41 protein-coding genes, 3 tRNA genes and 1 pseudogene are annotated in these 41,844 nt (G+C 72.2%); 27 read left to right on the forward strand and 18 right to left on the reverse strand.

Annotated elements, in window-relative coordinates; genetic code table 11:
• Nucleotides 1-35 precede the first annotated feature (35 nt).
• From NFU81_RS03950 to NFU81_RS03960, 3 genes are all read right to left on the reverse strand, one after another.
• Nucleotides 36-599, reverse strand: a complete 564-nt coding sequence (locus NFU81_RS03950) for a flavodoxin family protein (RefSeq protein WP_251485041.1) — start codon at nucleotides 597-599, stop codon at nucleotides 36-38.
• A 60-nt stretch (nucleotides 600-659) separates the two neighbouring features.
• A complete protein-coding gene (gene rarD, locus NFU81_RS03955) occupies nucleotides 660-1,601 on the reverse strand; it encodes an EamA family transporter RarD (RefSeq protein WP_251485043.1) in 942 nt (313 codons plus the stop codon).
• Nucleotides 1,602-1,758: 157 nt separating this feature from the next.
• Nucleotides 1,759-2,628, reverse strand: a complete 870-nt coding sequence (locus tag NFU81_RS03960; RefSeq protein WP_251485044.1) for an SDR family oxidoreductase — start codon at nucleotides 2,626-2,628, stop codon at nucleotides 1,759-1,761.
• 78 nt (nucleotides 2,629-2,706) lie between these two features.
• Between NFU81_RS03960 and NFU81_RS03965 the strand changes: the two genes are divergently transcribed.
• Entirely contained in the window at nucleotides 2,707-3,072 is a 366-nt protein-coding gene (locus NFU81_RS03965) for a winged helix-turn-helix transcriptional regulator (protein WP_251485045.1), read from the forward strand.
• 9 nt (nucleotides 3,073-3,081) lie between these two features.
• Here the strand turns inward: NFU81_RS03965 and fxsT are convergent, their stop codons facing one another.
• Nucleotides 3,082-6,912 carry an FxSxx-COOH system tetratricopeptide repeat protein gene (gene fxsT, locus NFU81_RS03970; RefSeq protein ID WP_251485046.1) on the reverse strand — a complete coding sequence of 1,277 codons (3,831 nt, stop codon included), beginning with the start codon at nucleotides 6,910-6,912 and terminating at the stop codon, nucleotides 3,082-3,084.
• Nucleotides 6,913-7,097: 185 nt separating this feature from the next.
• On the opposite strand from fxsT, the gene NFU81_RS03975 reads away from it, so the two are divergent.
• On the forward strand, nucleotides 7,098-7,322 hold the full coding sequence (locus NFU81_RS03975) for a hypothetical protein (RefSeq protein WP_251485047.1): 225 nt from the start codon (nucleotides 7,098-7,100) through the stop codon (nucleotides 7,320-7,322).
• A 52-nt stretch (nucleotides 7,323-7,374) separates the two neighbouring features.
• Here the strand turns inward: NFU81_RS03975 and NFU81_RS03980 are convergent, their stop codons facing one another.
• From NFU81_RS03980 to NFU81_RS03990, 3 genes are all read right to left on the reverse strand, one after another.
• The gene (locus NFU81_RS03980; protein WP_251485048.1) at nucleotides 7,375-8,418 is read right to left on the reverse strand and encodes a 2-oxoacid:ferredoxin oxidoreductase subunit beta; all 1,044 of its coding nucleotides are present in this window, start codon (nucleotides 8,416-8,418) and stop codon (nucleotides 7,375-7,377) included.
• A complete protein-coding gene (locus tag NFU81_RS03985; protein ID WP_251485049.1) occupies nucleotides 8,405-10,417 on the reverse strand; it encodes a 2-oxoacid:acceptor oxidoreductase subunit alpha in 2,013 nt (670 codons plus the stop codon). Before NFU81_RS03985 ends, NFU81_RS03980 begins: the two co-directional genes overlap by 14 nt.
• 168 nt (nucleotides 10,418-10,585) lie before the next feature.
• Nucleotides 10,586-11,245 carry a response regulator transcription factor gene (locus tag NFU81_RS03990; RefSeq protein ID WP_251485318.1) on the reverse strand — a complete coding sequence of 220 codons (660 nt, stop codon included), beginning with the start codon at nucleotides 11,243-11,245 and terminating at the stop codon, nucleotides 10,586-10,588.
• Between the two features lie 159 nt (nucleotides 11,246-11,404).
• Here NFU81_RS03990 and NFU81_RS03995 point away from each other — a divergent pair, with 159 nt between their 5' ends.
• The gene (locus tag NFU81_RS03995) at nucleotides 11,405-12,385 is read left to right on the forward strand and encodes a quinone oxidoreductase family protein (protein WP_251485050.1); all 981 of its coding nucleotides are present in this window, start codon (nucleotides 11,405-11,407) and stop codon (nucleotides 12,383-12,385) included.
• Between the two features lie 347 nt (nucleotides 12,386-12,732).
• On the opposite strand, the gene NFU81_RS04000 is transcribed toward NFU81_RS03995, so the two are convergent.
• Together NFU81_RS04000 and NFU81_RS04005 are read right to left on the reverse strand one after the other, a co-directional pair.
• On the reverse strand, nucleotides 12,733-14,085 hold the full coding sequence (locus tag NFU81_RS04000) for a sensor histidine kinase (RefSeq protein ID WP_422665141.1): 1,353 nt from the start codon (nucleotides 14,083-14,085) through the stop codon (nucleotides 12,733-12,735).
• Between the two features lie 158 nt (nucleotides 14,086-14,243).
• Nucleotides 14,244-15,461 carry a sensor histidine kinase gene (locus tag NFU81_RS04005; protein ID WP_251485051.1) on the reverse strand — a complete coding sequence of 406 codons (1,218 nt, stop codon included), beginning with the start codon at nucleotides 15,459-15,461 and terminating at the stop codon, nucleotides 14,244-14,246.
• A 183-nt stretch (nucleotides 15,462-15,644) separates the two neighbouring features.
• Here NFU81_RS04005 and NFU81_RS04010 point away from each other — a divergent pair, with 183 nt between their 5' ends.
• The 14 genes and pseudogenes from NFU81_RS04010 to NFU81_RS04075 all read left to right on the forward strand — a co-directional run bounded on the left by NFU81_RS04010 (nucleotide 15,645) and on the right by NFU81_RS04075 (nucleotide 28,297).
• Nucleotides 15,645-16,046 carry an NADH-quinone oxidoreductase subunit A gene (locus NFU81_RS04010; RefSeq protein WP_251485054.1) on the forward strand — a complete coding sequence of 134 codons (402 nt, stop codon included), beginning with the start codon at nucleotides 15,645-15,647 and terminating at the stop codon, nucleotides 16,044-16,046.
• Complete coding sequence (locus tag NFU81_RS04015) at nucleotides 16,037-16,672, forward strand: NADH-quinone oxidoreductase subunit B (protein ID WP_251485055.1); 636 nt, start codon at nucleotides 16,037-16,039, stop codon at nucleotides 16,670-16,672. Before NFU81_RS04010 ends, NFU81_RS04015 begins: the two co-directional genes overlap by 10 nt.
• Nucleotides 16,669-17,550: an NADH-quinone oxidoreductase subunit C gene (locus NFU81_RS04020; RefSeq protein WP_422665142.1), complete on the forward strand. Its 882-nt coding sequence runs from the start codon at nucleotides 16,669-16,671 to the stop codon at nucleotides 17,548-17,550. Before NFU81_RS04015 ends, NFU81_RS04020 begins: the two co-directional genes overlap by 4 nt.
• Entirely contained in the window at nucleotides 17,547-18,509 is a 963-nt protein-coding gene (gene nuoH, locus NFU81_RS04025; protein WP_251485056.1) for an NADH-quinone oxidoreductase subunit NuoH, read from the forward strand. The genes NFU81_RS04020 and nuoH overlap by 4 nt, the downstream gene beginning before the upstream one ends.
• Nucleotides 18,510-18,511: 2 nt before the next feature.
• Entirely contained in the window at nucleotides 18,512-19,129 is a 618-nt protein-coding gene (locus NFU81_RS04030) for a NuoI/complex I 23 kDa subunit family protein (RefSeq protein ID WP_251485057.1), read from the forward strand.
• The gene (locus tag NFU81_RS04035) at nucleotides 19,126-19,758 is read left to right on the forward strand and encodes an NADH-quinone oxidoreductase subunit J family protein (protein WP_251485058.1); all 633 of its coding nucleotides are present in this window, start codon (nucleotides 19,126-19,128) and stop codon (nucleotides 19,756-19,758) included. Before NFU81_RS04030 ends, NFU81_RS04035 begins: the two co-directional genes overlap by 4 nt.
• Nucleotides 19,758-20,153, forward strand: a complete 396-nt coding sequence (gene nuoK, locus NFU81_RS04040) for an NADH-quinone oxidoreductase subunit NuoK (RefSeq protein WP_251485060.1) — start codon at nucleotides 19,758-19,760, stop codon at nucleotides 20,151-20,153. The genes NFU81_RS04035 and nuoK overlap by 1 nt, the downstream gene beginning before the upstream one ends.
• Nucleotides 20,150-22,138 carry an NADH-quinone oxidoreductase subunit 5 family protein gene (locus tag NFU81_RS04045; protein ID WP_251485061.1) on the forward strand — a complete coding sequence of 663 codons (1,989 nt, stop codon included), beginning with the start codon at nucleotides 20,150-20,152 and terminating at the stop codon, nucleotides 22,136-22,138. Before nuoK ends, NFU81_RS04045 begins: the two co-directional genes overlap by 4 nt.
• A 6-nt stretch (nucleotides 22,139-22,144) precedes the next feature.
• A complete protein-coding gene (locus tag NFU81_RS04050; RefSeq protein ID WP_251485062.1) occupies nucleotides 22,145-23,710 on the forward strand; it encodes a complex I subunit 4 family protein in 1,566 nt (521 codons plus the stop codon).
• Nucleotides 23,710-25,242, forward strand: coding sequence for an NADH-quinone oxidoreductase subunit N (locus NFU81_RS04055; RefSeq protein ID WP_251485063.1), 1,533 nt, complete (start codon nucleotides 23,710-23,712; stop codon nucleotides 25,240-25,242). Before NFU81_RS04050 ends, NFU81_RS04055 begins: the two co-directional genes overlap by 1 nt.
• A gap of 180 nt (nucleotides 25,243-25,422) precedes the next feature.
• A pseudogene (gene htpX, locus NFU81_RS04060) lies at nucleotides 25,423-26,279 on the forward strand (zinc metalloprotease HtpX).
• Nucleotides 26,279-26,671: a YccF domain-containing protein gene (locus NFU81_RS04065; RefSeq protein ID WP_251485064.1), complete on the forward strand. Its 393-nt coding sequence runs from the start codon at nucleotides 26,279-26,281 to the stop codon at nucleotides 26,669-26,671. The pseudogene htpX and the gene NFU81_RS04065 overlap by 1 nt, the downstream one beginning before the upstream one ends.
• Nucleotides 26,672-26,852: 181 nt before the next feature.
• Nucleotides 26,853-27,740 carry a MarR family winged helix-turn-helix transcriptional regulator gene (locus NFU81_RS04070; protein WP_251485065.1) on the forward strand — a complete coding sequence of 296 codons (888 nt, stop codon included), beginning with the start codon at nucleotides 26,853-26,855 and terminating at the stop codon, nucleotides 27,738-27,740.
• Between the two features lie 89 nt (nucleotides 27,741-27,829).
• Nucleotides 27,830-28,297 (forward strand): peroxiredoxin, encoded by a 468-nt coding sequence (locus NFU81_RS04075; RefSeq protein ID WP_251485066.1) that lies wholly within the window; start codon nucleotides 27,830-27,832, stop codon nucleotides 28,295-28,297.
• Between the two features lie 107 nt (nucleotides 28,298-28,404).
• Here the strand turns inward: NFU81_RS04075 and NFU81_RS04080 are convergent, their stop codons facing one another.
• Nucleotides 28,405-28,893: a YajQ family cyclic di-GMP-binding protein gene (locus NFU81_RS04080; protein ID WP_033177755.1), complete on the reverse strand. Its 489-nt coding sequence runs from the start codon at nucleotides 28,891-28,893 to the stop codon at nucleotides 28,405-28,407.
• Nucleotides 28,894-29,107: 214 nt separating this feature from the next.
• On the opposite strand from NFU81_RS04080, the gene NFU81_RS04085 reads away from it, so the two are divergent.
• Nucleotides 29,108-29,189: transfer RNA gene (locus tag NFU81_RS04085), tRNA-Tyr, on the forward strand.
• 332 nt (nucleotides 29,190-29,521) lie between these two features.
• Here the strand turns inward: NFU81_RS04085 and NFU81_RS04090 are convergent.
• From NFU81_RS04090 to NFU81_RS04110, 6 genes are all read right to left on the reverse strand, one after another.
• Entirely contained in the window at nucleotides 29,522-29,944 is a 423-nt protein-coding gene (locus NFU81_RS04090) for a hypothetical protein (protein ID WP_251485335.1), read from the reverse strand.
• Between the two features lies 1 nt (nucleotide 29,945).
• A complete protein-coding gene (locus NFU81_RS04095) occupies nucleotides 29,946-30,962 on the reverse strand; it encodes a PP2C family protein-serine/threonine phosphatase (RefSeq protein WP_251485068.1) in 1,017 nt (338 codons plus the stop codon).
• A 623-nt stretch (nucleotides 30,963-31,585) separates the two neighbouring features.
• The gene (locus NFU81_RS04100) at nucleotides 31,586-32,302 is read right to left on the reverse strand and encodes a scabin-related ADP-ribosyltransferase (RefSeq protein WP_251485069.1); all 717 of its coding nucleotides are present in this window, start codon (nucleotides 32,300-32,302) and stop codon (nucleotides 31,586-31,588) included.
• Between the two features lie 103 nt (nucleotides 32,303-32,405).
• On the reverse strand, nucleotides 32,406-32,948 hold the full coding sequence (locus NFU81_RS04105) for a hypothetical protein (RefSeq protein WP_251485071.1): 543 nt from the start codon (nucleotides 32,946-32,948) through the stop codon (nucleotides 32,406-32,408).
• A gap of 157 nt (nucleotides 32,949-33,105) precedes the next feature.
• Complete coding sequence (locus tag NFU81_RS40745; RefSeq protein WP_274038026.1) at nucleotides 33,106-33,237, reverse strand: hypothetical protein; 132 nt, start codon at nucleotides 33,235-33,237, stop codon at nucleotides 33,106-33,108.
• A gap of 112 nt (nucleotides 33,238-33,349) precedes the next feature.
• Nucleotides 33,350-33,787: a nuclear transport factor 2 family protein gene (locus NFU81_RS04110; protein WP_251485073.1), complete on the reverse strand. Its 438-nt coding sequence runs from the start codon at nucleotides 33,785-33,787 to the stop codon at nucleotides 33,350-33,352.
• Nucleotides 33,788-33,881: 94 nt separating this feature from the next.
• Here NFU81_RS04110 and NFU81_RS04115 point away from each other — a divergent pair, with 94 nt between their 5' ends.
• Entirely contained in the window at nucleotides 33,882-34,478 is a 597-nt protein-coding gene (locus tag NFU81_RS04115) for a TetR/AcrR family transcriptional regulator (RefSeq protein WP_251485075.1), read from the forward strand.
• Between the two features lie 262 nt (nucleotides 34,479-34,740).
• Nucleotides 34,741-35,661 (forward strand): alpha/beta fold hydrolase, encoded by a 921-nt coding sequence (locus NFU81_RS04120; protein WP_251485077.1) that lies wholly within the window; start codon nucleotides 34,741-34,743, stop codon nucleotides 35,659-35,661.
• A 6-nt stretch (nucleotides 35,662-35,667) separates the two neighbouring features.
• On the opposite strand, the gene NFU81_RS04125 is transcribed toward NFU81_RS04120, so the two are convergent.
• Together NFU81_RS04125 and NFU81_RS04130 are read right to left on the reverse strand one after the other, a co-directional pair.
• Nucleotides 35,668-36,324 carry an NAD(P)H-binding protein gene (locus NFU81_RS04125; RefSeq protein ID WP_251485079.1) on the reverse strand — a complete coding sequence of 219 codons (657 nt, stop codon included), beginning with the start codon at nucleotides 36,322-36,324 and terminating at the stop codon, nucleotides 35,668-35,670.
• A gap of 106 nt (nucleotides 36,325-36,430) precedes the next feature.
• A complete protein-coding gene (locus NFU81_RS04130) occupies nucleotides 36,431-37,687 on the reverse strand; it encodes an amidohydrolase family protein (protein WP_251485080.1) in 1,257 nt (418 codons plus the stop codon).
• 254 nt (nucleotides 37,688-37,941) lie between these two features.
• Between NFU81_RS04130 and NFU81_RS04135 the strand changes: the two genes are divergently transcribed.
• From NFU81_RS04135 to NFU81_RS04165, 7 genes are all read left to right on the forward strand, one after another.
• Nucleotides 37,942-38,014 (forward strand) — tRNA-Thr (locus tag NFU81_RS04135).
• Nucleotides 38,015-38,060: 46 nt separating this feature from the next.
• Nucleotides 38,061-38,133: transfer RNA gene (locus NFU81_RS04140), tRNA-Met, on the forward strand.
• A gap of 83 nt (nucleotides 38,134-38,216) precedes the next feature.
• Complete coding sequence (gene rpmG / locus NFU81_RS04145) at nucleotides 38,217-38,381, forward strand: 50S ribosomal protein L33 (protein WP_004571794.1); 165 nt, start codon at nucleotides 38,217-38,219, stop codon at nucleotides 38,379-38,381.
• A gap of 160 nt (nucleotides 38,382-38,541) precedes the next feature.
• Complete coding sequence (locus tag NFU81_RS04150; RefSeq protein ID WP_251485081.1) at nucleotides 38,542-39,018, forward strand: MaoC family dehydratase N-terminal domain-containing protein; 477 nt, start codon at nucleotides 38,542-38,544, stop codon at nucleotides 39,016-39,018.
• On the forward strand, nucleotides 39,018-39,446 hold the full coding sequence (locus NFU81_RS04155) for a MaoC family dehydratase (protein WP_251485082.1): 429 nt from the start codon (nucleotides 39,018-39,020) through the stop codon (nucleotides 39,444-39,446). The genes NFU81_RS04150 and NFU81_RS04155 overlap by 1 nt, the downstream gene beginning before the upstream one ends.
• 134 nt (nucleotides 39,447-39,580) lie before the next feature.
• Nucleotides 39,581-40,135, forward strand: a complete 555-nt coding sequence (locus tag NFU81_RS04160) for a TetR/AcrR family transcriptional regulator (protein WP_251485083.1) — start codon at nucleotides 39,581-39,583, stop codon at nucleotides 40,133-40,135.
• A gap of 124 nt (nucleotides 40,136-40,259) precedes the next feature.
• Entirely contained in the window at nucleotides 40,260-41,702 is a 1,443-nt protein-coding gene (locus NFU81_RS04165; protein WP_251485321.1) for a DHA2 family efflux MFS transporter permease subunit, read from the forward strand.
• The last annotated feature ends 142 nt before the right edge of the window (nucleotides 41,703-41,844 follow it).

Raw genomic sequence — 41,844 nt, forward strand, 5'->3', positions numbered from 1 at the left:
GGGCGGACGCCGGCGCGGGGCCGGGGGAGAGGAGGTCAGGGAGTGAAGAAGGCCTTCGCCCGCAGCGCCGCGTCCTGGTCCGCGGCGATCTGGCCCGGGCGGGTCGCGCTGGCCAGCAGCACACCGCGGAAGTCCATCCGCATGTAGCTGGCCGTCCTGGCCAGGGTGCCGACCAGCGGGTCGGCGTCGGAGTGGTCGGCGCCCGCGAGCGCGGTGACGCCCCACAGGGTGCGGCCGGCCATCCGGGCGCGGAAGTCGACCCCGGGCACGCGCATCCAGGCCGACCAGTGGTCGAGGTACTGCTTGGTCGGCGTCGAGACCGAGTACCAGTACAGCGGCGACGCGATGACCAGGTCGGTCGCGTCGAGCGTGGCGTCGAGCAGCGTACGGGCGTGGCCGGTGGGCGGCGGGTACGAGCCGTCGCCGTCGTGGCGCACGTCCGTGAAGGCCGGCAGCTGCATCTCCGCGAGCCGCACCCAGTGCTGCTCCGCATCGGATGGCAGCTGCGCCGCCGCCTGCTGTGCCAGTGCCTCGGTGTTGCCGCCCGCGCGGGTGCTGCCGAGGAGGAAGAGGAACCGTCGCCCCGAGAAGTCATGCATGCGCATATATTGCGCGCGCAATGAATGTATCGTCAAGCGATCTCCGTCACACCGTCCGGCTTACGAGGTGGGAGCGGGGGCGGGGGCCGCGTCGGCGGCGGGGGCCAGGAGGGCCGCGTCGGCCCTGGTGCGGCGGGCGTTGCGCAGGGCGTCGACGGTCAGCAGGACCAGGGCCGACCACACCAGCAGGAAGCCGATCCACTGCTCCGCGGACATCTTCTCGTGGAAGTGGAGGATGCCGATCAGGAACTGGAAGACCGGGGCCAGGTACTGGAGAAGGCCGAGCGTGGACAGCGGCAGCCGGTTGGCCGACATCCCGAAGCAGATCAGCGGCACCGCGGTGACCAGGCCGGACAGCGCCAGCAGGCCCGCGTGGCCGGGGCCGTGGTGGCTGAAGGTCGAGTCGCCGCGGGAGCCCAGGACCATCAGGAAGGCGAGGGCGGGCAGGAACTGCACGGAGGTCTCCGCGGCCAGCGACTCCAGGCCGCCCATCGCGACCTTCTTCTTGACCAGGCCGTAGGTGCCGAAGGACAGCGCCAGGGTCAGCGCGATCCACGGCAGCCGCCCGTAGCCGACCGCGAGCACCGCGACGGCGGCGAAACCGATGCCGACCGCCGCCCACTGCACGGGCCGCAGCCGCTCGTGCAGGACCAGGACGGCGAGGGCGATGGTCACCAGCGGGTTGATGAAGTAGCCGAGCGAGGTCTCCACGACATGGCCGGCGTTGACCGCCCATATGTACATGCCCCAGTTCACCGACACCACGGTCGCGGCGACGGCGATCAGGGCGAGGCGGCGCGGCTGGCGGACCAGCTCGGCGATCCAGGCCCACCGGCGCAGTGCCAGCAGGATGGCGGCGACCACCACCAGCGACCACACCATCCGGTGGGCCAGGATCTCGCCCGCGTCCGCGGGTTCGAGCAGCGGCCAGTACAGCGGGAACAGGCCCCACATGCCGTAGGCCGCAAATCCGTAGGCCAGCCCTGCGCGGTCGTTGCCCATTGCCTCGTCCTCCCCGTGCCGCGTACACGCGGTGCGGGTACCGGCGGCAGTCCGACGGTAGCGGTACGCCGCCCGCACTGCCAGGCCCGTATCGCAGATTGGTCCTGACGGCGGGGTGTACGGGGCGCGTGGGGCGCCCAGGGCCGCGCTCGGGCGCTCAGGCGCTCAGCGCGCGCACCTCCACCGCGACGGTGTCGCGCAGCGGCGTCGTCGGGCGGCCGATCAGCCGGGCCAGCTCGCCGCTCGTTACGGCCAGCAGACCGCGCCCGATGGCCCGGTCCACGTCGACCAGCACCGCGGCGAAGTCGGCCGGCACTCCGACGCCGACCAGGATCTCCTGCCGCTCCTCCGGGCTCACGTCGTGGTAGGCGACGTCGCGGCCCGACACCTCGGCGACGGTGGCCGCGTACTCGGCGAAGCTCCACGCGGTGTCGCCGCTCAGGTCGTACGCCGTGTTCTCGTGGCCCTCGCCCGCCAGCACCGCCGCTGCGGCCGCCGCGTAGTCCGCCCGCGCGGCCGACGCGACCCGCCCCTCGCCCGCGTTGCCGATCACGACGCCGTGTTCGAGCACCGCCGGCAGGTTCGCCGTGTAGACCTCGGTGTACCAGCCGTTGCGCAGGAAGACGTAGGGCAGTCCCGAGGCGAGGATGTGCTCCTCGGTGGCCTTGTGCTCGTCGGCGAGTACGAAGTCGGCGGCCGGGCCGCCCAGGATGCCGGTGTACGCCAGCAGCGCCACGCCCGCCTCGGCCGCCGCGTCGACCACCGCGGTGTGCTGCGGGATGCGGCGGCCGACCTCGTTGCCCGAGATCAGCAGGACGCGGTCGCCCGCGGCGAAGGCGCCCTTGAGGGTCGCGGGGTCGTCGTACTGCGCGACCCGCAGCTGCACCCCGCTCGCGGCCAGGTCGGCGGCCTTGTCCGCGTCGCGGACGACGGCGGCGATCTGCTCGGGCGCGACCCCGCGCTCCAGCAGGTCCGCGATGACGAGGCGGCCGAGGTGGCCGGTGGCTCCGGTGACGACGATGCTCACGGTGGATCTCCCGGGTGTGGCGTTCTTGGCGGTCGTGATCACCGTAACCGGGGCGCTAACTTATGGAAAGTACCCACCTTGAAGTACGGTACATACGTGAAGGTGAGCTGCCCTGAACGGGCCATTCTCGAGCACGTCACCAGCCGGTGGGGCGTCCTGGTGCTCGTCGCCCTGCTCGACGCCGGGACGCTGCGCTTCAGCGAGCTGCGGGACGGCATCGGGGACGTGAGCGAGAAGATGCTGACGCAGACGCTGCGGACCCTGGAGCGGGACGGGTTCGTACGCCGCCACGCCCGGCCCGTCATACCGCCGCACGTCGACTACACCCTGACCGACCTCGGCCGCGAGGCCGCGCTCAAGGTCCAGGCCCTCGCCGACTGGACCTCCTCCCGGGTGCCGGCGGTGGCGGCGGCCCAGTCCACGTACGACGCGGCCCGCGGCTGAGCCCGCCGCTCACAGCGGGAACATCTCCAGGTCCCGGTCGATCCTGCGCCCGGCCCCCGCCGCGTACAGCCAGGGGTGCTCGCGCGGCAGGATGCGGGCCAGCCCGGCCACCGCCGCGTCCCGCAGCGCGTCCGCCTCGTCCGTGCGGCCCAGCTCCCGTACGGCGACCGCCAGGTTGGCCCGGGTCGCCAGGACGTCCGGGTGCTCGCCGGACAGGCGCTCCGCCAGCCGGTCAAGGCAGCGGGTGGTGAACCGCACCGCCTTGGCGGCCTCACCGGTCTCGCCCAGGGTGTTCGCCAGCGTGACCCCGGCGATCAGGGCGTAGGGGTGCTGCTCGCCCAGCACGGAACGCAGCGCCTGCCAGGTGCTGCGGGCGGCGATCAGAGCCTCCCGCAGGCGGCTGTCGTGCCGCAGGTGGATGGCGTGGTTGTGGGCGCAGATCAGGGTGGAGGGGTGGCGGGAGCCCAGCACCTCGGAGAGCCGCCCGAGCATCGCCGACGTCAGGTCCAGCGCGGCGCCCGGCTCGCCCTCGGCCGCGTACGCCGACGCCAGGGCCAGCGTGCAGGCCAGGGCGCCGGGACCGGTGTCGCCGTGGTGGTCCCGGTAGGCGTCGTGCGTCGACCGGGCCAGTTCGTGGGCCTCCGCAGCGAATCCCGCCCGGCGCAGCGAGAGCGCCAGCGACGTGGCCCGGCCCAGGGCCGCCGGGTCCGGCCGGGACTCCCCGGACTCCTCCTGGAGTTCGCGCAGCAGCGCCACCGAGCCCGAGTAGTCGCCGAGCGCGCGCAGGTCGCCGGCTAGTGCGGCACGGGAGGCGAGGGTCTGCGGATGCCGCGGGCCGAGCACCACGGAGAAGGAGCCGGACACCTCCTCGTTCAGCTCCCGCGAGGCCGCGTAGTCCCCGGTGACGTGCAGGTCCAGGGCGCGGTTGTGGGCGAGCGCCAGCGTCTCGGGGCTGTCGTCGCCCAGCTGTTCGCGCATCATCGCGCCGGTCTCGGTGTCGAGTTCCAGCGCCTCCTGGAAACGGCCCAGCGAGCGCAGGTCCGCGGCGACGCTGCCCGCGGTCCGCAGCGTCTGGGGATGGTCCTCCTGCCGCGTCCTGCGCTGCCGCTCCAGGACGTCCTCGTCCAGTGCCAGGCACTCGGTGAACCGCCCCTGGCTGCGCAGGACGCCCGCCAGCTGGAGGCGCACCTGGAGCACCTGCCGGTCGTCCTCGCCGAGCCTGTCGCCCCAGCCTTCCGCCAGCTCGCGGGCCAGCCGCTCGGCCCTGGGCAGGTCGCCGCGCTGCCACAGATAGCGGACCCGGTCGATCAGCAGCTGCCGGGTGTCGGGCTCGTCGCACGTATCCGCCGCGGAGGGGGCGAGATGGGGCCAGATGCGGTCGAAGTCGGGCCAGTTGGCGGGGTCGTCGGTGTCGCCGACGTCGGGGCGGAGCCCGACCAGGAGGCGGTGGACGGTGTGGCGGGTCTCGTCGGCCTCCTGCAGCGTCATGCCGTCCCTGACCACCGCCTGCACCAGGCGGTGCACCTGGAGGGAGCCGTCGCCGACGTCCACCTTGGCCAGGGCGAAGCGGCGCACCCCATGCAGGACCCGGCCCATCATGAGCCGGTCCCGCAGCTCCTCGTCGTAGGGCAGCAGGGCGGCGAACATCTGGTCGCTGTAGACGAGCCGCAGCGAGATCGGCTCGGGGGCCATGAACGAGCACACCTGGAGCAGCCGGACCGAGCTCGGACTCATCTCCCGCAGCCGTGCGAGGGAAATCTGCCAGGTCGTGTTGAGCGGGGCCGGGTAGTCCTCGGGCGTGGTGGCGCCCAGTCCCCGGGTGGCCTGCTCGTTCAGGGCCTCGACGTAGCTGGCCACCGGCATGTCGGTCTCCGCCAGCCAGGAGGCCGCGATCTCCACCGCCAGCGGCAGGTGGGCCACCGCACCGGCGACCTCGGCCGCGTCGGCGCGGGCGAGGCCGGGGACCCGCCGCAGCAGGTGCTGCACGGCCTCGGCCTCGGTGAAGACGCTCACCTCGAGTCTCGCACGCCGGTTCCACGACTGGTGGCGGCTGGTGATCAGCACGTGTCCGGAACCGGTCGGGAGGTACGGCCGGACCGGCTCGGGTTCGTCGGCGTTGTCGAAGATCAGCAGCCAGCGGCGCGGCCCGCGACCGAGGGCCTGGAGCGCGAGATCGGCCGCCTCCGCCACGCCGGTGCCCGCCCCGTCGGGGAGGACGCCGAGGTGCCCGGCCAGTTCGGCCAGCGAATAGACGATCAGGTTGGGCTGCTCGGCGTCGATCCACCAGACCAGGTCGTAGTCGGACCCGAAGCGGTGCGCGTACTCCAGGACGAGCTGGGTCTTGCCGACACCGCCCAGCCCGTACGCGGTCTGGACCGACGGCACCACGGCGTGCACCTGCCGCGCGCCCGGGACCCCGCCGGGCGCGGAGCCGCGCAGCCGGGCGCGGAGCAGCGCCAGCTCCTCGGTGCGGCCGGTGAAGGCCCCGTTGCGCGTCGGGAGCTTCCGGATGTCGGGCACGGCCCCGGGAAACCGCGGGCGGCCCTCCTGCGGCGCCGGCGGCGCCTCCTCCAGGCCGAGCACGGCGCGCACCGCGTCGATCGCGGCCGCCTCGGACAGGCCGTCCAGGGGGAGGGAGACGCCGGGAGCACGCCACGGGGTGCCGTCCAGCCGCAGCACGACCGGCGCCTCGGCCCGGTCGGCGGCCGCCTCCTGTCCACCGCCCTGCACGCGGCTGTCGCGGGCGGCGGCCGACCAGAGCAGGACCGCGGGCAGCTGCCCGTACGGCTCCGGCGTCCCGTCCAGCGGATGGCGCAGCACCGCGAGGCGCGCCGCGGTGAGCAGCCACTCGACCCACTCGGCCCACAGCGTGTCGGCCTCGGCATGGAGCAGGACGACCTCCGCGCGCACCCCGGGAAGCGGCAGGGCCGCGCGCCCGGGCGCCTCCGCGGCGGTTGCCGCGACGGCCGGCGCGGGCTCGTCCAGCTCGCGGCCGATGCGCTCCAGGGTGCGGGCGCTCTCCGCGCTGATCTCGTCGGCCCGGCTGAGCGCACGGTCGATGTCCGCGGTCACCGCGTCGTCCACCGGCGGCCGTACGGTGGCGGGTGCCCGGTCCCGGTCCTGCTCCCCTTCGGGGCCGAGCCCGGCGTCCGCCCGCAGCTCCTCCAGCTCCTCGGTCAGCCGCCCGATCTGGTCCATGACCTGGGCGAGCATGTCCTCGGCCCTGCGGCGCATCTCCTGCGCCCCGCCGAGCCGGGCCACCGCCCTGCGCTCCTGGCCCTGGGTGTGGGCCAGGTCGCGCCGGGTCCGCTCCAGCCGCGGCTCGTCGGCCCGGGCGGCGAGCAGCGCGGTGCGCTCGCGGGTGAGTCCGTCGACCCTGCGCTGCAGGAAGTGCACCATCGTCCACAGCACGACGACCAGCCGGCCGTAGTTCTCCGCGGTGTCCCGCAGCTCGTCGCGCTGGTCCTGCGCCCGGGTCAACCGCTGGTAGGCGTCGATAAGCTGCGCGTCGGACTCCAGCGCCCGAGCGGTACGCGGCCGGTCGGGCAGCCGCACCGGCGCCGGGTCGAGTGCCGCGCGCAGCAGGATGAGCGCCCGCCTGCGGTCCGCGTGGCTGTCGCTCGTCGCCGCCACCAGCGCCGTGACGAAGCCCTCCTTGGGGACCGTGCCGCCCAGGTACTTGCCGATGGTCGTGGTGGACACGCCGAGCGGGCCGGTCAGGCTCTCCAGCGACCGCCCGCTGTCGCGGACCAGGCCGCGCAGGAACGCGGCGAGTTTCCGCACCTCGGGGATGTCCGTCCGGATCGGGCCGAACGGCCGCCCGCCCCTGTCCTGTGCCACGCGCCCCCCGGCCCCGAAGTGAAGTTGTCCGCCATTGTCCCCGGACAACCGCCGGTTGTCCGGCGCTCACCGGGTACGGGACGCGCGGGACAACCGGGGACAACTCCGGTGTCCCGCATCGTGGTTCGCATCCGCCGGCGGTACCACAGCCGCCGCGCGGCACCACCAGGACCCGGGAGTGCCCGATGCCTTTTCCGACCCTCGCGGCGGCCGCCGCGCTCCGGCTCGCCGCCCCGCTGGAGCGGGCAGTGCTCGTCGCGCTGCTGCTGCCACCGCTGCTGCTCGTGGTGCTGGCCACGCTGCCGGCCCTCGCCGTCCTGCCCTTCCTCCCCGAGGGCGAACGCCGCACCGCGAGCCTCCTGCGCCTCCACACGGCAGCGGCCCGCACCCTGCTGGCGGGGACGCGATAGGGGCGCGGGGGTGTTCCCCCGCGCCCCTGTCAGGCTCCGCCGTACGCGCCGGCTACGGCACCGTCCAGGTGTCGGTGCCGGCCAGCAGGCCCGCGAGGTCGCCCGCGCCCTGCCGGGTGACGGCCAGGTCCAGCTGGTCGGCCATGTCCGTGTCGTACACCGGCCGTACCACGTCCCTGAGGATGCCGATCGGGGTGTGGTGCAGGGTGTCGGGGTCGGCGAGCCGCGACAGCGCGAAGGCCGTCGTCGGGTTGGCCGCGTGCGCGTCGTGGACCAGCAGCCGGTCCTCGTCGGCTTCGGTGACCTCGATCACCGCCAGCTCGCCGGTGGCCGCGTCACGGACGACGCCCTTGGTCCCGAAGCGGATCGGCTCGCCGTGTTCGAGGCGGATGACCGCCTCCTGCGAGGTCGTGGAGTCCTTCAGGGCCTCGAAGGCGCCGTCGTTGAAGATGTTGCAGTTCTGGTAGATCTCCACCAGCGCGGTCCCGGGGTGGTCCGCCGCCGCCCGCAGCACGGACTGCAGGTGCTTGCGGTCCGAGTCGATCGTGCGGGCCACGAACGAGGCCTCCGCGCCGATCGCCAGCGACACCGGGTTGAAGGGCGCTTCGAGCGAGCCCATCGGCGTCGACTTGGTGATCTTCCCGGTCTCCGACGTCGGCGAGTACTGGCCCTTGGTCAGGCCGTAGATCCTGTTGTTGAACAGCAGGATCTTCAGGTTCACGTTCCGCCGCAGCGCGTGGATCAGGTGGTTGCCGCCGATGGACAGCGCGTCGCCGTCACCGGTGACGACCCACACCGACAGGTCCCGCCGCGAGGTCGCAAGGCCGGTGGCGATGGCCGGCGCGCGCCCGTGGATGGAGTGCATCCCGTAGGTGTTCATGTAGTACGGGAACCGCGAGGAGCAGCCGATCCCGGAGACGAACACCACGTTCTCCCGGGCCAGTCCCAGCTCCGGCATGAAGGACTGCACCGCGGCGAGCACCGCGTAGTCCCCGCAGCCCGGGCACCAGCGCACTTCCTGGTCGGACTTGAAGTCCTTCATCGTCTGCTTGCCGGCCGCCTTCGGCACCAGCGACAACGCCTCAGACGTCGACATCCGCGCTCTCCTCCATGATCGCCGTGATCGCCTCCGCGAGCTGCTCGGCCTTGAACGGCAGCCCCGTCACCTGCGTGAACGACCGTGCATCGACCAGGTACTTCGCGCGCAGCAGATGCGCCAGCTGGCCCAGGTTCATCTCCGGCACCACCACCCGGTCGTAGTCCTTGAGGACCTTGCCGAGGTTGGCGGGGAAGGGGTTGAGGTGCCGCAGGTGCGCCTGCGCGACCTGCCCGCCGGAGCGGCGGATGCGCCGCACCGCGGCGGTGATCGGCCCGTAGGTCGAGCCCCAGCCGAGGACCAGCGTCCGGGCGCGGCTGGGGGTCCCCCCGCCGGAGGTACTGGGGGTCCCCCCGCCGGAGGTAGGGGGCGGATCGTCCACTTCGAGGTCCGGTACCGCGATGCCGTCGATCTTCGCCTGGCGGGTGCGGACCATCAGGTCGTGGTTGGCCGGGTCGTAGGAGATGTTGCCGGTGCCGTCCTGCTTCTCGATGCCGCCGATCCGGTGCTCGAGACCCGGCGTGCCCGGCACCGCCCACGGCCGCGCCAGCGTCTGCGGGTCGCGCAGGTACGGCCAGAACTCCTCGGTGCCGTCCGCGGCGGTGTGGTTCGGACCGGACGCGAACTCCACCCGCAGGTCGGGCAGTTCGTCGATCTGCGGGATACGCCACGGCTCGGAGCCGTTGGCCAGGTACCCGTCGGAGAGCAGGAACACCGGGGTGCGGTAGGTCAGCGCGATCCGGGCGGCCTCCAGCGCGGCGGAGAAGCAGTCCGCGGCGGTCGCCGGTGCGATCACCGGGACCGGCGCCTCACCGTTGCGCCCGTACATCGCCTGGAGCAGGTCGGCCTGCTCGGTCTTCGTCGGCAGCCCCGTCGACGGGCCGCCGCGCTGGATGTCCACCACCAGCAGCGGCAGTTCCAGCGACACCGCGAGCCCGATCGTCTCCGACTTCAGCGCCACCCCGGGCCCCGACGTCGTCGTGACCGCGAGCGCCCCGCCGAACGCGGCGCCCAGCGCCGCGCCGATCGCGGCGATCTCGTCCTCGGCCTGGAAGGTGCGCACACCGAAGTTCTTGTGCCGGGACAGCTCGTGCAGGATGTCGGAGGCCGGGGTGATCGGGTACGACCCGAGGAAGAGCGGCAGCTCCGACTGCTTCGCCGCGGCGATCAGCCCGTAGGACAGGGCCAGGTTCCCCGAGATGTTCCGGTAGGTGCCGGTGGGGAAGGCCGCCGAGGCCGGCGCGACCTCGTAGGAGACCGCGAAGTCCTCCGTCGTCTCGCCGAAGTTCCAGCCGGCGCGGAACGCGGTGACGTTGGCCGCCGCGATCTCCGGCTTCTTCGCGAACTTCCGCAGCAGGAAGGCCTCGGTGTTCTCCGTCGGGCGGTGGTACATCCACGACAGCAGCCCCAGCGCGAACATGTTCTTCGCCCGCTCGGCGTCCTTGCGGGCGAGACCGGAGTCCTTCAGCGCCTCAAGGGTCAGCGTCGTCAGCGGCACCGGGTGCACCGCGAAGGCCGTGAGCGACCCGTCCTCCAGCGGGTTGGCCGGCCATCCGACCTTGGCCATCGCCCGCTTGGTGAACTCGTCGGTGTCCACGATGATCTCGGCGCCCCGCGGCAGGTCGCCCAGGTTCGCCTTCAGCGCCGCAGGGTTCATCGCGACGAGCACGTCCGGCGCGTCCCCGGGGGTGAGGATGTCGTGGTCGGCGAAGTGCAGCTGGAACGAGGACACCCCGGGCAGTGTCCCTGCGGGTGCCCTGATCTCCGCCGGGAAGTTCGGCAGGGTCGACAGATCATTGCCGAACGACGCCGTTTCCGACGTGAAACGGTCACCCGTGAGCTGCATACCGTCACCGGAGTCACCGGCGAACCTGATGATCACCCGGTCGAGGCGCCTGGTCTCCTTGGCCGGGTTGCGCTGTTCACCGAGTACGTCGACAACGACGTGCGGCTCATCCGCGGTGCCCGCGGTGATGGGGCTGCTGACCTGGCTGGTCACTGAAACGGACCTCCTTCGAGGCGGCGGCTCATCGGTCATCGTACGGCGGTAAGGGTCGCCTTCCCCGGACGTCCCGCTATGTGAGAGCCGCGCGTACGAACTGTTGTCTCGAACTGTGAGAAGACGTCTCGTTCACTGAGACACAATCGCCGACGGAAGCCGCGTACCTCAGGAGTTGAGATACGTGAGGACAGCCAGTACCCGACGGTGATCCCCGTCACTCGGAGCCAGTCCCAGCTTCAGGAAGATGTTGCTGACGTGCTTCTCCACCGCCCCATCGCTTACCACGAGCTGCTTGGCGACGGCTGAATTCGTGCGTCCTTCAGCCATCAGGCCCAGTACCTCGCGTTCTCGCGGAGTGAGATTGGCGAGTACATGCTGTTTACGGCTGCGGCCGAGCAGCTGGGCCACCACCTCGGGGTCCAGGGCCGTACCCCCCTCGGCCACCCTGACCACGGCATCCACGAATTCCCTGACGTCGGCGACGCGGTCCTTGAGCAGGTAGCCGACCCCGCGGCTGCTGCCCGCGATCAGCTCGGTCGCGTACTGTTCCTCCACATACTGAGACAGAACGAGCACGCCCACCTCCGGGTGGTCCCTGCGCAGCTGCACCGCCGCGCGGACGCCCTCGTCCGTGTGGGTGGGAGGCATCCGGACGTCGGCCACGACCACGTCGGGGGCCGCGCCCTGGGCCGCGAGTTCGTCGACCGCCTTGATCAGGCCCACGGCGTCGCCGACACCGGCCACCACGTCGTGGCCGCGGTCGGTCAGCAGCCGCGTCAGGCCCTCCCGCAGCAGTACCGAATCCTCGGCGATGACCACTCGCACCTTGTCCTCCACCGTTCGCGCTCCCCCGTGTCCGACTGACCCGACCAGCATCCCAGCAACGGCAGGCGAATGGGGAATACGGTTGGGATGGGCAAGGTTGCGCCCGGCAGCCGGGTGGCTGCCGCGACGACGTCGCGGCGGCCAGGGAGAGGAGTGCGCGTGCACGCGGTCGGATTCGACGTCAACGGCGACCCCGAGGTGCTGCGGCAGCTGGAGCTGCCCGCCCCGGTGCCCGGAGCCGGGCAGGTACTGGTCCGGGTCGCGTACGCCGGCGTCAATTACGGCGAACTCCAGCACGTGCTGGGCGACTTCGGCCCGCCGCGGGGGGCGCGCGGCGTCGACGTGCCCGGCCTCGAAGTATCGGGCGAGATCGCCGCGCTCGGCCCCGGCGTCAGCGGGCTCGCCGTCGGCGACCCGGTCGCCGCGTACCTCCCCGACGGCGGCGGCTACGCCGAGTTCGCCCTCGCACCGGCCGAGTTCACCTTCCCGCTGGACGGCATCCCGCTCCGGGACGGCGGCGGCGCCGCCCTCGTCCTCACCACCGCCTACGGCGTCCTGGTCGGCGCGGCCCGGCTGCGGGCCGGCGACACGGTCCTGATCCACGCCGCCGCCGGCGGCGTCGGCTCGGCGGCCGCGCAGATCGCCCGGGCGCTGGGAGCGGCCGCCGTCCACGGCACGGTGGGCTCCGCGGAGAAGGCCGTGTACGCCAAGCGCTTCGGCTACGACGCGGTCCACCTCAGGGACGCCTTCGCCGACCGGCTGCGCGACCTCGACGTCGTCCTCGACCCCATCGGGGGCAGGACCCGGCTGGCCAGCCTGGCCCTGCTGGCACCCTTCGGCCGGCTGGCCGTCTACGGGGAGGCGGCCCGCGAACCCGACCTCACGCTGCCGGTGCTGCCGTTCTGGAAGTCCAACCGCTCGCTGAGCGGCTACAACATCGGCGACCTCGCCCGCCGCTCCCCCCGCACCGTCCGCGGCCACGCGCTGTCCGCCTTCGCGCTCCTCGCCTCCGGCGCGATACGCCTGGACGTCAGTGCGGAACTGCCCCTGGCACAGGCCGCGGACGCACTCGCGGCCATGCGGGCCGGCCGCACCGTGGGCAAGACCCTGCTCACCGTGAACCCGGACCTCGGCAAGTAGCGCCACCGGGCGACACCCCACGGGGGCGCCCACGATGGGCGCGGCCGGCCCACCACCGGCGGTCGTGTGGCGACGGACCGCCACCACATCCAGGCGGCGCTGGGGGCACCCCCAGGCGAAGCCCTGGGGGCGGAACTGCGCGACCAGCCGTCGACGGGCTGCACGTCGCCACCGTCCGAAAGGGGCTGTTCGGTCCGTGCCGGACCACCGGCCGGCGAGCGAAGCGAGAGGGGGGCACCCCCAGGCGAAGCCCTGGGGGAGGTTGCGCGCTCGGTGGGTTCTCGTGGTGGTTGCCCCCTCGCGTAAGGGGGCAACCACCAGCACCGCGCCCGGGGGCGGGTGAGGGCCTAGGCCCGCCAGGGGAGTTCCGCCGTGATGCGGGTGGGGCCGCCCGCCGGGGAGTCGACGGCGAGGACACCGTCGACGGAGTCGAGGCGTTCGGCGAGGCCGGCCAGGCCGGAGCCGGCCGCGAGGTCGGCTCCGCCGCGACCGTTGTCGTAGACGTAGAGCATCAGGCGGTCCTCGACCTGCCAGACGTCCACCGAGGCGCGCCCGGCGCCACTGTGCTTGCTGACGTTCTGCAGCAGCTCGCAGACGGTGAAGTAGGCGATGCCCTCGATCGCGGGCACCGGCCTGGCCGGCAGGTCGACGGTGACCTCGACCGGGACCGTGCAGCGGGCGGCCACCGCGGACAGCGCCGGGCCGAGGCCGCGGTCGGTGAGGATCGCCGGGTGGATGCCGCGGGCGAGGTCGCGCAGCTCCTGCAGGGCGATCTTGACCTCGCCGTGCGCGTCATCGACCATGGCCGCGCCGACCGCCGGGTCCTCCAGCAGCTTCTCCTTGGCCAGGCCCAGGTCCATGGCCAGGGCGACGAGCCGGGCCTGCGCCCCGTCGTGCAGGTCGCGCTCGATGCGCCGCAGGTCGGCCGCGGCGGTGTCGACCACGATGCCGCGGTCGGACTCCAGCTCGGTGACCCGGTCGTCGAGCCGGGACGGCCCGAGCAGGCCCAGGACCATGATCCGGTCCACGTGCGCCATCCCGCGGATCACCCACGGAGTGACCAGCACCAGGAGCCCGCCCACGACCACGCACAGCGCCATGTCCAGCGGGGTGTGCAGCCACCAGCCGTGCCGGCCGTCGTCGCTGCCGTAGACCTGCAGGCCGTTCTGGCCGAAGTAGACCGGGAAGACCCAGCGCCACAGCGGGTACGTCAGCAGGCCCCACCCGTAGGTGAACAGGCTGATCGAGACGGAGAAGGTGAGGATGCCCCACGGGAAGTGCAGCAGCGTGTAGATCGCGTGCCGCCAGTTGACGCCGCTGCCGAGCTGGCCGCCCATGCGGGCCAGGAAGCCGCGGCCCTTGGTGCGGACCGGACCGGGCTCGTCCACGTCGAGGAAGAGCAGCGAGCGCGCCCGGGCGCGCTCGACCCGGCCGATCGCCCGGCACCCGCCGAGGGACAGCACCAGCAGCGGCAGGCCGACGAAGGTGATGAGCAGGCCCGCGCTGAGCGAGAGCATCGTGACGGTCCACACGAAGCCGGTGATCGCCATGGGGAGGTTCAGCAGCGCGTAGCCGAACTCGCGCCATGTCCTCGCCTCGAAGGGGGCGCGCACCGCGGCCGGGGCGCGGTGCCGCGCCTGCTCCTCGGGCTGGTAGCCGTACGCCATGGTCGGGACCGTCCTTTCCGCACTGCTCGTCATACCTCCTACCTTGGCCTTCCGCGGCCGCCGCCCCCATGGTGCGGATCGGTCTCTTGGGGGTGGGGCTACCCCTACCTGCCCCCAGCACAGCGCCCCCGGCCGGTTCCGCCCTCTGTGCAAGGGCGGAACCGGCCGGGGGCGCGGGGGAGTGCGACGCCTCAGCGCCGGAAGTCCCGGTCCCGCCAGGGGAGTTCGGCCGTCACGACGGTCGGCCCACCCGGCGGGGAGGCGACGACGAAGAGGCCGTCGACGGAGTCGAGCCGTTCCGCGAGGCCGGCCAGGCCGGAGCCGGCCGACACGTCGGCACCCCCGCGCCCGTCGTCGCGGACCTGGATCATCAGCCGGTCCGAGGCACGCCAGACGTCCACCGACGCCCGCGGTGCGCCACTGTGCTTGCTGACGTTCTGCAGCAGCTCGGAGACCGTGAAGTACGCGATCCCCTCGATCGCCTCCGCGGGCCTGGCCGGCAGGTCGACGATGACCGTGACCGGGACCGTGCAGCGGGTCGCGACCGACGACAGGGCCGCGTCCAGGCCGCGGTCGGTGAGGATCGCCGGGTGGATGCCGCGGGCGAGGTCGCGCAGCTCCTGCAGGGCGATCTTGACCTCGCCGTGCGCCTCGTCGACCATGCGGGCCGCGGCCTCGGGGTCTTCGAGCAGCTTCTCCTTGGCCAGGCCCAGGTCCATGGCCAGGGCGACCAGCCGGGCCTGCGCCCCGTCGTGCAGGTCGCGCTCGATGCGCCGCAGGTCGGCCGCGGCGGTGTCGACCACGACACCGCGGTCGGACTCCAGCTCGGCGATCCGCTTCTCCAGCTCGTCGGACGGCTGCAGCAGCCCGCGCACCAGCGCCCGGTCCACCCCCGACATCCAGCGGGCGAGGAAGGGCAGCACCGGCCAGGCCACGAAGAGCGAGGTCAGCGTCACGGTGAAGGTGAAGATGCCCCACGGCAGCCGGACGGCCAGGTACAGCGCGTGCCGCCAGCCGACCGGGTCCTTGAGGGTCATCCACAGCCAGGGCAGGAAGCCCAGGGTGCCCGGCCGCAGCGGGCGCGGGTCCTCCACCTGCACGCCCAGCAGCGACCGCGCCCTGGCCCGCTCCACCGAGCCGAGCGCCCGGCAGCCGAGCAGGCCCAGGGCCAGCACCGGCAGTCCGACCACGGTGACGGAGAGCCCCGCACCGACCGACAGGGTCGTGACGACGTAGATGAAGCCGGCGATCGCCATCGGGAGGTTCAGCAGCAGGTTGAGGATCTCCCTCCACGTCACGGCGTCGAAGGCGAAACGCGGCGGGGGGAGGGCGGCGCTGTCGGACCGGTCGGCCGAGTGGGCCGCCGCGTCCGTGGCGCTGCGGTATGCGGAGGGCGGCGAGGCGTTCATACCCCCAGCCTGCCGGGGGGACGGCGCCCCGCGCCATGGGGGGAGTGGGTCGGACCCGGGTGGGGTTATCCCCAGGTCGGCACCGGACGGGACACGGCGGGCGGTGCCGATCAGGCCAGGGCCTAGACTCCCTCCGTATAGATCGGCTAAAGATCCAACCGGATCGCTGGACACCACCGGTCGATGAGTGAACGAGTCAACGAGGGGCGGACGGACGTGGACTACTTCCACGGCTACTCGGTCGTCGGCCTGGTCGCGGTCGTCGGTGTGCTCTTCGTTTCCGTCGCCTTCGCCTCCGGCCGCCTGCTGCGGCCGGTCGTGCCGACGCCGGAGAAGATGCTCACCTACGAGTGCGGGGTCGACCCGGTCGGCGGGGACTGGGCGCACACCCAGATCCGCTACTACGTGTACTCCTTCCTGTACGTGATCTTCGCGGTCGACGCGATCTTCCTCTTCCCCTGGGCGACGGTCTTCGCGGCGCCCGGATACGGGGGCACGACGCTGGTGGAGATGTTCGTCTTCATCGGCTTCCTCGCGGTCGGGCTGCTCTACGCCTGGAAGAAGGGCGTCCTGGAATGGATCTGACCCCGGCCCCACCGGCCGCCCCGGGGGAACCGCTTCCCGAGCCGCGCCGGCTCGGCCCGCTGGCCCGGCTCGCTCCCGAGCCGATGAAGGTGGTCCTGAACTGGGGCCGCCGCTACAGCCTGTGGGTCTTCAACTTCGGGCTCGCCTGCTGCGCGATCGAGTTCATCGCCGCGTCGATGTCCCGGCACGACTTCATCCGGCTCGGCGTGATCCCCTTCGCGCCGGGGCCGCGGCAGGCCGACCTGATGATCGTGTCGGGCACGGTGACCGACAAGATGGCGCCGGCCGTCAAGCGGCTCTACGAGCAGATGCCCGAGCCGAAGTACGTCATCTCCTTCGGCGCCTGCTCCAACTGCGGCGGACCGTACTGGGACTCGTACTCGGTGACCAAGGGTGTCGACCAGATCATCCCGGTCGACGTCTACGTCCCCGGCTGCCCGCCGCGGCCCGAGGCGCTGCTGCAGGGCATCCTCAAGCTCCAGGAGAAGATCGCCCGCGAGTCGCTGGGGGAGCGGTACGCGCCCGCGAAGCCCTCGGTGGGCGCGCTGACCAGCGGGCTCGTGAAGCCGCCCACTCCGCCTGCCGCTCCTGCCCCGCCCGCGGGCAGCTCCGAGGACACGCCGTGACCGGGTGGCTGCCGCGCGAGGCCGCGGACATCTTCGGTCCCGGCGCCACCGCTGAGGAGGCGTACGACCTGCTGACGGTCGACGTGCCGACCGAGTCGTGGCTGGACGCGCTGACCACCGCCCGCGACGAGCTGGGCTGCACTTACTTCGACTGGCTGAGCGCGGTCGACGAGCCCGGCACCGGTTTCCTGGTCTGCGCGCACGTCGTGGCCCTGGGCGGCGGCGGTACCGGCTCCACCGGGGTGCGCCGGCTGCTGCTGCGCACGACCGTCGGCCACGACGACCCCGCCCTGCCCAGCGCCACCGGCGTCCACCCGGGCGCGGCCTGGCACGAGCGGGAGACGTACGAGATGTTCGGCGTCGCCTTCACCGGGCACCCCGGGCTGCTGCCGCTGCTGCTGCCCGAGGAGTTCGAGGGGTACCCGCTGCGCAAGGACTTCGTGCTCGCCGCCCGGGTCGCGAAGGCCTGGCCCGGCGCGAAGGAGCCGGGGGAGTCGCACGACGGCGGCCCCAAGCGGCGGCAGATGCAGCCGCCGGGGGTGCCGGACCCGAACGAGTGGGGGCCGCTCAAGGGACAGCTTCCGCCGGCCCCCGCCCGCCCGGCGCGTGCCGCCCGCGGTGCCGCGGCCGCCGGCGAGCGCCCCGCCCGGCGCAACCGCAGCGTGACCGAGGGCTCCGCGAGCCAGACCCCCGACGCGCCCTGGCAGCAACGCCCGGCCGCCGAGCCGCCGGCTCGCAAGGAGCCGCCTGCCCGGGAGGAACCCGAGCCGGAAGCGCCGCCCGCGCCGCAAGGACCCTCCGCCCCGCAGGAAACCCCTGCTCCGAAAGAGCCGCCCGCTCCGGAAGAGCCGCCCGCAGAAGGAGGCGACCCCGCATGAACGACACGCTCGACGTCGTCCTGCGGCTGGTCGCCGTCCTCGTCGTCTTCCTGGTCCTCCCGCTGCTGGTCGGCCAGACCGAGCACAAGGTCATGGCGCACATGCAGGGCCGGCTCGGCCCGATGTACGCCGGCGGCTTCCACGGCTGGGCGCAGCTCGTCGCGGACGGGGTGAAGTTCGCCCAGAAGGAGGACATCGTCCCGGCCGACGCCGACCGCCGGGTCTTCCAGCTCGCGCCGGCCGTGGCCCTGCTGCCGTACCTGCTGGTGCTCATCGTGATCCCGGTCGGCCCGGACGGCTTCGTCGGGCAGACCGTGGACGCCGGGCTGATCTTCGTCCTGGCCGTCATGGGCGTCGGCGTGCTCGGCTCGCTGATGGCCGGCTGGGCGTCGGCGAACAAGTTCTCGCTGCTCGGCGGCCTGCGCACGGCCGCGCAGCTGATGGCGTACGAGCTGCCGATGCTGCTGACCGCCGCCTCGGTGGCGATGGCGGCCGGCACCTTGTCGCTGCCCGGCATCGTCGACGGCTACCACTGGTGGTGGACGCCCTGGCAGCTGGTCGGCGGGGTCGTCTTCTTCACCGCGGGGCTCGCCGAGCTGCAGCGGCCGCCGTTCGACATGCCGGTCGCCGACTCCGAGATCATCTTCGGCGCCTACACCGAGTACACCGGGCTGCGCTTCGCGCTCTTCCTGCTGGCCGAGTACGCCGGCATCGTCGTGCTCTGCGCGCTGACCACCGTGCTCTTCCTCGGCGGCTGGCACGGCCCCTGGTCGGGCAGCGCCGGGTGGGTGTGGACGCTGGTCAAGACCGCGCTGCTGGCCTTCGTGGTGATCTGGCTCCGGGTCAGCTACCCGCGGCTGCGCGAGGACCAGCTGCAGAAGCTCGCCTGGACCGTGCTCATCCCGCTCTCCCTCGCCCAGATCGCCCTGACCGGCGTCGTCAAGGTGGTGATCTCCTAGCCATGGCACCTCTCTCCGGCTTTCCCGGGTCCGGTCTGGCCAAGGGCCTGGCCGTCACGCTGCGGACGATGACCAAGCGCACCGTCACCGCGCAGTACCCCGACGCGCTGCCCGAACTGCCGCCGCGCAGCCGCGGGGTGATCGCGCTGTTCGAGGAGAACTGCACGGTGTGCATGCTGTGCGCGCGCGAGTGCCCCGACTGGTGCATCTACATCGACTCGCACAAGGAGACCGCGCCGCCGGCCGCCCCCGGCGGGCGGGAGCGCAGCCGCAATGTCCTGGACCGTTTCGCCATCGACTTCTCTCTGTGCATGTACTGCGGTATCTGTATCGAGGTGTGCCCCTTCGACGCGCTGTTCTGGTCACCGGAGTTCGAGTACGCGGAGACGGACATCCTCGACCTCACCCACGAACGCGACAAACTGCGCGACTGGATGTGGACGGTGCCCGCCCCGCCCGCGCTCGACCCCGCGGCCGAGGAGCCGAAGGAGATCGCCGCCGCCCGCAAGGCGGCGGAGAAGGCCGCTGCCGCGGCGGCAGCAGCCGCCGAAGCCGAGTCCGAGCCCGGCGACAGGGACGACAGGGACGACAGGGACGACCAGGAAAAGGGTGACGCGTGAACGTCAGCGCCGCCGCCCATCCCGGTTTCCTGTCCCCGACCGGTGTCGAGATCACCTTCGTGCTGATCGGCCTCGCCACCCTCGGCGCGGCCCTGCTGACCGTCACCACCCGGCAACTGGTGCACGCCGCGCTGTGGCTGGTCGTCGCGCTGGGCGGCCTGGCTGTGGAGTACCTGCTGCTCACCGCCGAGTTCATCGCCTGGGTGCAGGTGCTGATCTACGTGGGCTCCGTCGTCGTCCTCCTCCTGTTCGGCCTGATGCTGACCAAGGCGCCCATCGGCCGCTCCCCTGACGCCGACTCCGAGAACCGGCTGGTCGCCCTCGGTGTCGGGGTCGCCGCCGCTGCCGCCCTGGTGTGGGTGGTCGTGGACGCCTTCCGTACCACCTGGATCAACCTGCACGGGGTCGCGCAGGGCTCGTCCCGGGCCACCGGCGAGAGCCTCTTCCGGCACTGGGTGCTGCCCTTCGAGGCGCTGTCGGTGCTGCTGCTCGCCGCGCTGGTCGGCGCGATCGTGCTGTCCCGCCGCGACACCGGCTCCCCGGGAAGCGCCGCCCCTTCGCCGGCGGGCGCCACCCCGGCCGCCACCCCGGCCGCCGATGCCCCCGCCGCCGGCAAGGAGCACAGCTGATGCACCTCGCCTATCCCGCCGTCCTGGCCGTCCTCCTCTTCTGCGTCGGCCTCTACGGTGTGCTCGCCCGCCGCAACGCGATCCTCGTCCTGATGTCCGTCGAGCTGATGCTCAACGCCGTCAACCTCAACCTGGTGGCCTTCGACGTCTGGCTGCGCGACAGCCTGCACGCCGGCCAGGCGCTGACCCTCTTCACCATCACCATCGCCGCCGCCGAGATCGGCCTCGGCCTGGCGATCGTGCTGCTGGTCTTCCGCAACCGCGGCAGCTCCGACGTCGACCGGCTCACCGGCCTCGCGGAACCGCACGGCCCCGGCACACCGCACGGACCCGACGCACCCGACGCCACGCCCGCAGCGGCGGCCGACGACGAGAAGGCCGAGGCCACCGCGTGACCCTGATCACCCTTGCCGCGCTCGTACCCCTGCTGCCCTTCCTGGGCGCGGCCGCAGGCCTGCTGCTCGGCCGGCGCGCACCCGGCTTCGTCCGCCCGCTGGCCGTCCTGCCCACCGCCGCCGCCTTCGTGCTCGCCGCGGTCACCGCCGCCCGGCAGGGCACCGGCGCCCCCACCGACGGCGCGCACCGGCTGACCGTCACCGGGTCGGTGCCGATCGACCTGGCCCTGCACCTGGACGGCTTCTCGGTCCTGATCGCCGTCCTGGTCGGCCTGGTCGCGACCTGCGTGCAGCTCTACTCCGTCTCCTATCTGCGCGACGACCCGCGCTACCCGTCGTACGCCGCCCTGGTCTCGCTGTTCACCTCCGCGATGCTGCTGGTCGTCTACACCGGCGACCTGATGGTGCTGCTGGTCGGCTGGGAGGTGATGGGCATCTGCTCCTACTTCCTGGTCGGGCACCACTGGGAGACCGAGGCCGCCCGCGCCGCCTCGATCAAGGCCTTCCTGGTCACCAAGCTCGGCGACGTCCCCTTCCTGATCGGGGTGTTCGCGCTCGCCTCCGACGCGCACACCTTCCGTATCAACGGCATCCTCGACGCCGCCGCCCACGGGCGGCTGCACCACCCGACCGTGATCGCCCTGCTGCTGCTCGCCGGTGTCGCCGGCAAGTCCGCGCAGTTCCCGCTGCACACCTGGCTGCCCGACGCCATGGCCGGCCCCACCCCGGTGTCCGCGCTGATCCACGCGGCCACCATGGTCGCCGCCGGCATCTACCTGGTGGCCAGGCTGCTGCCGGTCTTCACCGCGTCGGCCGCCGCGCTGGCCGTCCTCGGCGCGATGGCCGCCGTGACGATGGTCGGCTCCGGCCTCGCAGCCCTCGCGCAGGACGACATCAAACGCGTGCTGGCCTACTCCACCATCGGCCAGCTCGGCTACATGGCCGGGGCACTGGCCGTCGGCAACCGCGACGCCGCCGTCTTCCACCTCCTGTCACACGGTGCTTTCAAGGGCCTGCTCTTCCTGGGCGCGGGCGTCGTCATCCACGCCGCCGGCACCAACTCGCTCACCGCGATGTCCCGGATGGGCTCGCTCGGCAAGCGCGTCCCCGACGCGATGTGGACCATGGGCCTGGCCCTCGCGGCACTGGCCGCCCTCCCTCCGCTGTCCGGCTTCTTCTCCAAGGAGTCGGTGCTGCGGGCCGCCGAGCACGCCTCCTCGGGCGACACCGCCCATGTGCCGTCGGCGGTCGGCTGGACCGTGTTCGTCGCGGGACTGGTCGCGGCCCTGCTCACCGCCGGCTACGCCACCCGGCTCTTCCTGCTCGCCTTCCGCGGCAGCGGCCCCGACGCCCCCGACCACGGCAGGCAGCCGGTCGTGATGACCACCGTGCTGTGGGTGCTGGCCATTCCCACCCTCGCCTTCGGCGGCCTCACCTACCGCGAGCTGCCCGACTGGTTCGGCGGCGCCCCGCTCGGCCCGACCCTGCTCACCTCCGTCCTCGGTACCGGCCTGGCCCTCGTGGGCGTCCTGGTCACCTACGGCGCCTGGTCCGCGTCGGCGGCCACCCGCAAGGCCGTCCCCGTGGGCGCCGTGGTCACCGCCGACCCCGACGCGGAGCCCGCGCTCGTCGAGGCCGAGGCGACCGCCACCCACCAGGAGGTCTACGGCGACATCGCCGCCGCGGACGACCCCGGCGATCCGGGCCGGCTGCTGCTGGGCCGGCTGCACCCGCTCGCCGCCCACGGCTTCCGCCTCGACGCCGTCTACAGCGTGCTCTTCGTCCGCCCGGTGCTCGCCGCCGCGAGCCTGGTCCGCTTCCTGGACCGCGAGGTCATCGAGAGCTACGTCCGCGCCGCCGGCGGCACCCCGAAACTGCTCGGCACCGCCGTCCGCAGGGCGCAGAACGGAAACGTCCAGACCTACCTCAGCGCGCTGCTGGCCGGCGCCGTGGTGCTCGCCGTCCTCGTCGCCGTCGGAGGCTGAGAACCAGTGAACGACACCGCACTCCAGTACGTCCTCGCGGCGATCGTGGTGCTGCCCCTGCTCGGCTCGGTCGGCGCCCTGCTCCCGCCGCCGCCCGGTCTGCGCGGCCGCGGCCCCGACCAGGCGGTGCTGCGGCACGGCGTGACCGTGACCGGTGCCGTGCTGATCCTCTCCGTCGTGCTCGCGGCCGGCTTCGACCACGACCACCCGGCGAGGATGCAGGCCGGCACGGACCTCAACTGGATCCCCGCACTGAGGATCCACCTCCACCTGGGCATCGACGGCATCTCCCTCCCCCTCGTGGTGCTGACCGCGCTGCTGACCTTCCTGTGCGCGCTCTACTCCTACTTCCACCTGCCGGCCGGCGGTTCCGCCAAGTCCTTCGTGGCGCTGCTGCTCCTGCTGGAGGCGGGCACGCTCGCCACCTTCTCCGTCCTCGACCTGATGCTGTTCTTCCTGGCCTTCGAGACGGTCCTCATCCCGATGTACTTCCTGATCGCCCGCTGGGGCGGCGGCGACCGGGAACGATCGGCCCTGCGCTTCATCGTCTACACCCTCCTCGGCTCCGTGATCATGCTGCTCGGCCTGCTCCTCATCGGGGTGAAAGCGGGCACATTCGACATGGTGGCACTCGCCACTGACAACGGGTCACACCTCAGTCACTCCACGCAGCTGACCGCGGCCCTCGCCGTCGGTCTCGGCCTGGCGGTCAAAGCCCCGATGTGGCCGCTGCACAGCTGGCTCCCCGACGCCCACACCGCCGCCCCCACCGTCGGCTCGGTGCTGCTGGCCGGGGTGCTGCTGAAGATGGGCACCTACGGCCTGGTGCGGATCGTGCTGCCCGACACACCGGGCGGCATACAGACCTTCGCGCCCTACCTGGCCGCCTTCGCCGTCGTCGGCATCATCTACGGCTCGCTCGCCTGCCTCGCGCTGGCCCGGCAGGGCAACGGCGGCGACCTCAAGCGGCTCATCGCCTACTCCTCCGTCGGCCACATGGGCTTCGTGCTGCTCGGCATCGCCTCGCTGAACCCCACCGGCGTCAACGGCGCCCTCTTCGCCAACATCGCCCACGGCCTGATCACCGGCCTGCTCTTCTTCCTGGTCGGCGCGATCAAGGACCGCTACGGCTCCAGCGACCTCGACGAGCTCGCCGGCCACGGCGGCGCCGCGCTCTACGGCCGCGCCCCCCGCCTCGGCGGCCTGCTCGCCTTTGCCGCGGTCGCCTCGCTCGGGCTGCCGGGCCTGGCCGGGTTCTGGGGCGAGATGCTCGCGATGTTCGGCGCCTTCAAGCCCGGCGCGGACCTGAGCCGCCCCGCCTACCTGACCTTCACCGCGCTTGCCGCCTTCGGCACCCTGCTGACCGCCGGCTACCTGCTGACCGTGGTCCGCAGGGTCTGCATGGGCGACCGGGAGACCTCCGAGCTGCGGCCCGCGCTCGCCGACGTCAGGGCGTACGAGTTCGCCGCCTGGACACCGCTGGCCGCCCTCACCGTCCTGGCCGGACTGTGGCCCGCCGCCCTGCTCGGGCTCTCGGAACCGGCCGTACGCTCCCTGCTCGGAGGCCACTGATGGCATCGCTCGTGCAGCCCGTCGACTGGACGGCGCTCACCCCCGTGCTCATCCCGGCCGCGCTCGCCGTCGCCGTCCTGGTCGCCGACCTCTTCCTGCCGCAGGAGCGCAAACCGCTGCTCGGCTGGGTCACCGCCGCCGGGCTCGCCGCCGCCGCGCTCACCGTGATCCCGCTGCGGGACGGCCACCGCACGACCTTCTGCCAGCCAGGGACCGGCGGCGGCTGCTCGTACGCCGCCGACCACTTCACGCTGGTGATCCAGGTGCTGGTGCTGGGCGGCGCGCTGCTGACCGCGCTGCTGTCGATCGGCACCACGGAGCGTATTCCGGCGGGGGAGTACTGGTTCCTGCTGCTGTCCTCCGCGGCCGGCGCCGCCCTGCTGCCCGCCTCCCGCGACCTGGCCACGCTCATCGTCGCCCTGGAGGTGACGACGCTGCCCGCCTTCGCGCTCGTCGGCCTGCGCCGTGACGACCGGCTGTCCAGCGAGGCCGCACTCAAGTTCTTCCTGACCTCGGTGACCGCGACCGCGGTCTCCCTGCTCGGCATCAGCTTCGTCTACGCGGCCACCGGCACCCTGCAGCTGAACGCCGTCGCGGAAGGCCTCACCCACACCCCCGACCAGCTGCACACCCTGGCCAGGGCGGGCGTCGCCCTCACCCTGGTCGGCTTCGCCTTCAAGCTCGCGGTGGCCCCCTTCCAGTTCTGGGTGCCCGACACCTACGCGGGCGCACCGCTGCCGGTCGCCGCGTACCTGTCGGTGGTCGGCAAGGCGGCCGGCTTCTCCGGGCTGATCCTGGTCACGGTCGTCGCCTTCCGCCCGTACGCCCATGTGTGGGGTCCGGCGACCGGGGTACTGGCCGCGCTGACCATGACCGTGGGGAACGTCGGAGCCCTGCGGCAGCGTCCCGACGTAAAGCGTGGCGCGGTAAGGCTGCTGGCCTGGTCCTCGATCGGGCAGGCGGGCTACCTGCTGGTCCCGATCGCCGCCGCAGCGTCCGCCGACGACCCGGCCCACGAGGTCGGCACCACCGTGGCGTACGCGCTGATGTACGCCGTGGTCAACCTCGGTGCCTTCGCGGTCGTCGCACTGGTCGAGCGCACCGCCCCGCACAGCCGCCTGGCCGACTACCGCGGCCTGTACGCGTCCCGCCCCGCCGCGGCCCTTGCGCTGGCCTTCTTCCTGCTGTGCCTGGCGGGACTGCCGCCCGGCGTCATCGGGCTGTTCGCCAAGGTCGCCGTCTTCTCCTCGGCGGTGGGCGCCCAGCACGGCTGGCTCGCGGTGATCATGGCGGTGAACGTCGTGATCGCGCTGGTCTACTACCTGCGCTGGACGGCTCTGCTCTTCGCCGCGGCTCCGGACGCCACACCGGTGCTCGGTAAGGATGCGGATGCGGGTACGGGCGCTGATGCGGCCGCTGTGCGGACCCCTGCCGGGCTCACCCTGGCCGTCGCACTGACCGCGGTGGCCGGCATCGCCCTGTCCGGCGCCCCGCAGCTGATCCTGCGCTTCGCGCAGGGCGCCCTGCTCTGATCTCCCGGCACCCCGCCGGCACCCCGCCGGCACCCCTTCTGCGCCCTTTCCGTACCGGTTGCTGTCCGTGCGCGCCGAAACGCACAAGGGAACTAGCGCCGGCCGGGTGGCGTTGAGAAGGGCAGGAGGTTTTCCTTAGGGGATCATGCCCCTGCACACCGCAGATTCTGGAGGGCGCACGTGCACCGCCGGCACAACGGGTTGAAGACCGCCGTTCTTCTCGGCGTTCTGTCCGCACTTATCCTTGGCATCGGCAGTATCTTCGGCCGGACCGGGCTCATCGTGGCGCTCGTCATCGCCCTCGGCACCAACGCGTACGCGTACTGGAACAGCGACAAGCTGGCACTCCGTGCGATGCGCGCCCGCCCGGTCAGCGAGATCGAGGCGCCCCAGCTGTACCGGATCGTGCGCGAGCTGTCCACGGAGGCCCGGCAGCCCATGCCGCGGCTGTACATCTCGCCGACCGATGCGCCCAACGCGTTCGCCACCGGCCGCAACCCGCGCAACGCCGCGGTCTGCTGCACCGAGGGCATCATGGGCATCCTCGACGAGCGCGAGCTGCGCGGGGTCATCGGCCATGAGCTGAGCCATGTCTACAACCGGGACATCCTCATCTCCTCGGTCGCGGGAACCCTCGCCTCCGTGGTGGTCTTCCTGGTCAACTTCGCCTGGCTCATCCCGATCGGCCGCTCGGACGACGACGAGGGACCGGGCATTCTCGGCCTGCTGCTGATGATGATCCTGGGCCCGATCGCCGCCTCTCTGATCCAGCTGGCCGTCTCCCGCTCCCGGGAGTACGAGGCCGACGCCTCCGGCGCCCGGCTGACCGGCGACCCGCTGGCCCTGGCCTCCGCCCTGCGCAAGCTCGATGCCGGAACCAAGCAGCGCCCGCTGGCTCCCGAGCCGCGCTTGGAGACCGCCAGTCATATGATGATCGCAAACCCATTCCGCCCGGGTGATGCGTCCAAGCTGTTCTCGACCCACCCCCCATGGCAGAGCGCATCTCCCGCCTCGAACAGATGGCAGGCCGTCCCTGATGAAGACGATTCTGAACATCATCTGGCTGGTGTTGTGCGGTTTGTGGATGTGCTTGGGCTACTTCGTGGCCGGGCTCGTCCTGTGCATCACCATCATCGGCATTCCCTTCGGCATCGCGGCTTTCCGCATCGGCGTGTACGCACTGTGGCCATTCGGCTACACGACGGTGGAGCGCCGGGACTCCGGCGCGGGCTCGCTGGTCGGCAACGTGCTCTGGCTGGTCCTGGCCGGCTGGTGGCTGGCCCTGGGCCACATCGTCACCGGCGTCGCGCTGGCCATCACGATCATCGGCATCCCGCTGGCGATCCCGAACTTCAAGCTGATCCCACTGTCGCTGATGCCGCTGGGCCGCGAGATCGTCCCCAGCGACCAGCCCTTCGCGCTCCGCTGAGCCGAGCGCCCGCCGGCCCGGCCGGCGGGCGTACCGGAACCCCCGCGGGAGCCTCCGCGGCACCCCTGCGCCCCCCGCGTCATAGCGGTCGCGCAGGGTCCCCGCCAGGAGCGGGCCGATCGGTCCGACCCCTGGTCAGAGGGGTCTGCCCTGCTAGTCTCGGCGGCGGAGGTGCAAGGTTGTGGACGGTGACGCGCTCAGCGCGCAGGCCGTGTGCGTGGAACTTCCTCCCGGCCTCACCGGCTGCGTCGTGTACCTGCTGCGCCGCGCCGCCCTCTTCGCCGGCCGCCTCGCCCCCGACTTCTCCGGCGCCGCCGACGGCGTCGGCGGCGCCCGCGACTTCCAGCTGCTCGACGCGCTCGGCGAGCCCGGCGCCGCGTACTCGCAACAGGACCTCGGCGACCGGCTCGGCATCAACCGCACCACCATGGTCACGCTGATCGACCGCTTCGAGGCCGCGGGCCACGTCACCAGGGCGCGCAACCCCGACGACCGGCGCTCGTACGTCCTGGCGCTCACCGAGGGAGGCAGGGCCGCCGTCAAGGCGACGGCCCCCGCTGTCTCCGCCGCCGACGACAAGCTCACCGCGGGGCTGACGGTCGCCGAGCGCGACCGCCTCGACGCCCTGCTCGCGCAGCTGCTGTCCCGCCCCGCGCACGCCCCGCACCGTACGGGCGCGCTGATCGCCCAGGCGCACCACTTCGTACGCCACCGCGTCGAGGCCGCACTCGCCGAGAGCGTCCTGCCGGCCAGACACTTCGGCGCGCTGGCCGTCCTGTCCGACGCGGCCTGCTCGCAGCAGCAGCTCGCCCGGCGGCTGTGCATCAGCGAGCAGGCGGTGCTCCAGGTCGTGGACGACCTGGAGCGCGCCGGCCGGGTCGTACGCGACCGGGACCCGCACGACCGCCGCCGCTACGCCCTGCGCATCACCGAGCCAGGCCTGCTCGCGCTGGCCACCGCCCGCGGGGTCGTCGAGGCCGCGGAGGCGGGGCTGGGCACGGCCCCGGGCGCCGGCGGCCGGGCCGAGCTGGCGGGGCTGCTGGCCGCGCTGCTACGGGCCGAGGGCTGAGCGGCCGAGCCCTGCCGCGGGGAACGCAGGCGGCTGCGCGAGGATGGAGGCCGACCGGCAACGCTGCCGAGACGTCTAGGAGATGACCTATGGGCACCCTGCAAGTCGGCGACAAGGCACCGGACTTCACGCTCCCCGACCAGTCGGGGCAGCCTGTCGCGCTCAGCGACTTCCTGGGCGAGAAGGTCGTGGTGCTCTACTTCTACCCCAAGGACAACACCCGCGGGTGCACCGCGGAGGCCTGCAGCTTCCGCGACAGCTACGAGAGCTTCACGGACGCCGGAGCAGTGGTGATCGGCGTCAGCTCGGACTCGGTGGCGTCGCACGAGAAGTTCGCCGGGCGGCACGAACTGCCCTTCACCCTGCTGTCCGACGCCGGCCGGGCCGTCCGCAAGCAGTACGGCGCCGCCACGCTGGGCGGTGTGGTGCCGGGCCGGATCACCTTCGTCATCGACCGGGACGGCGTCATCCGCCACGCCTTCTCCTCGATGATGAACATCGGCGGCCACATCGACGACGCGCTGGCAGTGGTGAAGGAGCTGCAGGCGGCGCAATAGGTGCCGGGCTGCGCAATGTACCGAGCCCAGCCCCCACACGAGAGGGCCGTCAGGGCGCCTGCGCGCCCTGACGGCCCTCCGTGATCCGTTGCCTGGAGGCCGACGGCTCAGCGGTAGTTGACGAACTGCAGCGCGAAGTCCAGGTCCTTGCCCTTGAGCAGCGCCTGAACTGCCTGCAGGTCGTCCCGGCTCTTCGAGCTGACCCGCAGCTCGTCGCCCTGCACCTGAGCCTTGACGCCCTTCGGCCCCTCATCGCGGATGATCTTCGCGACCTTCTTGGCGTTCTCCTGCGAGATGCCTTCCTCGATCGACGCGAAGATCTTGTACTCCTTGCCGGACAGCTGCGGCTCACCGGCGTCCAGCGCCTTGAGCGAGATCCCGCGCTTGACCAGCTTCGTCTCGAAGACGTCGAGGATCGCCTTCACGCGCTCCTCGGAATTCGCCTCCATCAGGATCTTCTCGCCCGACCACGCGATCGACGCCCCGACGTTCTTGAAGTCGTAGCGCTGCGAGATCTCCTTCGCGGCCTGGTTGAGGGCGTTGTCGACCTCCTGCCGCTCGACCTTCGAGACGATGTCGAAACTGGAGTCGGCCATCTTCAGTGGGCTCCTTGACTGTGTTCCATCAGCGTTCCATCGATCAATCTTTCCCACGGCCCGTCGCCGGCCCGTCACCCACCACCCTAGCCACCGCACCCCACCCGCGCGCTGATCAATCCAGTGGCGAACCACCCCCGCGCATCAGGTATCGTTTACGTCGTCGCCAGGGACCACCGCGAACAGCGGACCATACCCCCCGGCGTCACTCCATGGCGGTATGCCCGAGCGGCCAATGGGAGCGGACTGTAAATCCGTCGGCTTAGCCTACCGTGGTTCGAATCCACGTGCCGCCACATGGAATAAGGTCCCTGACCTGCAGTGATGCAGGCCAGGGACCTTTGCGTTGGGGCGGGCGGTGACCCGCCCTGTCCCGCTCGTAACCGTCCTGGCTCGCCGCTTCCCGCTGTGCGTGGACGAGACGTGGAGAGGAGGCCCGGGTCGTCGCGGCGGTGACTCCGGCGCATCCTGAGCCCATGAACGAGCCGACGCCAGGGAAGGCCCCCCATCCGGAGCGAAGAGAGCCCCGGTCGGGCTGGGGGGCGAAGCAGCCGTAGCAGCCTCCCCGGGGCGGGCAAGGACCTCGGGGACAGCCAGGTGGGGGCTGGGGCCGGCAAGGCCCAGGAGGTCAGTACGGTTCGCCCCCGCCTGGTGCGCCTCCGGGCGGGGTTGGCCAACCGCCTCCGCCGAAGAAGAGACGCAAGTGGCCATGGGTCCTGCTCGTCCTGGCGGTAGTCCTCGCAGGCGGCATCGCGGCCATCGCGGCCAGTGCCCACCATGAGGTCACGACGTCGGGAACGGTGAAATACAGCGTCACCGGCACGGCCCGCGACGGGGCCATCGCGTACGCCACCTGGCGCAACGAGAACCTCTCGACGAGCCGGGTGACGGCGAGGACGCTGTCGTGCAGCAGGGAGGTGACCACGAGGGATTCGTCAAAGGCGGCTCGCTCTCCGTGACTCTGGGCGCGGAGGGAGACACGTCGCCACGGCGCCAGCGCCGCCGATATCGCGTGGTCAAGCCCCACCTTGCGAACCGTCTCGACCAGCAATTCAGCGCTGCTTTTGGGCGGGGAGGCGCTGGATCGCCAGGAGGGCGACGTCATCAGCCGGTTCCCTTCCCGCGTGGCTGATCAGGTCGCCTTGGATATCCCGCAGCAGGGCGTCAGGGGTCGACCCGGAGAAGGAGCCCAGGCGCTCTGCGAGGGGGTAGAACTCCCCGCTCGGCGAACGGGCTTCGATAACGCCATCGGTGTAGAGCAGCAGGATGTCGCCTGGTTCGAAGACGATCGAGTCGATGTGCTGGCCCGTAGCGGGCAGCCCGCCCATGCCCAGCGGAGGCGAGGAGTGGTCGAAGTCGAGGGTGGTGACGTGGCTTCGGTGGATCAGCAGGGGCGGCGGGTGCCCGCAGTTGATCAGATCGGCGGACTCATCCCGATCGGGGATCTCCAGCATGAGCGCAGTGATGAAGTGCTCGCCGAGATCGGCCTCGATGTCGGCGACCTCCTCGATGTCCCGGCTGACGCTGTCCTCCAGCGCTGCAACGAGATCACGCAGGTCGGGGCAGCGGTGGGCGCCCTCCCTGAAGGCTCCGAGAACGACCGAAACCTCGCCTATGGCTCCCACCCCTTTGCCCCGAACGTCTCCCATGATCACTCGGGTACACGGATCGGACCCCCGCGCGGTGGCGAAGAGATCGCCTCCGATCTGGGCCTCGTCCTCGGCTGCCAAATACAGCCATCCCAGCCGCAGAGGACCGATCTGATCCGGCGGAGGCCGCAAGACGCATCTTTGTGCCGCATCGGCCACTGAACGCAACCGGGTCAGCTGCCAGGTTCGGTGTTCCCGCACATAGCTCGTCGCGACCATCGCGGCGCAGAGGCCCACCAGGGCTGCGAACTGCGCTATGTGGTTGGTCATATTCTCGCCGTTATAACCGTCGACGAGTTCCTGGGCGCCAATGGCCACGAGCCCGACGAATGCGGTCATCCGTGGCCCCGCGAAAGCGGCGGTCACGGCGGGGGCCAGCGCGACGAGGGGACCGAGGTGGATGGCCGTCGAGGACATCATGTCCGCCACGCTGATTGCCGCGATTAGCGCGAACGGCGCGGCTACTGCTGCGGGGCCCCATGGCCTCGTAACAAGGTGGCCCCACTCAGTACGCCAACCTCCCACAACACAAGTATGACGCCGGGCCATGGCATAGGCAGATGTTTCGCTCCGTTCCGGATCATGGTCTCGGCCTCGGACGTGCGGCCTGCGTCCACCAGGTGGGCGGTGAGGTAGTCGGCTGTCGGAAGGCCGCTTGCGTCAGCGTCGATGAGCGTGCGGTTCAGCTCGGCTGTGCGCCGCTCGCCCAACCAGCAACGCGGGAAGTCGCGGGCGACGTCATATATGCGCACCCGCCCGCCGAAGTCGCGATCCAGGTCGAGCAACAACAGGTCGGCCGGCGCGGCGCACAGGACCCTGGACCGGCCGTGCCCGAAACTGCGGGACTGCGGGACTGCCGGAGCGACAGACGAGGTCGACGGGTACGGACCCGTCCTCGCGAAGATTCCGCGACGAAGGGGGGGGGGTACGACCGGAAACGGATACGGGGCGGTACCGGTCGGCTGTGACTGCGATCCGCCGCTACGGCAAAGGTCCCCGGCCCGCAGGGGTGCGGGGCGGGGACCGGGTGGGGGAGGGGTGGGTCAGTTGGTCGGGGCCGAGAGGGCGGATTGCTTGGCCGGCGTGGGGCGGAAGTTCGCGTTCGTCACGCAGCCGAGGTTCTGGTAGATGTCCACGTTGGTCTGCGGGTTCTGGCCGGCCCAGTGGTACTGGCAGGCGCCCTCGATGAACCTGCCCTGGATGCCGCCGGGGAAGTCGATCTCCTTGTTCCACAGGAACTGGGACTGGATACCGGTCATGCGGGCGGTGGCGTTGATGTCGATGCCGCCGGGGGCCTGGATCGCGTAGACCCAGCCGTCCTTGCCGCCGCCCGTGGCGAAGCCCTGCGCCACCCAGCGGTCGCAGCTGGTGCTCACGTGGGCGGTCGTCTGGCTGCCGCCGCCGGTGATCCACTTCGGCAGCGGGGTGAGGTCCGTGCCCTTGGGGGTGAAGCCGCTCCGGAAGATGGCCTGCGGGTCCGGGCGGGTGTCGCCGCGCCACAGCGTGTTCACGTCGTGCCGCCAGTACCAGTCCTCGCTGATCGCGGCGAGGTCCACCTTGGGCTGGATCGAGGGGTCGGTCGCCGTCTGCCGCCAGTCCGATGCGCTGTACCCGCCGGTCGGGCCGCACGGGCCGGTGTCCCGGATCTGCTCCGGGGTGCCCGGGAACGGCTCCGTCGATGCGCCGGCGGAGGAGGCGAACGTCAACGAGGTGACGGCAAGGGCGGTGGCGGAGGCGATCCGCAGCGCAGCCTTGAGCATGGTCGAGCCCTAACACTTGGCGAATGTGGCGCCCACTGTGTAGCCGTCCGCCAGGGAAAAGATGTGCATCTCGGATCGGATGCGCCTGAAGGCAGCAGGCCGATCACCTGCCCGGCGCAGTCCCGTGCCGCCGGGCGAAGTCCGCGAGCGTGCGGAAGTCGTCCTCGCGCAGGCCGATCCGCGGGTTGACGTGGTGCAGGAGCCCGGCCCCGCGGTGGTGGGCGGTCACGTACTCGTGGTCCAGCTCGCTCTGCTCGTCGTCCACCCACGCGAAGGCGCGGCCGCCGGCGTATTCCACCAGCGTGCCGGTCTTCCAGTGGACCCCGTCGGGTCGTTCGCGGAGCAGGGCGTCGCCGAAGTCGACGTAGGGGAGTTCGGGCAGGCCCAGCACGGGGCTGATCCACCGGTTGGCGTCGCTCATCCAGGTGGTGGCCCAGCACAGGTCGTACCCGAGCCCGAGGAGCGCCGGCCCGTGCTCCGGGTTCAGCCAGACCCTCAGGACGCGCCGCGCGCGCAAGGTCCCGCCCGGCGCGGAGCCGTCCAGCGGCACCCTGATCGTCGTGTAGCCGTCGGGGCGCCTCTCCGGCTGGGCCGCGTACGGGTTGAGCGGCCCGTCCACGTCGAGGAACAGTAGTGGTCGGCTCACGATCCCCCCGCCGGTTTCCGGCCGCGATCGGCTGCGCTGCGGCCCGCGCAGCGATCTGCCGCGCCGCGGATGGCCCGCCGCCTTACGCTAACCCGGCCGCCGCCCCCGCGGGTCCCGCCTGCTCCGAGGAGCGGGCGGGTGACCGCGGCGGGCGGGGTCAGGCTCGCCAGAGCCAGGCGAAGAGGGCGGCGCACGCGCCCATCGTGACCAGGATGGCGATCAGCCGGGCTGTTTTCTCCTGGGACTCGATCGCCCGCTGCACTGTCTGCCACAAGCCGTAGAAGACCAAGGCACACCTCCCACCACACCGCGGATGTCCGACGCTGTTGCGAGGCAGACCACCCGCCTGATCCTTACGGTGAGGGCGCCATGGCGGCACCGTCAGCGACACGCCGCGCGGATCACCCGAATGTGTGTCCGGCCTCCGGCGTGCGCCGGTCCGCGCCGAGGGGGGAGCGGTGGGCGAGGACCTTGCGGTGGGCGATACGCCAGCCTGCCGCCGTGCGGGTGACCGTGTCGTCGTAGGTGACGGTGCCGCAGGTGCCAGCCGTGGTAATGCCGATGCCCTTGGACAGGGCGTGGACGCGGTCGCCGGCGATCTCGGTGAGGACGGTGTTGGTGACGTGGTGGCCGAGCGGGTTGCCCTCGCCCAGGGCGAGGGCCGCCTCGCGGATGGCGGGCAGGCCGTGCAGAGGCGGCCCGCCGAAGTCGCTGACGTCGTAGACCACGTCGGCGGTGAAGAGCTCGCCGAGGCGGTCCAGGCGGCCGCTGTCGACCAGGTGCCCGTGCATCGCGATCAGGTCGGTGACCGCCGTCCGGTCCTCGTGGCTCAGTGCCATGTCTGCCTCTCCTCCAGGCGATTCGGGGAGGTCCCCGTTTCATGGTCAGGTACAGTAACGGGGACCTCCCCACTTCACAATGGCCGGAGAAACAGTGGTACATGACGCTGGGTCACCACCCGTACCACGGCGGGCGCGCAGGGCGGACGCGGCGCGCAACGCGGAGCTGCTGCTCCGGGCCGCCAGGGACCTCTTCGCGCAGGACGGCCCCGACGCCGCGCTCGACGAGGTGGCCCGGCGGGCGGGGCTCGGCAATGCCACGCTCTACCGGCACTTCCCCACCCGCGGCGATCTCCTGGTGGCGGTCTACGCGGACGAGGTCGCGGAGTTGTGCCGGGGGGCCGGCGCGCTGGCGGAGCGGCACCCGCCCGGTGACGCGCTCTTCGCCTGGCTCGACGACTTCGTCGTTCACGTGGCGACCAAGCGCGCGCTGGCGCACGCGGTCACCGAAGGCCCCGACGAGCGGCGCAGCGAACTGTTCGAGCGCTGGCACGATTCGATGCGGTCGACCGCCGAGGCGCTGCTCGCGCGGGCGCGCGCCGCGGGGGCGGTACGCGGCGACCTCGCCGTCGGTGACCTGCTCGCGCTGGTCAGCGGCGCCGCGATGACGGCGGCGGACGCGGAGCACGCGCGGCGGCTGCTGGCGATCATGCGGCACGGCTTCGCACCGCCCGCGGCGCGGCCGGTCTGACGCGCCTGCCGGCGGAGCCTTCCCGCCTCGGCCCCCGCCGTACGGCAGGCGGTGCGCGCCTGCCCGGCGTCGGACCGCCGCCCTATGCCCGGCGCGACGTGCCCTGCGCCGGCCGCCGCCCTATGCCCGGCGCGACGCGCACCGCGCCGGACCTCGGCCCCACGCCGGTGTGACGCGCGTCTCGGCCCGCCCCGCGGAACCTTCCCGCGCCCCGCATCCTCCGGAAGGCGACACCACACTGCCGCAGCCGGAGGAGCCGCACATGAGCAGCGCACTCGACGAAAGCCCCCTGATGCCGGATGTCGCGGGCATGCCCGGCATACGCCACCGCCGCGTGGACATCGGCGGCGGCGTCGCCCTGCACGTCGCCGAGGCGGGGCGGGAGGACGCGCCCGGCGGCACCGTCGTGCTGGTGCACGGCTTTCCCCAGCACTGGTACGCCTGGCGGCGCGTCATACCGCAACTGGCCGCGGACCACCGCGTGCTGTGCCTCGACCTGCGGGGCTTCGGCTGGTCCGACACCCCGGACAAGGGCTACGACACCGACACCCGCGTGTCGGACGTCCTCGCCGTCATGGACGCGCTGGGCGTCGCCAAGGCCCGGCTCATTGCGCACGAATTCGGCGCCTGGACCGCTTTCATGCTGTGCCTGCGCGCTCCCGAGCGCGTCACCCACCTGCTCGCGGTGAACGCTGTGCACCCCTGGCCGCTGCACCGCCGCGCCATCCCGCAGGCCTGGCGCTACTGGTACACCTCGCCGCTGGAAACCCCGCTGCTCGGCCGCTTCGTCCTGCGTAATGTGCCGAGCCTGACCCGCTACCTGCTGCGTAAGGGCGTCATCGACCCGGCTGCCAGGGACGCCGCCGCCATGGCCGAGTTCACCCGCTCCACCGCGGAGCCGCGCCGCGCCCGGGCCGGCGAGGCAATGCACCGCGCCTACGCGGTGCGCGACATCCGCCGCCTCGTGTTCGGCCGCTACAAGAAGCTCAGGCTCAGCACGCCGGCGCACATTCTCGCCGGGGAGAAGGACTTCGTCCTGCCGCCCGCCGTCATGCCGGGGTACGAGCGGCACGCCGACGACCTCACCGTGGAAGTCGTCCCCGGCTGCGGGCACTTCCTCCACGAGGAGCGGCCCGAGGTGGTGCTGCGGGCCGCGTACGAGCTCTTCGCCCGGGAGGGGTGACGGGCGTCAGGCGAGCCGGCTGACCGCCGAGGTGATGCCCGTGTCGCCGGAGATCAGTTCCAGCGTCAGGCCCGCCGTCGCCGGGGTGTCCAGCAGCGCGAGCAGGACGGCGGCGACGTCGTCCCGCGGTACGGAGCCGCGGCCCGTCCCCTCCGCGGAGAGCTGCACCTTTCCCGTGCCCAGGGCGTCGGTCAGCGCGCCCGGGCGCAGGATCGTCCAGTCCAGGGACGTACGCGCCCGGATCGCGTCGTCCGCCGCGCCCTTCGCCCGCAGATACGCCGCGAAGACCGGCTCGTTGTACGCCGACTCGGCGTCGGCACCCATGGAGGACACGACCAGGAAGCGGCGTACGCCGGCCTGTTCTGCGGCGTCCGCGAGCAGGACGGCCGCGTCGCGGTCGACGGTCTGCTTGCGGTCCACCCCGCTGCCCGGTCCCGCGCCCGCGGCGAACACGGCCGCGTCCGCGCCGGCCAGGGCGGCGGCGACGCTGTCGGCCGTCGCCGACTCCAGGTCCAGCACGATCGCCTCGGCGCCGGCCTTTCCGAGGTCCTCCGCCTGGTCCGGGTTCCTGATCAGCCCGGCCACGGAGTCGCCTCGGGCGGAGAGGAGGCGCTCGAGGCGCAGTGCGATCTGGCCGTGGCCGCCGGCAATTACGGTGCGCATGCTCCTGACGGTACGTCGTCCCGGCCGGGGCCGAGAGCGGGGCACGCCGTCGCCGCGCGAGCCGCCTTCGCGTTCCAGCGGCTCCCCGCGCGCAGGGGGAGGGCGGCTACGCGTCGCGGTGGGACTGGCGGGGGAGGTCGAGGGCGGGGTCGGTCGAGGTGTCGCAGTACTCGCGGACCGCGCTGGTGCGGGAGACGACGCGGCCGTGGTGGATGACGATGCGGCTGTAGGCGAGGGCGAGGACGCCCTCGACGGTGTCGCCGCGTACGGCGAGGAGTTCGGCGGGGAAGCCGGCCTCGACGCGGACCTCGGGAAGGCCGAGGACGGCACGGGCCTGAGTGCTGATCAGGCCGTAGGCGCGCAGCGGGTCGCACTCGCCGTACGAGGCGAGCAGGAAGGCCGCCTCCAGCGGGTCCCCGCGGCCCACCGGGTTGGCGAGGTCGGCGAGGGCGCCGCTGCCGGCCGCCACGGGGACGCCGGCGCGGCGCAGCAGCCGCACGGGGGTGTGCAGGCCGGCGGAGCCGCGGCGGACGGTCTCCAGGCCGCCGCACCCGCCCTGGGGGAGGGCGACGACGGAGATCCCGGCGGCGGCGAGCCGTTCGGCTGCGCACATTGCCGCGTCCGGCCGCAATGTGCCGAGCCCGTGGCACGGGCCGAGGGTGACGCCGGGGCGCAGGCCGCCGGCCATGGCAGCGAGCCGGGCGAGGCGGGCCGGGTCGCCGGCGGCGGTGTGCAGGTCGACCGGCACGCCGAACTCCGCGGCCAGGGCGATGACGGCCTCGGCGTGCCCGCTGGGGTCGGGGTCGAGGTCGGGGCAGCCGCCGACCGCGGAGGCGCCCATCTTCAGCGCGTCCCTGAGCACGTCGAGCCCGTCGGCGCCCGCGGCGCCGGTCAGCAGCCGCGGCACGGCGACGGCGTGGACGTCGACCAGGCCGCGCAGCGCCCGCCTGGCCTGGAGCACCGCTTCGAGGGCGCGCAGCCCGTGGACGTCGCCGACGCGTACGTGGCTGCGTACGGCCGTCGCACCGTGGCCGAGCTGGAGCAGGGCGGCCTCGGTGGCGCGGCGCTGGACGTCGGCGATGTCGCCCGCCGGCGGGCCGTCGGCGGCCGCGGTCAGGGCGAGGTCGAGGTGGGCGTGCGGTTCGGCGGGGGCGGGCAGCAGCAGGTAGCCGCGCAGGTCGATGCGCGTTCCGGTGCCGTGCCGGCCGGCGGGTCCCGGCGCGGCGAGGCTGCCCACGGTGCCGACGGCCTCGATCCGCGGGCCGCTCAGCCGGACGTCGACGGTTCGCCCGTCGGTGAGGCGGGCGCCGCACAGCAGCAGGGTGGTGGTCTCGGCGGCGGTACCGCGCGGGCTGTCGGTCATCGCGCTCCTCGGGGGAACGGGCCGGGCGGAGGACGAGACGCGGGGCCGCCCGGGAGGGAGACGCGGGATGGTCACGCAAGGTCGAGCCTAGGGGTCGGCCGCGCGCACGTCCGGTAAGCGGCGGCAGGACACCCGGGAGGAGTGCATTAGTCGTACTGATGCGGCGGTTGGTGCGGGTGTCCGCTGAGCCCGATGTGCCCTGCCGGATACGGATTTCACGTATCGCAGCGGACCGTGTAATGTCTTCCTCGCTCGCCCCAATAGCTCAGTCGGTAGAGCGTCTCCATGGTAAGGAGAAGGTCTACGGTTCGATTCCGTATTGGGGCTCTGATGGATCGGGTCCCCGCCTCGTCGGCGGGGGTCGGTTCGTCGAAGCGGCGTAGCTCAGTCGGTAGAGCAAGCGGCTCATAATCGCTGTGTCACCGGTTCAAGTCCGGTCGCCGCTACTCTGCGTAGCCGATTGCGGGATCGGTCCCTCGATCGGCTACTCTTTCGTTGTTCATCAACCCGTTCGTCAAGGAGCACTCACGTGGCCGCCACCGACGTCCGCCCGAAGATCACGCTGGCCTGCGTGGAGTGCAAGGAGCGGAATTACATCACCAAGAAGAACCGGCGCAACGACCCGGACCGTCTTGAGATGAAGAAGCACTGCCCGCGTTGCAACGCGCACACCGCGCACCGCGAGACGCGCTGACGCCCCTTCGCAACAACAGCAGCAGTACCAGGCCGTAACCGCGAGGCCGTCCCCGTCACACGCCGGGGGCGGTCTCGAGGTGCTTTCCCCCTCCGGTGCGGTCTGATCACCACCACCGTCATGTGACCCCCGCCCCACCTGCCGCACACCCGAGGTGCCGATGGCTCTGGACCAGTCCTTCGTCGGGCGGAGTTATCCGCCCACCCCTGCCTACGAGGTGGGCCGGGAGAAGATCCGCGAGTTCGCCGAGGCGATCGGCGACCCGAACCCGGCGTACACGGACCCCGAGGCCGCGAAGGCGCTCGGCCACCCGGATGTGATCGCGCCGCCGACCTTCGCGTTCGCGATCACGTACAAGGCGGCGGGCCTGGTCATCGCCGACCCCGAACTGGGGCTCGACTACAGCCGGGTGGTGCACGGTGACCAGAAGTTCGCCTACACCCGCCCGCTGCGCGCCGGCGACCGGCTGACGGTGACGTCCACGATCGAGTCGGTGAAGTCCCTGGCGGGCAACGACATCCTCGACGTGCGCGGCGAGGTCCACGACGAGTCGGGCGAGCACGTGGTGACCGCCTGGACCAAGCTTGTCGCCCGTGCGGCCGACCCGGCGCAGGACGCACAAGGCGGAGGCGCGTGATGGCGGCGACCGTGAAGTACGACGAGGTCGAGGTCGGCACCGAGCTGCCCGCGCAGACCTTCCCCGTCACCAGGGCGACGCTGGTGCAGTACGCGGGCGCGTCCGGCGACTTCAACCCGATCCACTGGAACGAGCGGTTCGCCCGCGAGGTCGGGCTGCCCGACGTGATCGCGCACGGCATGTTCACCATGGCGTCCGCGGCCCGGGTGGTGACCGACTGGGCCGGCGACCCGGGAGCGGTCGTGGACTACGGGGTGCGCTTCATCAAGCCGGTCGTCGTGCCGAACGACGACGAGGGCGCGCTGATCGAGGTCACCGCGAAGGTGGCGGCCAAGCTGGAGGACAACAAGGTCCGCGTCGACCTGGTCGCGACGTCCGCCGGCCAGAAGGTGCTCGGCATGTCCCGCGCGGTGGTCCGGCTCGCCTGAGCCGTCGACGACCCGTAAGGACCGCCCACTCTGTGGGCGGTCCTTACGGCTTTCCGGGCTGGTCACAGGGGTGGTCGGCGCGCTCTCCCGGCCACCGGTTGACAAGGTAGTGATTGGCCACTAACTTACTACTCATGGTCAGGATGAGCGCAGAAGAGCGACGCGAGAGCGTCATCCGTGCGGCGATGAGCGAGTTCGCGCACGGCGGCTACGAGGGCACCTCCACCGAGGCGATCGCCCGCCGGGTGGGCGTCTCGCAGCCCTACCTCTTCCGGCTCTTTGCGAACAAGCAGGCCATCTTCCTCGCCGCGTCCCAGTACTGCATGGAGGGCACCCGGCAGCTGTTCGCCGACGCGGCGGCCGGCCTGCCGCTGGAGGAGAGGCTCAACGCCATGGGCACCGCGTACCAGCGGATGATCCACGAGGACCCCGAGCGGCTGCTGATGCAGATGCAGACGTACGTCGCGGTGGCCGCCGCCGAGGCGGCCGGCGACAGCGCCTTCGGCGAGGCGGTCCGCGCGTCCTGGATGGCGCTGTGGGAGACCGTCGAGGTCGAGCTGTCCGCCGACGCCGACGAGACCACGACCTTCCTGGCCTACGGGATGCTCATCAACACCCTGGTGTCGCTGGGTTTTCCCGCAGGGCACCGGGTCTGGGACGGCTTTTACGAGTCGTCCAGGCCGCAGTAGGCGAGCGCCGGCCCCTTCCGGTGGCCGGCCGTTTTTTTGGCCGCCGAAGTTAGTCATCAATAACTAACCAAAATTGACCGAAGCAACCCGACAGGGGAGTAGGGAGAGCACGGCAATGGACACCATGGACAAGCCCACCGCAGCACGCAGGTCCGCCACAGCGGCCTGGGCGCTCGTGATCACCAGCGTCGCCGGATTCATGGCGGCACTCGACAACCTCGTCGTCACCACCGCTCTTCCCTCCATCCGCAAGGACCTCGGCGGTGCGCTGTCCGACCTCGAATGGACGGTGAACGCCTACACGCTCACCTTCGCGGTCCTCCTGATGTTCGGCGCCTCGCTCGGTGACCGCTTCGGCCGCCGCAAGCTGTTCATCACCGGCCTGTCGATCTTCACCGGCGCCTCCGCCGCCGCGGCCCTCGCGCCCGGCATCAACGAACTCATCGCCTTCCGGGCCGTCCAGGGCGTCGGCGCGGCCATCATGATGCCGCTGACCCTCACCCTGCTCAGCGCGGCGGTCCCCGCGGAGCGCCGCGGCACAGCCTTCGGCATCTGGGGCGCGGTCAACGGCCTCGCCGTCGCCTCCGGGCCGCTCATCGGCGGCAGCCTGACCGAGCACATCTCCTGGCAGTGGATCTTCTGGCTGAACGTCCCGCTCGGCCTGGCCCTGATACCGCTCGCCCGGCTGCGCCTGGCCGAGTCCACCGCGCCCAACGCCCGCCTCGACGGCCGCGGCACCGTACTGATCAGCCTCGGGCTCTTCGGGGTCGTCTTCGCCCTGGTCAACGCGACCGCCCACGGCTGGACCAGCGCCCGCGTCCTGTCCGGTCTGATCGGCGGCGCGATCCTGGTCGCGGCGTTCGTCCGGCACGGGATGACCGCCCGCAACCCGATCCTGCCCATGCGGCTCTTCCGAGGGCGGCAGTTCACCGCGATCAACGTCTCCAGCTCGCTGATGTTCGCCGGGATGTTCGGGTCGATCTTCCTGCTCAGCCAGTTCCTGCAGAACGTGCTCGGCTACAGCCCGACCGAGGCGGGGCTGCGCATGCTGCCCTGGACCGGTATGCCGATGATCGTCGCGCCCATCGCCGGCTTCCTGTCCGACCGCATCGGCGGCCGGCCCGTCGTCGCCGCGGGGCTCGCCCTCCAGGCGATCGGGCTCGGGTGGTTCGCGACAATCCTCTCGACCGACGTGTCCTACGCCGCCCAGCTGCCCGCGCTGATCATCTCCGGGGCCGGCATGGCGCTCTTCATCGCACCGGCGACCAGCCTGGTCATGTCCAGCGTCGCTCCCAGCGAGCAGGGCATCGCCTCCGGTGCGAACAACGCGCTGCGCGAGGTCGGCGGTTCGCTCGGGGTCGCGGTGCTCGGCTCGATCTTCGCGGCGCAGGGCGGCTACGGCTCGGGTACGCAGTTCGTCGACGGCCTGACCCCGGCGCTCTGGACCGGGGCCGCGGTCCTGACCGTCGCGCTGGTCGCCGCCCTGCTCCTGCCGGGCAGGTCGTCCGGCGGCCGGTCGGGGGCCGCCGCCGAGGAGGACGCGCCGTCCCTGCAGCCGGTGGCCTGATCGCTCCGGAGGGGCGGGGGGCCGGGGGTCGTCCCCGCCACCCCCCCCCCTCTCCCGCCCGCGGCCCGGGGGCGCGGGGCCCCCTCCCCGCCCCGCCCAAAAAACCGGGCCCCCGCCCCCCCCCCCCCCCCCCCCCCCCCCC

This window comes from Actinacidiphila cocklensis, assembly GCF_907177275.1.
GTDB classification, from domain to species: domain Bacteria; phylum Actinomycetota; class Actinomycetes; order Streptomycetales; family Streptomycetaceae; genus Actinacidiphila; species Actinacidiphila cocklensis.

Coding starts and splice junctions, on each gene's coding strand:
- NFU81_RS03950 (WP_251485041.1), bottom strand. CDS start 599: ATGCATGACTTCTCGGGGCGACGGTTCCTCTTCCTCCTCGGCAGCACC.
- rarD (WP_251485043.1), bottom strand. CDS start 1,601: ATGGGCAACGACCGCGCAGGGCTGGCCTACGGATTTGCGGCCTACGGC.
- NFU81_RS03975 (WP_251485047.1), top strand. CDS start 7,098: ATGCCTTTTCCGACCCTCGCGGCGGCCGCCGCGCTCCGGCTCGCCGCC.
- NFU81_RS03980 (WP_251485048.1), bottom strand. CDS start 8,418: ATGTCGACGTCTGAGGCGTTGTCGCTGGTGCCGAAGGCGGCCGGCAAG.
- NFU81_RS04000 (WP_422665141.1), bottom strand. CDS start 14,085: ATGACGAGCAGTGCGGAAAGGACGGTCCCGACCATGGCGTACGGCTAC.
- NFU81_RS04005 (WP_251485051.1), bottom strand. CDS start 15,461: ATGAACGCCTCGCCGCCCTCCGCATACCGCAGCGCCACGGACGCGGCG.
- NFU81_RS04010 (WP_251485054.1), top strand. CDS start 15,645: ATGAGTGAACGAGTCAACGAGGGGCGGACGGACGTGGACTACTTCCAC.
- NFU81_RS04015 (WP_251485055.1), top strand. CDS start 16,037: ATGGATCTGACCCCGGCCCCACCGGCCGCCCCGGGGGAACCGCTTCCC.
- nuoH (WP_251485056.1), top strand. CDS start 17,547: ATGAACGACACGCTCGACGTCGTCCTGCGGCTGGTCGCCGTCCTCGTC.
- NFU81_RS04030 (WP_251485057.1), top strand. CDS start 18,512: ATGGCACCTCTCTCCGGCTTTCCCGGGTCCGGTCTGGCCAAGGGCCTG.
- nuoK (WP_251485060.1), top strand. CDS start 19,758: ATGCACCTCGCCTATCCCGCCGTCCTGGCCGTCCTCCTCTTCTGCGTC.
- NFU81_RS04055 (WP_251485063.1), top strand. CDS start 23,710: ATGGCATCGCTCGTGCAGCCCGTCGACTGGACGGCGCTCACCCCCGTG.
- NFU81_RS04065 (WP_251485064.1), top strand. CDS start 26,279: ATGAAGACGATTCTGAACATCATCTGGCTGGTGTTGTGCGGTTTGTGG.
- NFU81_RS04075 (WP_251485066.1), top strand. CDS start 27,830: ATGGGCACCCTGCAAGTCGGCGACAAGGCACCGGACTTCACGCTCCCC.
- NFU81_RS04080 (WP_033177755.1), bottom strand. CDS start 28,893: ATGGCCGACTCCAGTTTCGACATCGTCTCGAAGGTCGAGCGGCAGGAG.
- NFU81_RS04095 (WP_251485068.1), bottom strand. CDS start 30,962: ATGATGTCCTCGACGGCCATCCACCTCGGTCCCCTCGTCGCGCTGGCC.
- NFU81_RS04100 (WP_251485069.1), bottom strand. CDS start 32,302: ATGCTCAAGGCTGCGCTGCGGATCGCCTCCGCCACCGCCCTTGCCGTC.
- NFU81_RS04110 (WP_251485073.1), bottom strand. CDS start 33,787: ATGGCACTGAGCCACGAGGACCGGACGGCGGTCACCGACCTGATCGCG.
- NFU81_RS04120 (WP_251485077.1), top strand. CDS start 34,741: ATGAGCAGCGCACTCGACGAAAGCCCCCTGATGCCGGATGTCGCGGGC.
- NFU81_RS04125 (WP_251485079.1), bottom strand. CDS start 36,324: ATGCGCACCGTAATTGCCGGCGGCCACGGCCAGATCGCACTGCGCCTC.
- NFU81_RS04130 (WP_251485080.1), bottom strand. CDS start 37,687: ATGACCGACAGCCCGCGCGGTACCGCCGCCGAGACCACCACCCTGCTG.
- NFU81_RS04150 (WP_251485081.1), top strand. CDS start 38,542: ATGGCTCTGGACCAGTCCTTCGTCGGGCGGAGTTATCCGCCCACCCCT.
- NFU81_RS04155 (WP_251485082.1), top strand. CDS start 39,018: ATGGCGGCGACCGTGAAGTACGACGAGGTCGAGGTCGGCACCGAGCTG.
- NFU81_RS04160 (WP_251485083.1), top strand. CDS start 39,581: ATGGTCAGGATGAGCGCAGAAGAGCGACGCGAGAGCGTCATCCGTGCG.
- NFU81_RS04165 (WP_251485321.1), top strand. CDS start 40,260: ATGGACAAGCCCACCGCAGCACGCAGGTCCGCCACAGCGGCCTGGGCG.